This window comes from Pseudomonas sp. 21, from assembly GCF_000955805.1.
Lineage (GTDB): Bacteria > Pseudomonadota > Gammaproteobacteria > Pseudomonadales > Pseudomonadaceae > Pseudomonas.
The window spans coordinates 283,158-339,402 of record NZ_JYOA01000004.1 but is presented as its reverse complement, the minus strand read 5'-3'; the positions used below and the strand labels follow the sequence as shown (position 1 = coordinate 339,402).

The 56,245-nt window shown below is 65.2% G+C and carries 54 protein-coding genes and 1 tRNA gene (2 of these 55 only partly in view); 38 read left to right on the top strand and 17 right to left on the bottom strand.

The window, feature by feature from the left end; genetic code table 11:
* From UB43_RS11225 to UB43_RS11215, 3 genes are all read left to right on the top strand, one after another.
* Window positions 1-2,714 carry the 3' portion of an AAA family ATPase gene (locus UB43_RS11225; protein WP_045210619.1) on the top strand. The gene continues 736 nt to the left of window position 1, outside the view, so 2,714 of the gene's 3,450 nt are visible here — the last part of the coding sequence; the start codon falls outside the window, past its left edge; it ends in the stop codon at window positions 2,712-2,714.
* On the top strand, window positions 2,714-3,169 hold the full coding sequence (gene aac(6'), locus UB43_RS11220; protein WP_045210617.1) for an aminoglycoside 6'-N-acetyltransferase: 456 nt from the start codon (window positions 2,714-2,716) through the stop codon (window positions 3,167-3,169). The genes UB43_RS11225 and aac(6') overlap by 1 nt, the downstream gene beginning before the upstream one ends.
* Window positions 3,170-3,314: 145 nt before the next feature.
* Window positions 3,315-4,052: a DNA starvation/stationary phase protection protein gene (locus tag UB43_RS11215; protein WP_082085821.1), complete on the top strand. Its 738-nt coding sequence runs from the start codon at window positions 3,315-3,317 to the stop codon at window positions 4,050-4,052.
* Between the two features lie 129 nt (window positions 4,053-4,181).
* Here UB43_RS11215 and UB43_RS11210 read toward each other — a convergent pair whose 3' ends face one another.
* Both UB43_RS11210 and UB43_RS11205 read right to left on the bottom strand, forming a co-directional pair.
* Window positions 4,182-4,982 carry a hypothetical protein gene (locus tag UB43_RS11210; RefSeq protein ID WP_045210615.1) on the bottom strand — a complete coding sequence of 267 codons (801 nt, stop codon included), beginning with the start codon at window positions 4,980-4,982 and terminating at the stop codon, window positions 4,182-4,184.
* Window positions 4,983-5,008: 26 nt separating this feature from the next.
* Window positions 5,009-6,244 carry a dienelactone hydrolase family protein gene (locus UB43_RS11205; RefSeq protein WP_045210612.1) on the bottom strand — a complete coding sequence of 412 codons (1,236 nt, stop codon included), beginning with the start codon at window positions 6,242-6,244 and terminating at the stop codon, window positions 5,009-5,011.
* A gap of 169 nt (window positions 6,245-6,413) precedes the next feature.
* Here UB43_RS11205 and UB43_RS11200 point away from each other — a divergent pair, with 169 nt between their 5' ends.
* Window positions 6,414-6,956 (top strand): hydrolase, encoded by a 543-nt coding sequence (locus UB43_RS11200; RefSeq protein WP_045210609.1) that lies wholly within the window; start codon window positions 6,414-6,416, stop codon window positions 6,954-6,956.
* 6 nt (window positions 6,957-6,962) lie between these two features.
* Here UB43_RS11200 and UB43_RS11195 read toward each other — a convergent pair whose 3' ends face one another.
* Window positions 6,963-7,853, bottom strand: coding sequence for a LysR family transcriptional regulator (locus UB43_RS11195; RefSeq protein WP_045210606.1), 891 nt, complete (start codon window positions 7,851-7,853; stop codon window positions 6,963-6,965).
* 158 nt (window positions 7,854-8,011) lie between these two features.
* On the opposite strand from UB43_RS11195, the gene UB43_RS11190 reads away from it, so the two are divergent.
* Complete coding sequence (locus UB43_RS11190) at window positions 8,012-9,535, top strand: MFS transporter (RefSeq protein ID WP_045210603.1); 1,524 nt, start codon at window positions 8,012-8,014, stop codon at window positions 9,533-9,535.
* Between the two features lies 1 nt (window position 9,536).
* Here the strand turns inward: UB43_RS11190 and rlmF are convergent, their stop codons facing one another.
* The 5 genes from rlmF to UB43_RS11165 form a co-directional block, all read right to left on the bottom strand.
* The gene (gene rlmF, locus UB43_RS11185) at window positions 9,537-10,520 is read right to left on the bottom strand and encodes a 23S rRNA (adenine(1618)-N(6))-methyltransferase RlmF (protein ID WP_082085820.1); all 984 of its coding nucleotides are present in this window, start codon (window positions 10,518-10,520) and stop codon (window positions 9,537-9,539) included.
* 57 nt (window positions 10,521-10,577) lie between these two features.
* On the bottom strand, window positions 10,578-11,156 hold the full coding sequence (locus tag UB43_RS11180; protein WP_045210601.1) for a VTT domain-containing protein: 579 nt from the start codon (window positions 11,154-11,156) through the stop codon (window positions 10,578-10,580).
* A gap of 9 nt (window positions 11,157-11,165) precedes the next feature.
* Window positions 11,166-11,462: a helix-turn-helix domain-containing protein gene (locus UB43_RS11175; protein WP_024762881.1), complete on the bottom strand. Its 297-nt coding sequence runs from the start codon at window positions 11,460-11,462 to the stop codon at window positions 11,166-11,168.
* A gap of 34 nt (window positions 11,463-11,496) precedes the next feature.
* Window positions 11,497-13,326 carry an SLC13 family permease gene (locus tag UB43_RS11170; protein WP_045210598.1) on the bottom strand — a complete coding sequence of 610 codons (1,830 nt, stop codon included), beginning with the start codon at window positions 13,324-13,326 and terminating at the stop codon, window positions 11,497-11,499.
* Window positions 13,327-13,421: 95 nt separating this feature from the next.
* On the bottom strand, window positions 13,422-15,077 hold the full coding sequence (locus UB43_RS11165; protein WP_045210596.1) for a thiamine pyrophosphate-binding protein: 1,656 nt from the start codon (window positions 15,075-15,077) through the stop codon (window positions 13,422-13,424).
* Between the two features lie 224 nt (window positions 15,078-15,301).
* Between UB43_RS11165 and UB43_RS11160 the strand changes: the two genes are divergently transcribed.
* A complete protein-coding gene (locus UB43_RS11160; RefSeq protein WP_045210594.1) occupies window positions 15,302-17,206 on the top strand; it encodes a M14 family metallopeptidase in 1,905 nt (634 codons plus the stop codon).
* An 89-nt stretch (window positions 17,207-17,295) separates the two neighbouring features.
* On the opposite strand, the gene UB43_RS11155 is transcribed toward UB43_RS11160, so the two are convergent.
* The 6 genes from UB43_RS11155 to UB43_RS11130 form a co-directional block, all read right to left on the bottom strand.
* Window positions 17,296-17,649: a DUF86 domain-containing protein gene (locus UB43_RS11155; RefSeq protein WP_045210592.1), complete on the bottom strand. Its 354-nt coding sequence runs from the start codon at window positions 17,647-17,649 to the stop codon at window positions 17,296-17,298.
* Window positions 17,642-17,932, bottom strand: a complete 291-nt coding sequence (locus tag UB43_RS11150; RefSeq protein ID WP_045210590.1) for a nucleotidyltransferase family protein — start codon at window positions 17,930-17,932, stop codon at window positions 17,642-17,644. The genes UB43_RS11155 and UB43_RS11150 overlap by 8 nt, the downstream gene beginning before the upstream one ends.
* 87 nt (window positions 17,933-18,019) lie before the next feature.
* The gene (locus UB43_RS11145; protein ID WP_045210587.1) at window positions 18,020-20,869 is read right to left on the bottom strand and encodes a valine--tRNA ligase; all 2,850 of its coding nucleotides are present in this window, start codon (window positions 20,867-20,869) and stop codon (window positions 18,020-18,022) included.
* Window positions 20,870-21,141: 272 nt separating this feature from the next.
* Window positions 21,142-21,513: a hypothetical protein gene (locus tag UB43_RS11140; protein WP_045210585.1), complete on the bottom strand. Its 372-nt coding sequence runs from the start codon at window positions 21,511-21,513 to the stop codon at window positions 21,142-21,144.
* 21 nt (window positions 21,514-21,534) lie between these two features.
* Window positions 21,535-21,963 carry a DNA polymerase III subunit chi gene (locus tag UB43_RS11135; protein ID WP_045210583.1) on the bottom strand — a complete coding sequence of 143 codons (429 nt, stop codon included), beginning with the start codon at window positions 21,961-21,963 and terminating at the stop codon, window positions 21,535-21,537.
* A gap of 34 nt (window positions 21,964-21,997) precedes the next feature.
* Complete coding sequence (locus tag UB43_RS11130) at window positions 21,998-23,488, bottom strand: leucyl aminopeptidase (RefSeq protein ID WP_045210580.1); 1,491 nt, start codon at window positions 23,486-23,488, stop codon at window positions 21,998-22,000.
* A 190-nt stretch (window positions 23,489-23,678) separates the two neighbouring features.
* Here UB43_RS11130 and lptF point away from each other — a divergent pair, with 190 nt between their 5' ends.
* Together lptF and lptG are read left to right on the top strand one after the other, a co-directional pair.
* Window positions 23,679-24,803, top strand: coding sequence for an LPS export ABC transporter permease LptF (gene lptF / locus UB43_RS11125; protein WP_045210578.1), 1,125 nt, complete (start codon window positions 23,679-23,681; stop codon window positions 24,801-24,803).
* On the top strand, window positions 24,796-25,863 hold the full coding sequence (gene lptG / locus UB43_RS11120) for an LPS export ABC transporter permease LptG (protein ID WP_045210576.1): 1,068 nt from the start codon (window positions 24,796-24,798) through the stop codon (window positions 25,861-25,863). The genes lptF and lptG overlap by 8 nt, the downstream gene beginning before the upstream one ends.
* Window positions 25,864-25,983: 120 nt before the next feature.
* On the opposite strand, the gene UB43_RS11115 is transcribed toward lptG, so the two are convergent.
* Entirely contained in the window at window positions 25,984-26,499 is a 516-nt protein-coding gene (locus tag UB43_RS11115) for an RDD family protein (RefSeq protein ID WP_045210574.1), read from the bottom strand.
* Between the two features lie 161 nt (window positions 26,500-26,660).
* Here UB43_RS11115 and UB43_RS11110 point away from each other — a divergent pair, with 161 nt between their 5' ends.
* From UB43_RS11110 to UB43_RS11080, 7 genes are all read left to right on the top strand, one after another.
* Window positions 26,661-28,208 carry a cyclic diguanylate phosphodiesterase gene (locus UB43_RS11110; protein WP_045210571.1) on the top strand — a complete coding sequence of 516 codons (1,548 nt, stop codon included), beginning with the start codon at window positions 26,661-26,663 and terminating at the stop codon, window positions 28,206-28,208.
* Window positions 28,209-28,795: 587 nt separating this feature from the next.
* Complete coding sequence (locus UB43_RS11105) at window positions 28,796-29,185, top strand: type IV pilin protein (protein ID WP_045210568.1); 390 nt, start codon at window positions 28,796-28,798, stop codon at window positions 29,183-29,185.
* A gap of 5 nt (window positions 29,186-29,190) precedes the next feature.
* Complete coding sequence (gene pilV, locus UB43_RS11100; protein ID WP_045211305.1) at window positions 29,191-29,742, top strand: type IV pilus modification protein PilV; 552 nt, start codon at window positions 29,191-29,193, stop codon at window positions 29,740-29,742.
* On the top strand, window positions 29,739-30,857 hold the full coding sequence (locus tag UB43_RS11095; RefSeq protein ID WP_045210566.1) for a PilW family protein: 1,119 nt from the start codon (window positions 29,739-29,741) through the stop codon (window positions 30,855-30,857). The genes pilV and UB43_RS11095 overlap by 4 nt, the downstream gene beginning before the upstream one ends.
* Entirely contained in the window at window positions 30,854-31,342 is a 489-nt protein-coding gene (locus tag UB43_RS11090; RefSeq protein ID WP_045210564.1) for a PilX N-terminal domain-containing pilus assembly protein, read from the top strand. Before UB43_RS11095 ends, UB43_RS11090 begins: the two co-directional genes overlap by 4 nt.
* Window positions 31,343-31,344: 2 nt before the next feature.
* The gene (locus UB43_RS11085) at window positions 31,345-34,395 is read left to right on the top strand and encodes a pilus assembly protein (protein WP_256205148.1); all 3,051 of its coding nucleotides are present in this window, start codon (window positions 31,345-31,347) and stop codon (window positions 34,393-34,395) included.
* Window positions 34,396-34,406: 11 nt separating this feature from the next.
* Complete coding sequence (locus tag UB43_RS11080; protein ID WP_045210561.1) at window positions 34,407-34,907, top strand: GspH/FimT family pseudopilin; 501 nt, start codon at window positions 34,407-34,409, stop codon at window positions 34,905-34,907.
* 120 nt (window positions 34,908-35,027) lie between these two features.
* Here the strand turns inward: UB43_RS11080 and UB43_RS11075 are convergent.
* Window positions 35,028-35,113 (bottom strand) — tRNA-Leu (locus UB43_RS11075).
* A gap of 105 nt (window positions 35,114-35,218) precedes the next feature.
* Here UB43_RS11075 and queA point away from each other — a divergent pair.
* The 6 genes from queA to UB43_RS11045 all read left to right on the top strand — a co-directional run bounded on the left by queA (window position 35,219) and on the right by UB43_RS11045 (window position 41,324).
* Window positions 35,219-36,262 carry a tRNA preQ1(34) S-adenosylmethionine ribosyltransferase-isomerase QueA gene (gene queA / locus UB43_RS11070; RefSeq protein WP_045210558.1) on the top strand — a complete coding sequence of 348 codons (1,044 nt, stop codon included), beginning with the start codon at window positions 35,219-35,221 and terminating at the stop codon, window positions 36,260-36,262.
* Between the two features lie 12 nt (window positions 36,263-36,274).
* Complete coding sequence (gene tgt / locus UB43_RS11065) at window positions 36,275-37,393, top strand: tRNA guanosine(34) transglycosylase Tgt (RefSeq protein WP_138525109.1); 1,119 nt, start codon at window positions 36,275-36,277, stop codon at window positions 37,391-37,393.
* 38 nt (window positions 37,394-37,431) lie between these two features.
* On the top strand, window positions 37,432-37,773 hold the full coding sequence (gene yajC / locus UB43_RS11060; RefSeq protein WP_017522301.1) for a preprotein translocase subunit YajC: 342 nt from the start codon (window positions 37,432-37,434) through the stop codon (window positions 37,771-37,773).
* A gap of 64 nt (window positions 37,774-37,837) precedes the next feature.
* Window positions 37,838-39,700, top strand: a complete 1,863-nt coding sequence (gene secD / locus UB43_RS11055; RefSeq protein WP_045210553.1) for a protein translocase subunit SecD — start codon at window positions 37,838-37,840, stop codon at window positions 39,698-39,700.
* Window positions 39,701-39,710: 10 nt separating this feature from the next.
* The gene (gene secF / locus UB43_RS11050; protein WP_045210550.1) at window positions 39,711-40,628 is read left to right on the top strand and encodes a protein translocase subunit SecF; all 918 of its coding nucleotides are present in this window, start codon (window positions 39,711-39,713) and stop codon (window positions 40,626-40,628) included.
* A 159-nt stretch (window positions 40,629-40,787) separates the two neighbouring features.
* Complete coding sequence (locus UB43_RS11045) at window positions 40,788-41,324, top strand: glycine zipper 2TM domain-containing protein (RefSeq protein WP_037010115.1); 537 nt, start codon at window positions 40,788-40,790, stop codon at window positions 41,322-41,324.
* Window positions 41,325-41,536: 212 nt separating this feature from the next.
* Here the strand turns inward: UB43_RS11045 and suhB are convergent, their stop codons facing one another.
* A complete protein-coding gene (gene suhB, locus UB43_RS11040; RefSeq protein WP_045210547.1) occupies window positions 41,537-42,352 on the bottom strand; it encodes an inositol-phosphate phosphatase in 816 nt (271 codons plus the stop codon).
* 146 nt (window positions 42,353-42,498) lie between these two features.
* Between suhB and trmJ the strand changes: the two genes are divergently transcribed.
* The 17 genes from trmJ to UB43_RS10955 all read left to right on the top strand — a co-directional run.
* Window positions 42,499-43,278, top strand: coding sequence for a tRNA (cytosine(32)/uridine(32)-2'-O)-methyltransferase TrmJ (trmJ, locus tag UB43_RS11035; RefSeq protein WP_045210545.1), 780 nt, complete (start codon window positions 42,499-42,501; stop codon window positions 43,276-43,278).
* Window positions 43,271-44,050: a serine O-acetyltransferase gene (cysE, locus tag UB43_RS11030; RefSeq protein WP_045210543.1), complete on the top strand. Its 780-nt coding sequence runs from the start codon at window positions 43,271-43,273 to the stop codon at window positions 44,048-44,050. The genes trmJ and cysE overlap by 8 nt, the downstream gene beginning before the upstream one ends.
* A gap of 140 nt (window positions 44,051-44,190) precedes the next feature.
* Complete coding sequence (iscR, locus tag UB43_RS11025; RefSeq protein ID WP_017522294.1) at window positions 44,191-44,685, top strand: Fe-S cluster assembly transcriptional regulator IscR; 495 nt, start codon at window positions 44,191-44,193, stop codon at window positions 44,683-44,685.
* A gap of 28 nt (window positions 44,686-44,713) precedes the next feature.
* On the top strand, window positions 44,714-45,928 hold the full coding sequence (locus UB43_RS11020; protein ID WP_045210541.1) for an IscS subfamily cysteine desulfurase: 1,215 nt from the start codon (window positions 44,714-44,716) through the stop codon (window positions 45,926-45,928).
* Window positions 45,929-45,955: 27 nt separating this feature from the next.
* Complete coding sequence (gene iscU, locus UB43_RS11015; protein ID WP_015478505.1) at window positions 45,956-46,342, top strand: Fe-S cluster assembly scaffold IscU; 387 nt, start codon at window positions 45,956-45,958, stop codon at window positions 46,340-46,342.
* A gap of 26 nt (window positions 46,343-46,368) precedes the next feature.
* Entirely contained in the window at window positions 46,369-46,692 is a 324-nt protein-coding gene (gene iscA, locus UB43_RS11010; RefSeq protein WP_024762955.1) for an iron-sulfur cluster assembly protein IscA, read from the top strand.
* An 8-nt stretch (window positions 46,693-46,700) separates the two neighbouring features.
* A complete protein-coding gene (gene hscB, locus UB43_RS11005; protein ID WP_045210538.1) occupies window positions 46,701-47,222 on the top strand; it encodes a co-chaperone HscB in 522 nt (173 codons plus the stop codon).
* Between the two features lie 44 nt (window positions 47,223-47,266).
* Window positions 47,267-49,126: a Fe-S protein assembly chaperone HscA gene (gene hscA / locus UB43_RS11000; RefSeq protein WP_045210536.1), complete on the top strand. Its 1,860-nt coding sequence runs from the start codon at window positions 47,267-47,269 to the stop codon at window positions 49,124-49,126.
* Between the two features lie 6 nt (window positions 49,127-49,132).
* A complete protein-coding gene (gene fdx / locus UB43_RS10995) occupies window positions 49,133-49,471 on the top strand; it encodes an ISC system 2Fe-2S type ferredoxin (protein WP_045210533.1) in 339 nt (112 codons plus the stop codon).
* Between the two features lie 14 nt (window positions 49,472-49,485).
* A complete protein-coding gene (gene iscX / locus UB43_RS10990; protein WP_017522288.1) occupies window positions 49,486-49,686 on the top strand; it encodes a Fe-S cluster assembly protein IscX in 201 nt (66 codons plus the stop codon).
* Between the two features lie 250 nt (window positions 49,687-49,936).
* Window positions 49,937-50,368: a nucleoside-diphosphate kinase gene (gene ndk, locus UB43_RS10985; RefSeq protein ID WP_024762960.1), complete on the top strand. Its 432-nt coding sequence runs from the start codon at window positions 49,937-49,939 to the stop codon at window positions 50,366-50,368.
* Between the two features lie 27 nt (window positions 50,369-50,395).
* The gene (gene rlmN, locus UB43_RS10980; protein WP_045211299.1) at window positions 50,396-51,544 is read left to right on the top strand and encodes a 23S rRNA (adenine(2503)-C(2))-methyltransferase RlmN; all 1,149 of its coding nucleotides are present in this window, start codon (window positions 50,396-50,398) and stop codon (window positions 51,542-51,544) included.
* A 16-nt stretch (window positions 51,545-51,560) separates the two neighbouring features.
* Window positions 51,561-52,319 carry a type IV pilus biogenesis/stability protein PilW gene (gene pilW / locus UB43_RS10975; protein ID WP_045210529.1) on the top strand — a complete coding sequence of 253 codons (759 nt, stop codon included), beginning with the start codon at window positions 51,561-51,563 and terminating at the stop codon, window positions 52,317-52,319.
* On the top strand, window positions 52,316-53,359 hold the full coding sequence (locus UB43_RS10970) for a RodZ family helix-turn-helix domain-containing protein (protein WP_045210527.1): 1,044 nt from the start codon (window positions 52,316-52,318) through the stop codon (window positions 53,357-53,359). Before pilW ends, UB43_RS10970 begins: the two co-directional genes overlap by 4 nt.
* Before the next feature lies 1 nt (window position 53,360).
* Window positions 53,361-54,473, top strand: a complete 1,113-nt coding sequence (ispG, locus tag UB43_RS10965; RefSeq protein ID WP_045210525.1) for a flavodoxin-dependent (E)-4-hydroxy-3-methylbut-2-enyl-diphosphate synthase — start codon at window positions 53,361-53,363, stop codon at window positions 54,471-54,473.
* An 18-nt stretch (window positions 54,474-54,491) separates the two neighbouring features.
* Window positions 54,492-55,781 carry a histidine--tRNA ligase gene (hisS, locus tag UB43_RS10960; RefSeq protein ID WP_045210523.1) on the top strand — a complete coding sequence of 430 codons (1,290 nt, stop codon included), beginning with the start codon at window positions 54,492-54,494 and terminating at the stop codon, window positions 55,779-55,781.
* Between the two features lie 23 nt (window positions 55,782-55,804).
* On the top strand, window positions 55,805-56,245 hold the 5' portion of the coding sequence (locus UB43_RS10955; RefSeq protein ID WP_082085819.1) for a tetratricopeptide repeat protein. It continues 204 nt past the right edge of the window; the window shows 441 of its 645 coding nt (coding positions 1-441); it begins with the start codon at window positions 55,805-55,807; its stop codon lies off the right edge, out of view.

Below are 56,245 nucleotides of genomic sequence, written 5' to 3'. Positions count from 1 at the left end.
TCCAGGCGCAGCGTCGCTGGCGCGAAGACCTCAGCCGTGCGCAGCAGCAGGTCGAGCAGGCCGGTACGAAGGAATCCGCTGCCCGCGAGGCACTGGAGCAAGCACGACCCGATCTGCAACGCCTGGCGGACAGCGAGCCCGCGGCTCGTCTGCAGCCATTGCACCAGGCCTGGCGAAGCACCCGGGAGAGCGTCGAACAGGGTCGCCTGGCGCTGGAGGACAACCGTACCCAGCAGGCGCTCCGGCGGGAAGAGATTGCCCAGGCGCTGTGGGCGGCGAACCACTATGCCCAACAAGCGCAGGAGGCATGCGAGGGCGAGCGCAAGGCCGTCAGCGAGCAGCGGCAGGCGCTGCAGGCGCGCCTGGCGCAGCACCCGCAGCGAGCGAAACTGGGTGAGCTGCTCGGCAGCTGGCGCGCACAGTTCGCCCAGCGTTCGCGCCTGGCCCAGGCCATCGCCGACTTGCAGCGGCAGGCGCAGGCGGCCGACCAGGCATTGCAGGCCGCGACGACACAGCGGCAGACCCTGCAAGGCAACGTCACCTTCATGCAGCAGCAGGTCGAATCGGCGGGCGCGCAGGAGGGCCAGCATCAGCAGCAGCTCTCGGCATTGCTGGGTGGAGCTACCGAAGGTGAGCTGCGTGAGCGGCTGCAGCAGGGGCAATTGCACAGCCGTGGGCTGGACCGTCTGGAGCAACTGGCCCGGGCCCGTGCCGAGGCCGCCGCGCAACTGGCGCGCTGCCAGCCGGAGCTGGAGGCGCTGCACCAGCGCAAGGCCGAGCGCGACACCGTTATCGTCGCGTTGCGTGAGCGTTATCAGACGACCAAGCAGCAGGTTGCCGACAAGGAAAAGCTCCTGCAGCAGGAGCAGCGCATTCACCAGCTGGAGCACTGGCGTGCGCAGTTGCAGCCCGGCGAGGCGTGCCCCTTGTGCGGCTCACAGGAGCACCCGGCGGTGGCGGCCTACCAGGCGCTGGATGTGTCCTCCACGCAGGCAGCGCTGGAGCAGGCGCGCCAGCAATTGGCCGAGCTGGAAAGCGAGGGCATTGCCCTGCGCGGCGAGTTGGCCGGGCTGGATGCGCAGCTGCAGCAGGGGCAGCGTCAGCTGGATGAAGCGCGGGCCGCGCTGGCACAGCATCAGCAGGCTTGGCAGCAACAGTGTGAAGCGCAGGGCATTGCGCTGAAGGACGATCAGCAGCTCAGCGCCGAGCGCGAGCGCCATGAGACTTCGCTGGCCGCCTTGCAGCAACAGCTGAAGGCGCTGGAAGCCCTTCGGGTCGAGCTCCAGCAGGCGCAGCAGCAACGCCAGCGCGCCGAGCGCGATCACGCCGAGGCCGCGCAGCAACTGGCACTGTTCGACCAGCAACAAACCCACGAACGGCAGCGCCAGGAAGAACGTGCACAGCAACTCGGGGTTCAGCGCACGGAGCTGCAACAGCAGGGCCAGGCACTGGCCGCCGCGCTGGCTGAGCTGGGCTACGACGTGCCGGAAGACGGCGAGCAATGGCTGGCCGAGCGCACGGCGCAATGGCAGCAATGGCAGCAGGACCAGCAGCGCAGCCAGGAGCTGGCCACGGCCGAACGTGATGCCGAGCAGGCTGCCCGTGCGGCGCAACAGATCGCAGCGCAATGGCAGCAGCGTTGGCAGGCGGCTGGCTTCGATGCGCGCCAGCCGCTGGTGATACAGGCGGCGCCGCAACAAGCACTGGCGCAGGCGGAGGAGCAACTGGCAACCGCACAGCGCCAGGCTGACGCCTTGCAGGGCCGTGAGCAGTCGCTGAGCGAGCGGCAGGAGCAGGAGCAGGCGCGCCTCGCCGAGCACCTGGCAAGCTGGCAGCAGGCGCTGGCGGCAAGTCCCTTCGCCGACGAGGCGACCTACCTCGCCGCGCTGCTGGACGATGCCCGGCGCAGCGAACTCAGCCAACTGCGCCAGCGCCTGGAAACGGCAATTACCGAAGCCGCCACCCTGCGTGTCGCTGCTGCGCAGGATGTCGAGCGCCTGCAGGCAGAACCCCACGGCGAACTGCCGCTGGAGGAACTCGACCTGCAGTTGCAGGCACTTGCCACTCAGCTGCGCGAACTCGGCCAGCGTCAGGGCGAGATTCGTGCCCAGCTGCAGGGCGACGACACCCGTCGCGCCAGCCAGCAGAGCCTGTTCGCGGACATCGCCCGGCAGGAGGAGGAGCACGACCTCTGGCAGCGCCTCAACAGCCTGATCGGCGCCTCCGACGGTGCGCGCTACCGGCGCTTCGCCCAGGGCCTGACCCTCGATCACCTGGTGCACCTCGCCAACCGCCAGCTGCAGCGCCTGCATGGACGCTACCAGCTGGCGCGGCGCAGCGACGGCGAGCTGGAACTGGAGGTGGTGGATACCTGGCAGGGCGACACGGCGCGCGACTGCAAGACGCTGTCGGGCGGCGAGAGCTTCCTGGTCAGCCTCGCGCTGGCGCTGGCGCTGTCCGACCTGGTCAGCCACAAGACCAGCATCGATTCGCTGTTCCTCGACGAAGGCTTCGGCACCCTCGATGGCGAGACCCTGGAGGTCGCGCTGGATGCCCTCGACAGCCTCAACGCCACGGGCAAGACCATTGGCGTGATCAGCCACGTCGAGGCACTGAAGGAACGCATTCCGGTACAGCTCAAGGTGCACAAGGGCGTTGGCATGGGCTACAGCCAGCTCGACCAGCAGTTCCGATTCGACCCGGAGAAAGCCTGATGGGCCTCTCCGTGCGCCACTGCGAAGAACCGGATCTGCCTGACTGGATCGAGCTGCGCCTGCAACTCTGGCCGGGCGATCATGCGGACGCGTTCGTCGCGGAGGCGCGGGACATCCTCGCGCAGCCGCAACGCTACGGCGCCTGGCTGGCCCGCGACGAAAAGGGCAGGGCGCTGGGGCTGGCGGAAGCCTCGGTGCGCAGCGATTACGTGAACGGCACGGACGGCTCGCCGGTGCTGTTTCTCGAGGGCATCTACGTCCGTGAAGACGCCCGCCGGCAAGGTGTGGCGCGGGCTCTGGTGGGGGCGGTGCAGGTTTGGGGCTGTGCCCGCGGCTGTGTCGATTTCGCTTCCGATGCGGCGCTCGACAATACCGACAGCCATGCCCTTCATCTCGCCCTGGGCTTCGTCGAAACCGAGCGTGTCGTGTACTTCCGCAAACCCCTCGACGATTGATCCACCTCAGTCGGAACGCGAGCGCGGCACTGCGGTCAACTTGCAATCGACGTCAGGCGAGATAGGCTCAAGACCGCGTAAGTCAGCCGCTCCCGCCTGGGTCGGCATCCACAGGTATCGTGATCTTTCGTAGAGGTGATTTGTGATGAAGCAATCCGCATCGGCTCCGAAGAAACCCGCAGCGGCCAAGCCCGCCGCGAAGCCGGCTGCGAAAGCGGCCAGCAAACCTGCCGCAAAACCTGCCGCTGCCAAGCCGGCCGCCAAGCCTGCTGCCAGCAAGCCCGCAGCCGCCAAGACCGCAGCGGCCAAGCCCGTCGCCAAGGCTTCCGCCGCCAAACCCGCCGCCGCAAAACCGCCTGCCACCAAGTCCGTCCCGCGTCGTGCACCCGCGCTGGCCACGCCGTCTGACCTGAGCAAGAACGCCACCCGCGATCTGTCGGCGGCGCTCAATCGCCTGCTGGCGGATGTGTTCGCGCTGTACCTGAAGACCAAGAACTTCCACTGGCACGTGAGCGGCCCGCACTTCCGCGACTACCACCTGCTGCTGGACGACCACGCCACCGAAATCTTCGCGATGACCGACGCCATTGCCGAGCGCAACCGCAAGATCGGCGGCAACACCATCCGCTCCATCGGCCATATCTCGCGTCTGAAGCGCATCCTCGACAACGATGCCGAGTTCGTCCAGCCGCTGGACATGCTGGCCGAGCTGCAGGAGGACAACAAATCGCTGACCTCCTACATGCGCGAGGTCCATGGCCTGTGCGACGAGTACCACGACATCGCCACCGCCAGCCTGATCGAGAACTGGATCGACGAGACCGAGCAGCGCACCTGGTTCCTCTTCGAGACCAGCCGCCGCGGTGATAACACCGGGCACTGATCGGTACGGCAAGCAATACCAAGGCCGCCTTCGGGCGGCCTCGTTCTTTGTAGGAGCGAGCTTGCTCGCGAACCGAGTCACATCGGGCTCACCGGCAGGATTGTTCGCGAGCAAGCTCGCTCCTGCAGGTCAGGGCTGGCTCTGCCAGAAGGTCGAGAATTCCTCGAAGGGGTAACGCGTGCCGTCGTAGCTGACGGTTTTTCGCACGGTCTTCGGCGCGCCGACATCGTCGCCTTCCTGTTCGCGCTGCACCTTCGCACTGACGATCAGGTCGGCATAGCCGTGATGGGCTTCCTGGCCCATCGACAGGGTGAGTTGCGAGCGCTCGATCACCGTGCGCCCATCACTGCAAGTCTGGCCTTCCAAGGTCGTCCACTGCCGCAGGTAGGTGCGGAATACTTCCCTGAGCTTGTCGCCCTGTGGCGCGTAGAGGCTGAAGTCGTCATAGGACCAGGCGTCCGGGCAGCTCGCGCCGCGGGCTACGCTGCCGATGATCAGGCCGAAAGCGCGCACATCGGGCGCCAGGCGATAGCGCGCGGTGTCGAGCCACAGGCTGGTGCTGTCGATCTCCACCATGGCGTCCTCGCCGATGCTGTCGTCGACGCGCGTCACCAGCTTGCCGCTGGCCGTGTCGAACTGCCCGACCAGCAGGTTCAGATTGCGCTCGCCGGGCTCGGTCTTGTCGTCCGCCGCGCTGTAGGCGACAGCAACGACCTGCAACTGCGGATCATCCGGCCAGGCCTTGCAGGCAGCAGCGACCACCGGCGTGGCCGCAGCGGACTCCGGCGCCTGCCAGCCCTGCTGGCCGAGCAGCCCGGCGAGGGTCTGCAGGGTGGCGTCGTCGCACGGCTGTGCGCTGCGCTCCGCCGCGCCGGCACTGCCGGCGAAGGCCAGCAACGCGGCGCAGGTCCATTTCCCTATGGGGTACATCAGTGGCTCCTTGTGCGGGCGGAGGATCAGCGACCTTCGCTGTCCTTCCACTTGTTCATCAGGGTGTTGGAAACCAGGCTCTCGTCGAGCAACTTCTTCGCCGTCTCCACGCCGGCCACCGGCAGGCCGGCAGGGTCGAGCAGGCCGATCTGCACCAGCACGCTGGCCTGGTCCCAGTAGATGTGTTCGTGGCACAGCTTGTCGCCACGGAAGCGGATCACGCCGAGCATGGGGATTTCCACGTACTTGCCGGTGGGCGGTACGCCGGGGAGCATCCAGTCGATCTCGGTGGAGTGGGTGAAGCACATGACGAATTCGTCCACCACCTGCAGCGCGCCGACGGTGCGGGAGATCGGCACCAGCTTCATGTCCGGCGGATTGCCGTGGACGAAGTGGTTGCGGTAGAAGCGCGCCAGTTCGTCCTGGCCGACGCCGCCGGTCATGGTCGGGATGTGGTTGACGTAGGGCTGGGCGACCATGGTTGCCATGGTGGCGGGCACGTCGCGAGCGGCGAATTCGTGGTGGATGTGGTCTTCCCACAGCTGCGACAGGTCGAAGTCCGGGCCGATCTCGCGCTTGAGCGCGCCGATGCTGCGCTCGTGGGCCATCAGCGCGGCGGGCTTGTCGAAGTGCATGCCGTTGGGGCGGGCAAAGGCGTGGTCGACGCCGGGGTAGCTGTAGATTTCCGCCTTCGGCAGTTGGCCGAGGACTTCGCCGATGGCGGCGCGGGCGTTGGCATCGCAGTACACGTCCTGCTCGGCGAAGTGCAGCACCAGGCGGCCCCTGATGTTCTTCGCCTCGTCGAGCATCTGCTCGATGCCCATGCCGTAGTAGCCCACCGAGCAGGCGGCGTCGGTGCGCGTGGCGGTGAGGTAGGCGAGCTTGCCGCCCAGGCAGAAGCCGACGTAGCCGATGCCGCGATCCTCGACTTGCGGCAGGGCACGCAGGGCGTCCATGGCGGCGGCGATGTCGTCCACGCCCTTGTCCACGTCGAAGCGCTGGAACAGGCCGATGGCCTGGCCGAACTCGGCCTCGCTGTAGCCCAGTTCCAGGTTCGGCTGCAGGCGCCAGAACAGGTCGGGCACCAGGGCGACGTAGCCTTCCTCGGCGTAGCTGTCGGCGATGCTGCGCATGTTGGCGTTGACGCCGAAGATCTCCTGGCCGATCACCACGCCGGGGCCGTGCCCGCTGGCCGGTACCGCGAGATAACCGCTGAAGCTGCCACTGCCGTCACGCGCGGCGATGCTGATGCTGTTGCCCATGTTCCCTGTCTCCCAGGCTCGTTGTTGTGGTGTTCTGGCGACGCATAGGGTGCGGGCTGGCGCGCCGCCTGCCAAGTGGCCAATGGTGCGATGGCGGTTGACAGTGCGCTGCCAGGGGACCACAACTCGGGTTCGCTTTCCCGCTTTCGAACGCAAGGAGGACACCCCGATGCTGCTGCGCGCCCAGGCCTCGACCCTGCTGATCATCGACATCCAGGAACGCTTGTTCCCAGCCATCCACGACAACGAGGCAGTGCTGGAGCACAGCGCCTGGCTGCTGGCCATCGCGCGCCGGTTGGGCGTGCCGGTGCTGGCGACCGAGCAGTACCCGAAGGGGCTCGGCGCCACACTGCCGGCGCTGCGCGGCGAGCTGGCCGAAGGCGAGGTGCTGGAGAAGATCGCCTTCTCCGCCGTCACCGATCCCGGCCTGTTGCAGATGCCCGGCGGCGATCGCCGGCAGTTCGTGGTGTGCGGCACCGAGGCACACGTCTGTGTGTTGCAGACGGTGCTCGGGCTGCTCGCCGAAGATCGCCAGGTCTACGTGGTGGACGAGGCTGTCGGCTCGCGCCGCCCACAGGACAAGGCATTGGCGCTGGAGCGGATGCGTCAGGCCGGCGCGGTGATCGTCTCGCGGGAGATGGTCGCCTTCGAGTGGCTGGAACGCGCGGGAACGGAAGTCTTCCGCGAGATCAGCAAGCAGTTCATCCGCTGAGCCGCCTTAACGAGTGACGAACAGGCGGTCGCCGAGGAAGTCGAGGAACACCCGCAGCTTCAGCGACATGCGCCGCCCCGCTGGCCAGAGTGCGTGGAAGCTGCCCTGGTGCGTGGTGTGTTCGCTCAGCACCTGTACCAGCCGGCCGTCGTTCAGCGCGCTGCGCACCGCGAAGTCGGGCAGGCAGGCGATGCCCATGCCCTGGCTGGCGACGTTGATCAGCATGTCGGCGGTGTTGCAGACCAGCCCGCCGTCCAGGCGTGGTTCCGCTTCGCCGGGGGCGAGCTTGAGCGGCCAGCGCTGCACCAGCCCGCTGCTCGGATAGCGGTAGTGCAGGCACAGGTGCTCGTTGAGGTCCGCCGGCCGCCGGGGCGTGCCGTACTGGCGCAGATAGCCGGGCGAGGCCACCAGCAGCAGGCTGAAGTCGCCCAGCTTACGAGCCTTGAGGCGCGAGTCACGCAGCTCGCCACCGCGCACCACGAGGTCGAAACCCTCTTCGATGACGTCCACCAGTCGGTCGGTGAAGTCGATATCCAGCTGGATGCGGGGATAGCAGCGGAGGAATTCCGGCAGCACCTGCGGCAGCAGGCCGGCCACCAGCGGCATGCTGATCTTCAGTCGGCCGCGAGCCTGCTGGGTGGACAGCGCCAGTTCCTGCTCCGCCGCTTCGAGTTCGTCGAGGATGCGCCGGCAACGTTCGAGGAACAGCTGGCCTTCGTTGGAGAGGCTCAAGCTGCGGGTGCTGCGATGGAACAGGCGCACGCCCAGGCGCTCCTCCAGGCGCGCAATGCTCTTGCCCACCGCCGAAGCGGAGAGACCGAGCAGGCGCGCGGCCTGGGCGAAGCTCAGGGAGTCGGCGACCTGGAGAAAGACGCGCAGGCCGTTGAGGCTGTCCATGGACATGTATCCGTGCGGGCGGGCGGCCATTGTGCCGCGTGATGAAAGATCGATTGCGGACAATGTTGTCCGTTTAATTCGGAATCCTAGCCTGTTTTTCCGCAATGCCGGGTTGATTAGCTTTCGGCGGGTCTTCCTCGATTCCTTGCGGACCCACCATGAACCCTTCCCATGACACCCCTGAACACCGATCCGAGGCTTCGCGCTGGTTGCTGTTGCTCGCCGCCAGCCTGACGGCGGTGCTGATTCCCCTGTGCTTCACCGGCCCGGCCGTGGTGCTGCCGGCCATTGCCCATGAGCTGGGCGGCTCGGCGGTGGCGCTGAACTGGATCGTCAACGGCTACGTGCTGGCCTATGGCGCGGCAATGATGGCGGCCGGCAGCCTGGCGGACGTCTACGGGCGCAAGCGTGTCTGGCTGGTCGGCCTGGCGCTGTTCTGCGTGACCACCCTGGCGATTCCGCTGGCCGGTTCGGTGGCGGCTATCGACCTGCTGCGGGTATTGCAGGGCGCCGGAGGGTCGGCAGCCTTCGCCGCCGCCATGGCGGCGCTGGCGCAGGAGTTCGACGGACCCATTCGCACGCGGGTATTCAGCCTCTTGGGTACGACCTTCGGTGTTGGCCTGGCCTTCGGCCCGCTGCTCGCCGGCTGGCTCACCGACGGGCCGGGCTGGCGCTGGGTATTCCTGGTGCCGGCGGTGTGTGCACTGGCCTCGGTGCCGGTGGTCGTGCGCTTCTGCCGCGAGACCCGCGACCCACAGGCGCGCGGGCTGGACTGGCCCGGCGCGCTGAGCTTCACCGCCGCGCTCGGCCTGTTCACCTACGGCCTGCTGCTGGCGCCGGAACAGGGCTGGAGCAGCGTTGCAGTCATCCTCACGCTGGCGGCGAGTGCTGTGCTCCTGGCGGCGTTCATCGCCATCGAGCGTCGCGTCGAACGGCCGCTGCTGGACCTCTCGCTGTTCAATCACTGGCGTTTCGTCGGCGTGCAGCTGTTGGGTGCGTCGCCGGCTTTCGCCTACGTGGTGCTGATCGTGCTGTTGCCGGGACGCTTCATCGGAGTCGAAGGGCAGGGCGCGCTGCAAGCCGGCTGGACCATGCTGGCGCTGTCGGCGCCGCTGCTGATAGTGCCCTTCCTGGCGGCGTTGCTGGCGAAGCATTTCAGCGCCGGCAGCCTGTCGGCGATCGGCCTGTTGATCGTGGCGGGCGGGTTGCTGTGGCTGGCGCGCAACCTGGCGGGAGGCGTCGCGCCGGATGCGCCGCTGCTGGTGATCGGCATCGGTATCGGCCTGCCCTGGGGGCTGATGGATGGGCTGGCGGTGAGTGTCGTGGAGCGCGAGCGTGCTGGCATGGCGACCGGCATCTTCAACACGGTGCGGGTGTCCGCCGATGCGGTGGCCATCGCGGTGGTCGGTGCCTTGCTGGCAACCCTGATTGCCGCGCAGCTGGAGCCGCTGGGACTGGCCCCGGCGGAGCGCCTGATGAGTGCCAACCAGCTGGCCATCGGCAACCTGGCGGCGGTCGTCGAGCAACTGCCGCAGTTGCCACCGGAGCAACTGCGCAGCGATTACGTCGCGGTGTTCAGCCGGGTGCTGGAGCTGCTGGCGGGTGTGACCTTCATGGTCGCCGGGCTGGTGTTCCTGCTGCTGGGCCGGGAGCGGGCGCCGGTACTGGCCGCCGAGGCGTGAGTCAGCGGTGGCGATGCTCCGGCTCGAGGAAGGTCCAGGCGACGAAGCGGCTCTGCTTCTGGCCCTGGGCCATGTCCACGGTGCGAATGGAGATGGCGCCGGCCTTCTTCAGGGCGCGGCGGAAGTCGTCGAGGTTGCCGGCCTTGGACACCAGCGAGCTGAACCAGCGTACCTGCTGGCCGACCTCCGCGCTTTCCGCCGCCAGCTTGCGCAGGAAGGCGATCTCGCCGCCTTCGCACCAGAGCTCGTTGCTCTGCCCGCCAAAGTTCAGCTTGGGCAACTGGCGCGACGGGTCGAGCTTGCCGAGGTTCTTCCATTTGCGCCGGCTGCCGCTGCTGGCTTCCTCGGGCGAGGCATGGAAAGGCGGGTTGCACAGGGTCGCGTCGAAGCGCTCATCGGCATCGAGCAGGCCGCGGAAGATGTGCTTGGGATTGTGCTGCTGGCGCAGTTCGATGGCCTCGGAAAGGCCCGGATTGCCGTTGACGATGGCGTGGGCGGAAGCGAGGGCGGCCGGTTCGATGTCCGAGCCGAGGAAGCGCCAGCCGTAGTCGCGGTGGCCGATCAGCGGGTAGATGCAGTTGGCGCCGACGCCGATGTCCAGCACGCGCACGTCAGGCCCGCGCGGCACGCTGCCGCCGTTTTCCCCGGCAAGCAGGTCGGCGAGGTAGTGCACGTAGTCCGCCCGGCCGGGAATCGGCGGGCAGAGGAAGCCGGCGGGGATGTCCCACTGGCCGATGCCGTATTGCGCTTTCAGCAACGCGCGGTTGAACACGCGCACTGCCTCGGGGCTGGCGAAATCGATGCTCGGCTTGCCGTAGGGGTTGGTGATGACGAAGCGGCCCAGCTCCGGACAACCTTCGATCAGCGCCGGGAAATCGTAGTGTCCCTGGTGGCGGTTGCGCGGGTGCAGCAGGTTCGGCCGCTTGGCGGCGGGGTCGCGCAGGGGCTCGGGTTGGGCGGCGGGGCGTTTCGGCGGTTTCGGCATGGCGGGCGCGGGCAGGGAAGCGGAGGGCGATTTTCCCACAGATGCGCTTGCCGCGCCTCAGCCGATCAGCAGGCTGCCCAGGCGGTCGAACAGCAGGCAACACAGCAGCAGCGGGATCGGCAGGCCGAGCGCCGTACCGAGCATGTACGGCCCGAAGCCGATGCCGGAGAGGGCCAGGCTGTAGTTCAGCGTCGGCGAGGTGATGAAGGCGTGGCGCAGGAGGAACACGCCGGTCGCCGGGCGCTGGTCGAGGTGGCTGAAGATGGCGCGGGTCAGCTTGTTGTTCAGCAGCCGCAGGCCATTGCCGCCCACGGCGCGCACGACGAGGAAGGTGAATCCGCAGGAAAACAGGGCGGCGGCGTAGGTAATCAACCCGCCCCAGAGCTTGCCCATCGCAAGTACGGCGGCAGCGAGGAACAGCAGGCCGGGGATGTGCAGCAGGTTGCCCAGGGCGAACAGGCCGACGAACAGCAGCAGGCCGCGCAGGCGGTTGTCGGCCAGCTCGTCGCGCAGGTAGTCGAGGCTGAATTCCTCGTGCAGGCCGCTGGCGCGATAGAGCAGGGCCAGCACCCCGGCGAAGGCGAGCAGCAGGATCAGTCGGCGCAAGCGCCAGAGGGCGGGTGGGACGGCAAGCATGATGGCGGCTCAGGGGTACTGCAGGATGTCCTTGATCTTCGGCAGGTGCGCGGCAATCCAGCGCGGATCGATGGCCCCCCAGTCGCGGATGCGGTAGTGGCCGGCGTTGTTGCGTTCGCCGTCGTGCTGCTCGAAGGCGCAGTCGATGTCCAGGTCGGCCAGCGCGGCCAGGGTGTCCTGGGCGGTGCGCCGGGGCATGCCGGTGGCTTCCATCAGCGCCGGGACGCTGGTGGCGGTGCCGCTGTCGATCAGCCAGGCGACGTACAGGCGGCGGTAGAAACTGCTTTTGGTCTTGCTCACTTCCATCGTGACGTTTCCTTGGTGATCTTGTAGTCGGCGGCTACAGCGGCAGCAGCCAGGGTACCAGCACAACGCTGACGATCATCACCAGAATGGTGAAGGGTACGCCAACCTTGACGAAATCTCCGAAGCGATAGCGGCCGGGGCCGAGCACCAGAGTATTGACCGGCGAAGAAATCGGCGTCATGAAGGCGGCCGACGCGGCCAGCGCGACGATCATCGCGAAGGCTTCGGGGGAGGCGCCCAGCGCCTTGGCCGTGGCGATGGCGACCGGTGCCATGAGCACGGCGGTGGCGGTGTTGGAGATGAACAGGCCGATCACCGCCGTGAGCGCGAACAGGCTGGCGAGGATGGCATAGGTGCCGGCCCCGCCGAGTGCGCCGACCAGGCCGTTGACTGCCAGGGTGATGCCGCCGGTCTTCTGCAGCGCCAGGGCGAAGGGCAGCATGCCGACGATCAGCAGCAGGCTCTGCCAGTGGATGGCGCGGTAGGCGCTGTCCATGTCGATGCAGCGAAACGCGCCCATCAGCAGGCAGGCGATCAGCGCGGCCATGACGTTGGGCACCAGACCGCTGACCATCAGGATCACCATCACCGCCAGGCTGAACAGTGCGTGGGGCGCCTGGCTGGCGGCGGGCGCCGCTTCGTCGACTTCGGCGGGCAGGCTGAGCACCAGGAAGTCGCGGCTGCGCGCCTGCAGCTGGCGGATTTCCTTCCAGTCGCCGATCACCAGCAGGGTGTCGCCGACCTTCAGCTTGGCCTCCAGCAGCCCCTCCACCAGTGCTTCACGGTTACGCCGCAGGCCCACTACGTTGAGGCCGTACTGGCTGCGGAACTCCAGGTCGCGCACGCTCCTGCCCAGCAACCCGGACTCCGGCGGCAGGGTGACCTCGGCCATGCCGACTTCGTGGGCGCGCTCGGTGAAGTAGTCGCCCTGCAGGCTCAGCGGTTCCAGGCCGAACTCGTGGTACATGCCCAGCAGGTCGTTGCGCTCGCCGGAGATATCCACCAGCAACACGTCACCGGCGTGCAGCACGATGTTGGCGCTGGGCGTCAGGATCTTCAGGCGGAAGTGCACCATGCGCTCGATGGCCACCACGTTGGTCCCGGCGCGGGCGCGCAGCTCCACGTCGGCCAGGCTCATGCCCACCAGTTGCGAGTCGGCGCGGATGCGCAGGCGGCGTTCGCGGCCGGCCAGCTGGTAGTCGCGGATCAGGTCGCTGAGGGTGCGGCGCTTGACGCTCTGCTTGTCGTCGCCGGCGTCATCGCCCAGCCAGCGCCGCGCCACCAGCATGTAGCCGACGCCGAGCACCAGCACGACCAGGCCGAACGGCGTGAAGCTGAAGAAGCCGAAGCCTTTCGAACCCTCGCGCACCAGCTCGCTGTGCACCACCACGTTGGGCGCGGTGGCGACCAGGGTGAGCATGCCGCTGATCAGCCCGGCGAAGCTCAGCGGCATCATCAGCCGGCGTGGCGAGACGTGCAGGCGCGCGGCGATGCTCAGCACCACGGGGATGAAGATGGCGACCACGCCGGTGGAGCTCATCACCGAGCCGAGACCGGCCACGGCCAGCATCAGCAGCACCAGCAGGCGCGTCTCGCTGGAGCCGGCGCGGCGGGTCAGCCATTCGCCGATGCGGTAGGCGACGCCGGTGCGCACCAGGCCTTCGCCGATGACGAACAGCGCGGCGATCAGGATGACGTTGGGATCGGCGAAGCCGGCCAGCGACTCCTGCACGCTGAGCACGCCGGACAACGGCAGGGCGACCATGACCAGCAGGGCGACCACGTCCATCCGCGGGCGGTTGGTGACGAACAGCCCGATCGCGGTGGCGAGCAGGGCGAGGACCCAGATCAGTGGCAGACTCATGCGCTTCCCTAGCTTTTTTCGGCGCGCCATTGTGCCCGTTGTGGCGGGCACCTGGCGTTGATCCGATGCAGCTTAGCGAAGCCTCGCCCCCCTGGTCACGGCAGTCGGGCGATCGGCGTGATCTGCTTCGGGTCGGTGCGCAGCTCGATCAGGGAGGGTTTGCCGCTGGCCTGGGCGCGCTCGAAGGCGCCGGCGAAGTCCTCGGTACGTTCGACCAGCTCGCCGTGGGCGCCGAAGGCGCGGGCGAGGGCGACGAAGTCCGGGTTGCGCAGCTGCGTGGCACTGATGCGGCCGGGGTATTCGCGTTCCTGGTGCATGCGGATGGTGCCGAGCATGCCGTTGTTGACCACGATGACGGTCAGCGCCGCGCCGTACTGAGCGGCGGTGGCCAGCTCCTGCGGGTACATCATGAAGCAGCCGTCGCCGGCGAAGCACACCACGCTGCGCTGCGGATCGCGCAGCTTGGCGGCGATGGCGGCGGGGAAGCCGTAGCCCATGGCGCCGTTGGTGGGGGCGAGCTGGCTGCGCGGCGAGCGATAGCGGTAGAAACGGTGCACCCAGACGGCATAGTTGCCGGCGCCATTGCTGATCACCGCGTCGTCCGGCAGCGTTTCGTTGAGGTACTGGACCACCTGCGTGAGGTCCACGCCCTGCGGCGGTGCTGCGTCCTGCGGCGGGGTGATGTAGCTGAGGTAATCGGCGCGGGCTGAAGCGGTCCATTCGGCCCAGGGCGTTTCGGTCAGGGGCGCGAGGCCAGCGAGGGCGGCGGCGATCTCCGGCATGCCGGCCTGGATGCCCTGGTCCGCCTGGTAGACACGGCCCAGCTCGCTGGCGTCGGGGTACACGTGGATCATGCCCTGCAGCGGCCGCGGGCTCTGGATCAGGCTGTAGCCGGCAGTGGGCGTTTCGCTCAGGCGCGAGCCGAGCACCAGCAGCAGGTCGGCTTCCTGAACGCGCGCGGTGAGCTTGGGCGAGGCGCCGAAGCCGAGCTGGCCGGCGTACTGCTCGTCGCGGTTGTCGATCAGGTCCTGGCGGCGGAACGAGGCCACCAGCGGCAGGCGGTTGGCGTGGGCGAAGGCGCGTACCTGGGCGCAGGCTTCCGGTGTCCAGCCGGTGCCGCCGACGATCAGCAGCGGGCGCCGGGCCTGGCCCAGGCGCTCGCGCAGTTCGGCCATCGCGCTGGCGCTGGGAGCGGCGTGGGTGATGGGTGTCGGCGCTACATCGGCTACCTGCGCGGAGCCGAACAGCACTTCCTCCGGCAGCCCGATCACCACCGGGCCGGGCCGCCCGGACTGGGAGACGCGGAAGGCGCGGGCGACGATCTCGGGGAGGCGGCGGATGTCGTCGACCTCGGTGGCCCACTTGGCCAGGCCACCGAACATCTGCCGGTAGTCCACTTCCTGGAAGGCTTCGCGCCCCTTGAACGCGCTTTCCACCTGGCCGATGAACAGGATCATCGGCGTCGAGTCCTGCATCGCCGTGTGCACGCCGTTGGCCGCATGGGTCGCGCCCGGCCCGCGGGTGACGAAGCAGATGCCGGGGCGGCCGGTGAGCTTGCCGTAGGCATCGGCCATGTTCGAGGCGGCGCCTTCGTGGCGGGTGACGATGGTCTGGATGCCGGCTGCATCGTGCAGGGCATCGAGCACCGGCAGGTAGCTTTCGCCGGGGATGCAGTAGACGGTATCCACCGCGTGGCGCAGCAGGGCATCGACGAGGATCTGGCCGCCGTTGCGGGCCGAAGTATCGGACATGGGCTTGGAGTTCCTGGAAGGGGCAGGGTGCGCTGATCTTCGGGCAACTGCCTCGGCGATCCAAGCGAGCATTCTTCGCAAGGTCATTCCTTCGAGGAATGCATGGGCCGTCGTAGAGCGGGCGCGACGACGAACCGCGCTGGCATTTCACCAGGTTTGACTATGGTTGATGCACGGACGCACCTGCGTCCGCAGGACGTTTTGCTGCAGAAGGAGAGCCTCCCATGTACCACCTCTCGTCCCGAGCGCTGCTCGCCGGCCTGTTCGCCACCTCCAGCCTGCCCCTGTACGCCGCCCTGCCTTCGGCGCCGGGGTATGTCGATGACAGCGGCTACGGCGCCGCGGCCAAGACCCGCATCCTCCCGGCGATGTTCGAGCAGAAGCTCACCAGCACGAAGTACATCGCCAAGGCCGACAACCCGCTGATCACACTGGCCGAATCCACTGGCTTCAAGCAGACCTCCGATTACCACCAGACCCGCGCCTGGCTGCAGAAGCTGGCGGATGCTTCCGGCGGCGCCATCAGCCTGAGCGACCTGCCGGAGAACAGCGCCACCGGCGAGCCGATGCTGCTGGTGACCGCCAGCCGCGAGGCGGACAAGTCGGCAGCGGGGCTGAACAAGTCCGGCAGGCCGACCCTCTTCGTCGAGGCCGAAATCCACCCCGGCGAGGCCAACGGCAAGGACGCCATGTTCATGCTGCTGCGCGACATGACCACCGGCGACAAGCCGCTGGCCGGGCTGCTGGACAAGGTCAACATCCTCTTCATCCCCACCGTGAACATCGACGGCGACCTGCGCCGCAGCCCGTACGGGCGGATCAACCAGAACGGCCCGGAAGTCACCGGCTGGCGGGTCAACGGCCTGAACTACAACCTCAACCGCGACTTCACCAAGCTCGACAGCGCGGAAATCCGCAACGTCGCCTCGGTGTTCAACCAGTACGACCTGAGCTTCTTCGCCGATACCCATTCCACCGACGGCGCCATGTACCCCTACGACAGCTCCTATTGCCACAACGGCAACGGCTGGTCGCCGGCCTCCAGCGAGTGGATGGACAAGGTCATGCGGCCGCCGGTGTACAAGGAGCTGGAAGGCGATGGGCATGTGGTCCACGAGTGCATCAGCTTCAACGACAACCAGGACCCGACCAAGGGCTATTACCCCTATCGCACGGACCTGGCGCGCTTCTCCAACCAGTACGGTGACATCCGCAACGTGCCCTCGATCCTCATCGAGCAGCACGCGCTGCATCCCTACGAAACCCAGGTGCTGGGCAACTACGTGATGCTCAAGGCGATGTTCCAGGTGATCGGCGACAACGCCGAGTCGCTCAAGCAGGCGATTGCCAAGGACCGCGAGCGCCTGGCCGCGCAGAAGGACGTGATCCTCACCTGGAAGCCCGGCAAGGAGCAGCAGACGCCCTTCACCGTCGGCGACTACCGCTACGAGGAGTCGCCGATCACCGGGAAGAAGACCATCGTCTGGAGCAACAAGCCCAAGCAGCTGAACGTGCCGATCAGCGACAACTCGGTGCCGGACCTGGTGGTGAAGCGGCCGAAGCAGTTCGTGGTGCCGGTGCAGTGGAGCGAGGTGATCGCCCGGCTGAAGTCCCACGGCATCCAGATGAAGACCCTGGACAAGGCCACGCCCATCGAGGTGACCCTGCAGCGCATGGACAACATCAAGCTGGCCGGCGGCTTCGAGCCTGACCGCGCCGCCACCAACGAGATTCCCGGCTACGAGGGGCACCTGCTGGTCAGTGGCGTCGGCAAGCCGTTCCAGCGCCTGCAGACCTACCCGGCGGGCTCGGTGGTGATCGACACCGACCAGCCGCTGGGCGTGCTGGCGATCAACCTGCTGACGGCGGAGAGCCCGGACTCGTTCTGGTCCTGGGGCTTCTTCAACTCGACCCTGGTGGTGGCCGAGGAACCCGAGGAGTACGTGATGGAGCCAATGGCGCGCAAGATGCTTGCCGAAGACCCGAAGCTCAAGGCCGAGTTCGAGAAGAAGCTCAAGGACGACAAGGCCTTCGCCAAGGACGCCCAGGCGCGCCTGCAGTGGTTCTTCCAGCGCACGCCGTTCCATGACGCGAATGCCTACGTGTATCCAGTGGGGGCGGTGTACTGAAGAAATCTGTAGGAGCGAGCTTGCTCGCGAACGCTCTGGCTTGGGAGTTGGGGCGGTTCGCGAGCAAGCTCGCTCCTGCATGAGGCGGTTCAGGGATGTTGCTGGCGTAGCGCTCGTAGTTGCACGGGCAGCTTCGGAACTTCATCGCGGACAATGCTCCACAGGGTATCGTTGTCGATGCCCAGGTAGCCATGGATCAGGCGATTGCGAGTGGCGACAAGCATGCGCCATGGAACTTGCGGATGCGTTTGGCGCGTTTCTTCGGGGATGCGCGTTGCCGCTTCGCCAATGATTTCCAGATTGCGTACTGTTGCGTCGTAGACCAGCGGGGTGTCGATGAACGCCTGTTGGTCCAGCCCTGCGCAGTACGTGAGCACTTTTTCTGCGCAGCTGATCATGTCGTCGATGTAGAAATGCCAGACCCGCTCCGGTCGTTCAGACATTCACCGCCTCCGCTTCGATGAACGGGCGCAACTCGGGCCGCAGAGCCTTCTCGGTGACAAGGTCGACTGAGCTCCCCAGCAAATCCTCCAGATAGAATTGCACGCCAAAATAGCGCTCGGAGGTGGCAGGTCCGTCGAAGGCAATCAGGATGTCGATATCGCTGTCCGGCCGAGCATTATCGCGGACGGTGGAGCCGAACAACGCGAGGCGAACGACGCCGAAGCGGTGCGCCAGTTCCGCCTTGCTGTTCTCCAGCAATCTGAGGGTCATTTCGCGACTCATCGTAACCTCCACCAATGTCTTGCCATTGGCTGAAGTTAGCACAGCTGAAAAGCACAAGGCCCGCTTTCGCGGGCCTTGTGCTGGCACTTACAGGCTGGCGATCTTCTCGCGCTGCTGGATCAGGTTGGTCACCGCCTGCTCGGCTTCGGCCAGCTTGGCGCGTTCCTTCTCGATCACTTCCGGCGGGGCCTTGGCGACGAAGCCTTCGTTGGACAGCTTGCCGCCCACGCGTTTGACTTCGCCTTCCAGGCGCTGGATTTCCTTGTCCAGGCGCGCCATCTCGGCAGCCTTGTCGATCAGCCCGGCCATCGGCACCAGCACCTGCAGGTCGCCGACCAGCGCGGTGGCGGACATCGGCGGCTCTTCGCCTTCGTCCAGCACGCGGATGGTCTCGAGCTTGGCCAGCTTCATCAGCAGCGGCTCGTTGTCGGCCAGGCGGCGGTGGTCTTCGGGGGATGCGTTGTTCAGCACCAGGTCGATGCGCTTGGCCATGGAGATATTCATCTCGCCACGGATCTGGCGGATGCCCAGCATCAGCGCCTTGACCCACTCGATGTCGCCTTCGGCGGCGGCGTCGATCTTCGCCTCGTCGGCAATCGGCCAGGGTTGCAGCATCAGCGTGTCACCGGACTTCGCGGCGGCGCCCTTGATGCGCTGCCAGATTTCCTCGGTGATGAACGGCATGAACGGGTGCGCCAGGCGCAGGGCGGTTTCCAGCACGCGTGCCAGGGTGCGACGGGTGCCGCGCTGACGCTCGATCGGCGCGTTCTCGTCCCACAGCACCGGCTTGACCAGTTCGAGGTACCAGGCGCAGTACTCGTCCCAGATGAACTCGTAGAGGGCCTGGGTGGCCAGGTCGAAGCGGAAGGCGTCGAGCTGGCGCGCCACTTCGATCTCGGTGCGCTGCAGGGCGGAGATGATCCAGCGGTCCACCGAGGACAGCTCGACCGGCTCGCCATTCACGCCGGTGTCCTTGCCGTCGGTGTTCTCGATGACGAAGTTGGCGGCGTTCCACAGCTTGTTGCAGAAGTTGCGGTAGCCCTCGACGCGGCCCATGTCGAACTTGATGTCGCGACCGGTGGACGCCAGCGAGCAGAAGGTGAAGCGCAGGGCGTCGGTGCCGTAGCTGGCGATGCCCTCGGGGAACTCGGCCTTGGTCTGCTTGGCGATCTTTTCGGCGAGCTTGGGCTGCATCATGCCGCTGGTGCGTTTTTCCAGCAGCTCGTCGAGGGTAATGCCATCGACGATGTCCAGCGGGTCGAGCACGTTGCCCTTGGACTTGGACATCTTCTGGCCCTGGCCGTCGCGCACCAGACCGTGGACGTAGACGGTCTTGAACGGGATCTGCGCGGTGCCATCGCCATTCTTGATGAGGTGCATGGTCAGCATGATCATGCGCGCCACCCAGAAGAAGATGATGTCGAAGCCGGTCACCAGCACGTCGGTGGGGTGGAAGGTCTTCAGGTAATCGGTCTGCTCCGGCCAGCCGAGGGTGGAGAAGGTCCACAGGCCCGAGCTGAACCAGGTGTCGAGGACGTCTTCGTCCTGGCGCAGGTTGGCGTCGCCCAGGTTGTGCTTGGCGCGCACTTCGGCCTCGTTGCGGCCGACGTAGACGTTGCCGGCGTCGTCGTACCAGGCCGGGATGCGGTGGCCCCACCACAGCTGGCGGCTGATGCACCAATCCTGGATGTCGCGCATCCAGCTGAAGTACATGTTTTCGTACTGCTTGGGCACGAACTGGATACGGCCGTCTTCCACGGCGGCGATGGCGGGTTCGGCCAGCGGCTTGGTGGAGACGTACCACTGGTCGGTCAGCCACGGCTCGATGACGGTGCCGGAGCGATCGCCCTTGGGCACTTTCAGCGCGTGGTCGTCGACCTTGTCGAGCAGGCCGGCGGCTTCGAAGTCGGCGACGATCTGCTTGCGTGCGACGAAGCGGTCGAGGCCGGCATAGGCGGCGGGCAGGCTGGCGTCGAACTCGGCGTTGACGCTGCCGTCGAGCTGGAACACCTGGGCGGTGCCGAGCACGGCGGCGTTCTTGTCGAAGATGTTGATCAGCGGCAGGTTGTGGCGCTTGCCGACTTCATAGTCGTTGAAGTCGTGGGCCGGGGTGATCTTCACGCAGCCGGTGCCGAACTCGCGGTCGACGTAGTCGTCGGCGATGATCGGGATGCGGCGGCCCACCAGCGGCAGGTCGATGAAGGTGCCGATCAGGGCGGCGTAACGCTCGTCTTCCGGGTGCACGGCGACCGCGCTGTCACCCAGCATGGTTTCCGGACGGGTGGTGGCGACGATCAGGTGGTCCTTGCCGTCGGCGGTCTGGTTGCCGTCGGCCAGCGGGTAGCGCAGGTGCCAGAGGTGGCCCTTCTCGTCGTGGTTCTCCACTTCGAGGTCGGAAATGGCGGTGTGGAACTTGGTGTCCCAGTTGACCAGGCGCTTGCCGCGGTAGATCAGGCCGTCCTCGTGCAGGCGCACGAAGGCTTCCTTGACCGCTTCGGAGAGGCCGTCGTCCATGGTGAAGCGCTCGCGCGACCAGTCCACGGAGGAGCCCAGGCGACGAATCTGGCGGGTGATGGTGCCGCCGGACTGGTCCTTCCATTCCCAGACCTTCTCCAGGAACTTCTCGCGGCCCAGGTCATGACGGGCGATGCCCTGCGCGGCCAGCTGGCGCTCCACCACCATCTGGGTGGCGATGCCGGCGTGGTCGGTGCCCGGCTGCCACAGGGTGTTGCGGCCCTGCATGCGGCGGTAGCGGATCAGCGCGTCCATGATGGCGTTGTTGAAGCCGTGACCCATGTGCAGGCTGCCGGTGACGTTCGGCGGCGGGATCATGATGGTGTACGGCTCGCCGGAACCTTGCGGGGCGAAGTAGTTCTCTTTCTCCCACAGGGGATACCAGTGGGATTCGATGGCGTGGGGCTGGTAGGTCTTGTCCATGAGCGCGGCGGGACCCTGATAAGGCTAGACGGAAAACCGCTGAGTATAACGGGAGGCGGGGCGCTCAGGCCACCGGCGCGGATGGATGCCTGCCCGGCTTGGGCACAGGCTCCATCGCTTGCGCCTGCGTGGGAGCGGACTTCGTCCGCGATTGGGCCCCGACCGCTCGGAAATCGGGACGTACCGGTAGGAGCGGGCCATGCCCGCGATCGCGCGCGTGGCGCGCTCCTGCAGGTTGGCTCCGTCGTTTCCGTTTACACAGGAGCGGGGAGTCAGGGTTTGCGCTGGGCCAGCAGGCGCTGCATCCGCGCTTCCAGGCGGCGCTGCAGCTCGGCTTCGATCTGCGGGGCGAAGTCGTCGATCACATCCTGCAGGATCAGTTGAGCGGCAGCGCGCAGCTCCAGGTCCAGGCGGTTCAGCTCGCCGGCGGCAGGCGAGGTCTGCGGCGCGGCAGGCTGGGCGGACGCAGCCTCCGGCGCCTGGGGCGCGGGCGTGACGACGTCGGAGAGCAACGGAATGTTGTCCGGCTCGAAGGATTCGGTGAGCAGGGGCGGCTCGGCGCCCGACTCGTCCAGCAGGTCCTGGATCTTCTTCAGGTCTTCCAGCAGGTGGTCGGGGTCGTGCGGAGGCTTGTGGTTGTCCATGGTGTCTTGGCTGAAACGCTCTCAAGGACGCGGCAGGCGGTGGTCCTGCAAAGGATAGCCCTGCTCGCGGTAGCGACGGAAATTCTCCCGCGCGGCCTGACGAATCGCCGGTTCCTCAATCACCAGCTCGGCAACCCGGTTGAAGCGGTCGACGAAGGCGGGAATGGCCAGGGTGAGGTTGATCAGCAGGTCCCGGTGGCTTTCCGGCGGCTCGCCGAGGGCGAGTACGATCGGCGAGTCGGCATCTTCTTCCACCGCGTTGTGTGGGATGAAGGTTTCCCCCCGGAAGTTCCATAGCCGGGCGTCCAGCGCCTCGCGCTGGGCCTCGTCGCTGCACAGCACGAAGATGCGCATGCCTTGCCGCCAGGCCTTTTCGGCCAGGCGGCAGGCGATGGTCAGGCGTGCGTCGGGATCGGCGCTGGGAATGACGTAGAAATCCACACGCGTCATGCGTTCGATCCCATCGGCAGGTTGCACTGTGCCATTACTTGGCGCGGTCCAGCAGGTACTGGGTCAGCAGCGGGACCGGGCGGCCCGTGGCGCCCTTGTCCTTGCCGCCGCTGATCCAGGCGGTGCCGGCGATGTCCAGGTGCGCCCAGTGGAACTTCTTGGCGAAGCGCGACAGGAAGCAGCCGGCGGTGATGGTGCCGGCCTTCGGCCCGCCGATGTTGGCGATGTCGGCGAAGGGGCTGTCGAGCTGTTCCTGGTATTCGTCGAACAACGGCAGTTGCCAGGCACGGTCGTCGGCGACTTCACCGGCCTTGAGCAGTTGCTTGACCAGCGCGTCGTTGTTGCCCATCAGGCCCGAGGTGTTGGAGCCCAGGGCGACGATGCAGGCGCCGGTCAGGGTGGCGATGTCCACCACGGATTGCGGCTTGAAGCGCTCGACGTAGGTCAGCGCATCGCAAAGTACCAGGCGGCCTTCGGCGTCGGTGTTGAGGATCTCGACGGTCTGGCCGCTCATGGTGGTGACGATGTCGCCCGGACGGGTGGCGCCGCCGCTGGGCATGTTCTCGGCGCAGGCCATGACGCCCACCAGGTTGATCGGCAGTTGCAGTTCCAGCACGGCGCGGAAGGTGCCGAACACGGAGGCGGCGCCGCACATGTCGAACTTCATCTCGTCCATGCCCAGGCCGGGCTTCAGGCTGATGCCGCCGGTGTCGAAGGTGATGCCCTTGCCGACCAGCACGTGCGGGGCCTCATCCTTCTTCTTCGCGCCGTTGTATTGCAGCACGATCAGGCGCGGCGGCTGGTCGCTGCCCTGGGCGACGGCGAGGAAGGAACCCATGCCCAGCTCGCGGAGTTTTTTCTCGTCGAGGACTTCGACCTTCAGGCCTTTGTATTCCTTGCCCAGCGCCTTGGCCTGCTCGCCGAGGAAGGTCGGGTGGCAGAGGTTTGGCGGCAGGTTGCCCAGGTCGCGGGTCAGGGCCATGCCGTTGGCGATGGCCTGGGCTTCTTTGGCGCCCTGTTCGACAGCGGCGGCGTCGGCCTTGTCGGCGAGCAGGGTGATTTTCTTCAGCTTCGGCGCTTCGGCCTTCTGGCTCTTGAAACGGTCGAAGACGTAAGTGCCGTCGGCCAGGGTTTCCACCTGCAGGCGGGCCTTGCCATGGGCATTGCGGCCTTTCACGGCCAGGTCGCCCAGGGCCAGGACGGCGTCGGCGCCGCCCAGGTTCTTCAGATTGCCGAGGACGGCGGAAACCAGTTTGCGGTAGGCGCGGTCGGAGAGTTCGCGCTCTTTGCCGGCACCGACCAGCAGGACGCGCTCGGCCTTAAGGTTGGGCAAATCTTGCAGCAGTAGAGTCTGGCCCACCTTGCCTGCCAGATCGCCACGCTTGAGCAGGTTGGCGATGGCACCGCCGGTGGCTTCGTCGACGGCCTTGGCGCTGGCGCCAAGCTTGCGGCCTTCGCCCACGGCGATAACCAGGGTGGCGGTCTTGAGAGTTTCCGGACGTACGCTTTTTACAAGGAATTCCATGGCTGAGTGTCCCCGGGACAAAGAGCAGAATGGTCTGCGAATGAAGATGGACTGCGCAGTGACAGGCCTGGCGAATCGCAGGATAATGCCGGCTATTTGCGCTGGGTCGCGTCCGCGCGCACCCGGCAATGCTTCACGGCGGCTAGTTTGAGCGTAGCCGCCTGAGCGTGACAACCCTGGAGTGTCCGGTTTGATTGTCTTCCGTTACCTGTCCCGTGAAGTGCTGATCACCATGAGCGCGGTGAGCGCCGTGCTGCTGGTCATCATCATGAGCGGCCGTTTCATCAAGTACCTGGCGCAGGCGGCCCAAGGCCTGCTCGATCCGGGTTCGCTGTTCATGATCATGGGCGTGCGCCTGCCGGGCTTCCTGCAGCTGATCCTGCCGCTGGGCCTGTTCCTCGGCATTCTGCTGGCCTATGGCCGCCTGTACCTGGACAGCGAGATGACCGTGCTCACCGCCACCGGCATGAGCCAGCAGCGCCTGCTGGCCATCACCCTGGCGCCGGCGCTGTTCATCGCCCTGCTGGTGGCCTGGCTGAGCCTGTGGCTGGCGCCCCAGGGCATCACCCAGATGCAGCTGCTGCTGAACAAGCAGGACGCGATGACCGAGTTCGACACCTTGGCGCCGGGGCGCTTCCAGTCGATGCGCGATGGCACGCGGGTGACCTATACCGAGACCCTGGCCAACGAGCGGACCGAGCTGGGCGGGGTGTTCATCTCCGACAAGAACCGCCCGCGCAACGGCAAGGACGGCGGCACTTCGGTGCTGGTCGGCACCACCGGCGTGCAGGAAATCCATGCCGATGGCAGTCGCTACCTGATCCTCAAGGACGGCTATCGCTACGACGGTACGCCGGGCCAGGCCGATTACCGCGAGATCAAGTACGACACCTACGCCGCCTTGCTGCCCAAGCCGGAAGTGAGCAGCGAGATCGACGACCGCGACGCCATCCCCACCTCCGACCTGCTGGGCAGCGATGATCCGCGCATGAAGTCCGAGCTGCAGTGGCGCCTGTCCATCCCACTGCTGGTCTTCGTGGTGACCGTACTGGCCGTGCCGCTGTCGCGCGTCAACCCGCGCCAGGGCCGCTTCCTCAAGCTGCTGCCGGCCGTGCTGCTGTACATGGCCTACCTGGCGCTGCTGATCGCCGGGCGTGGCATGCTCGACAAGGGCAAGATCCCCATGGGCCTGGGCCTGTGGTGGATCCACGGGATATTCCTGGCCATTGGCCTGTTGTTGCTGTACTGGGAGCCGCTGCGTCTGAAGCTGGCCGCCAAGCGAGCGAAGTCGGGCGGAGTGCTGAAGCATGCGTAAGCTGGATCGTTACATCGGCACCACCGTCTTCGTTTCCATTCTCGCGGTACTCGGGGTGATCCTCGGGCTGGCCGAGCTGTTCGCTTTCGTCGACCAGTTGGGGCAGATCGACGAAAGCTACACCCTGACCGAGGCTCTCAAGTTCGTCCTGCTGACCGCGCCGAGTCGTGGCTACGACATGCTCCCGATGGCGGCGCTGATCGGCTGCCTGGTGGGCCTGGGCACCCTGGCCAGCAACAGCGAGCTGACCATCATGCGCGCCGCGGGCGTGTCGCTGCAGCGCATCGTCTGGGCGGTGATGAAGCCGATGCTGGTGCTGATGTTCGCCGGCATCCTGGTGGGCGAATACGTGATTCCCTACACCGAAACCGCTGCCCAGAGCGGTCGCGCCCTGGCCCAGAGCGGCAACGGCTCGCAAAGCTCGAAGTCGGGCCTGTGGCACCGCCAGGGGCATGAGTTCATCCATATCAACGTGGTGCGCCCGGATGGCGTGCTGCTGGGCGTGACCCGCTACAACTTCGACGACAATCGTCGCCTGCAGACCGCCAGCTTTGCCCGTCAGGCGGTGTTCGAGAACAACCAGTGGCAGTTGCAGGACGTGACCACCTCGGTGCTGCACGCTGCGGAAAAGCGCAGTGAGGTCGTGAGCAAGCCCAGCGAGACCTGGAACATCCAGCTCAGCCCGCAGCTGCTCAACACGGTGGTGATGGAGCCGGAGGCGCTGTCGATCACCGGCCTGTGGAGCTACATCCATTATCTGCAGGACCAGGGCCTGAGCTCCAACCGCTACTGGCTGGCGTTCTGGACCAAGATCCTGCAGCCGCTGGTGACTGCCGCACTGGTGCTGATGGCGATCTCGTTCATCTTCGGCCCGCTGCGCAGCGTGACCCTCGGCCAGCGCGTGTTCACCGGCGTGCTGGTGGGCTTCACCTTCCGCATCGCCCAGGACCTGCTCGGTCCGTCCAGCCAGGTGTTCAACTTCCCGCCGCTGCTGGCGGTACTGGTGCCGGCGGCGATCTGCGCCTTCCTCGGCACCTTGCTGTTGAAGCGGGCCGGATAAGCCTTGTAGGAGCGAGCTTGCTCGCGAACCTCTCGGCTCCGAGTGGATTTTGTTCGCGAGCAAGCTCGCTCCTACACAAAGCAAAAAGCCGGCAATCGCCGGCTTTTTTGTGGGCCGGGGTCAGCCCCGGCCTTGCGTTGCCTTGCGCACCGCCTTGGGGATCTGGATCACCACGCTTTCCGAGTAGCGGTCCTGCCAGGTGCGCTTGTCCTTGTCCCAGAGCATCCAGAGGAAGCCCAGGCCGGCGCAGCCCCAGGAGGCAATGGCGATGACGAAACGCAGCAGCGCCTGCATCAGGGTGATGCGCGTGCCGTTGGCGTTCTGCACGCGAACGCCCCAGACCTGCATGCCCAGGGTCTGGCCGCTGTGGGTCCAGAACTTCGCGAAGAAGGCGAACACGCTGATGAACAGCAGGCTGGACAGCAGCGGGTCGCCGGTCAGCGCGCCCTGGTCGGCCAGCATCCGCAGCTTCTCGCTGCCATAGATCAGGCGCAGGAAGCCTTGCTGGTAGACCAGCGTCACCACCATCAGCAGGGCCACGCAGAGCAGGAAGTCGTAGAACATCGCGGCAAAGCGACGGAGGAGCGTGGCGGGCGGGAAGTCTCCCACGGGCTGGAGCTGCTGCGGCTTGGACATGAGCGTCTTCTGTGGCGATCAGGATGGATGGGGCGGGGATTATACGGATTCCTCCGCGCGGCGCCCGACGGCGGAGGCTGTTCTAAGCTCTATCCACGCCACTGCCGGTGAGGGAGTGGCAATGCGTCGCAGGTCGCGGCGCCGTCGAGCAAGGAACAAGGATGCCGCTTCGCAGCTACACCCGGCGCCGGCTGCTGCCCCGCCTGGTCTTCTCCCTCTCCATGGCGCTGCTGCCGCTGCTGCTGGGCAGCGCCATCATCTATTGGCAGGCCTTGCGCTCCCTGAGCGTCGAGGCGCGTACTGCTTCGAACGAGGCCGTGCGGCTGTTCGACGTGATGCTGGGTAATGCGGCAGGGGCCGCCCAGGTGGCTTTGCTGCATGTGGATGAGGGCTGCGACGATGCGACGCTCGTCCTGCGCGAACAGGTGGCGGTGGTGCCGTTCGTCCGGTCGGTCAATCTGACCCGCGACGACCACATCTATTGCACCTCGCTGTTCGGCGACTTCGAGGCGCCGCTGGATTCGAGCCTGTATGTCGCCGGGCGGCTACGGATGATGGCCGGTAACGAAATCACGCCGAACTACGCGCTGTTGATCCTGCGTCGGGTCGAGGGGCGCTACGGCGCACTGGCGACGGTGGACGGCCGGTACCTGAGCAACACGCTGCAACTGGTCGATCAGCGCAGCGACCTGCAGTTGCAGGTCGGCCGGCAGTGGATGGACGAGGAGGGCCGGGTGTTCGACGGCCAGCCCGCCCGGCTGCCGCTGGGGCACGTCGAGCTGACCTCCGAGCGATTCCCCTACAAGGTCATCGGCGGCTTCCCCGAAGGCGCGCAATGGCGGCATATCCACGAGGATGCGTTGCCCTTGGTGGCGCTGATGCTGATGTTGGGCGGAGCGTCGGGCTTGGCCTGTTACTGGCTCTGGGGGCGTTCGGCGACGCCAAGCCTGGAGCTGGAACGCGCCTTGCTCGCCGGGGAGTTCGTGCCGTACCTGCAACCGCTGGTCGATGCCCGGGATGGCCGCTGGGTGGGCGCGGAGGTGCTGATGCGCTGGGTTCATCCGCGCGAAGGCATGGTCGGCCCCGACCTGTTCATCCCCATGGCCGAGCGCTCCGGGCTGATCGTGGCGATGACCCGCGACCTGTTCCGCCAGGTCGCCGACGGGCTGGCTCCGCACGGGCATCTGCTGGGCGAGGGCTTCCACCTGAGCTTCAACATCAGTGCCCGGCATTGCACGGAGCCGGGGTTGTTCGGTGATTGCCGCGACTTCCAGGCGCGCTTCCTGCCCCATCGACCGGAGCTGACCCTGGAGCTGACCGAGCGCGAGCTGATCGTTTCCAGCGAGGTGACTGATGAGCTCTTCGACAACCTGCATGGCCTGGGCGTCAAGCTGGCCATCGACGACTTCGGCACCGGCAATTCCAGCCTCGCCTACCTGCATCGCTTCAAGGTGGATGCGCTGAAGATCGACAAGAGCTTCGTGGCGATGATCGGCGTGGATGCGCTGTCTTCGCACGTTCTGGACAGCATCGTCGAGCTGTGCGGCAAGCTGGACTTGATGATCATTGCCGAGGGCGTGGAAACCGAGGAGCAGCAGGATTACCTCGCCCTGCGTGGCGTGGAGGTGCTGCAAGGGTACCTCTTCGATCGACCGATGCCGCTGACGGCATTTGTCCAGGCTCTGCAGGGACGATCATTCGGGGGCTGATGCTTGCTTGCCGTGCCTGGTGCGGTGAGTGGTGCGGCGCGTCGGGAAATTTTCCGGCCTGTGGAGCGGTGGGTGAGCGCCGGCTGTTCCTGTCCGGGAATTAATTGACTCGATAGTTAGCTGATGAATAGCCGGATAAATATAGTCTTAAAGATGTAATAAGTTCTCGTTCGTTATTGCGAGGTGGCTGCTTTTTAATAGGTTATCAGTGCTGATGTTGTTAACTTGAAATGCACTATCGCGAGTTTGATTTTACTTTTTTTTCACAACTTCTTCATGTGTATTTTATAAATGGGACGGTTGTTCTTGAAGTTGCTGTTGGGCGGCCTTGAGTGTGTATCGTTTTGATGCGGAATCGCCTGATTCACGGGGCTTGCACGCCAGTACAGGGTTTCGTTAAGAGGCTCTGATCCAGAGCGCTGATGGTATTTTGGCGCCCTGGATATGGCTAAATTTTCGTTGGCTAGTTTTATATATGCCGATATGCCGGCGACGACTGGTATTGAATTATCTATTCGACGGGGTGGCGATTCGCCATTTAGCTAATAGAGTCTTTGAGAAAGGCCCTGGCAAAGAGAGTCTCGATAATGCCCGTTAGTTCCCGCGGTTTTACCCTGATCGAATTGATGGTGGTGGCGGCGATAGTGGCGATCCTGGCTGCAATTGCTTACCCCAGCTATCAGCAGTACATCATCCGGGGCAAGCGGTCCGCGGCCCAGGCGCAGATGATGGACATCGCCAATCGCCAGCAGCAGTACCTGCTGGCCAATCGTGCCTACGCCAGCAAGACGCAGCTGGAAGGCGGCGGCTATGCGCTGCCCAGTGAGGTGTCGGGCGACTACAGCTACGACATCACCGTGGGCAGCGGCACACCGCCGACTTTCACCATCACCTTCACGCCAGGCGGAGCACAGGCCAGCGACGGCAACCTGACCCTTGGCAGCGACGGCACTCGGACGCCATCGGCGAAGTGGTGATCGACATGATGACCTCCCGGCAACGCGGCTTCACCCTGATCGAATTGCTCGTCAGCATCCTCATCATCTCGCTGGGCCTGCTCGGTCTGGCCAAGCTGCAGATGCGCATGCAGCTGTCGGATATGGAGTCCTACCAGCGCGCCCAGGCGCTGCTGCTGCTCAATGACATTTCCAGCCGGATGAACGCCAACGCGAAGAACTCTTCCAGCTACGTCACCGGCAGCAGCTCGCCGGTGGGCGCGGGCATGACCTGTCCGACCAGCAGCGGAACCCGCCAGCAGGCGGACCTCGCCGACTGGTGCAACAGCCTGCAGGGCGCGGCGGAAGTGGGAGGCGGCAGCGTGAAGGCCGGCGCCATGCTTGGTGGGCGCGGCTGCATCGAGTCGCTGGGCAGCAATCAGTACCTGATCACCGTGGCCTGGCAGGGCATGTCGCCGATCTCGGCACCGCCTTCGAGTGTGGCTTGCGGCAGTGGCAGCTACAACGGCAGCTCCGGGTGCAGCAGCGATCTGTGCCGGCGCGTGGTCACCACGGTCGTGCGGGTGGCCTCGCTATGAGCGGCGTATCCCGCCACAGGGGCTTCACCCTGGTGGAAATGATGATCGCCGTGACCATCAGCCTGCTGATCATGGTCGCGGTGCTGACGCTCTACCTGAACCTGCGCCGGACCAGTGACGACATGGCCCAGACCAACTCGCTGATCGAGAACGGCCGCTTCGCCGTCGGCCTACTGCAGGAAGACCTGGCTCACGCCGGGTTCTGGAATGGCTATGTACCGCAGTTCGATGACCTGACCGCGACCGATCCGCCGGCCGATTACCCGACGGCTTTGCCGCCGGTGTGCTCGGCCTTCTCGACCTGGACGCAGCAGGACAGGATCAATTCCGTCGGCATCGTGGCACAGACCTTCTCCGCGGTGCCCCCAGGTTGTTCGGCCATCGTCACCAACCTGGCGAGCAATTCCGATGTGCTGGTGGTGCGGCATGTCGATACCTGTTCACCGGGCGTTGGCAATTGCGATGCACTGTCGGCCGGCAAGGTGTATTTCCAGTCGTCCTTCTGCAAGGACGAGACCTTGGGAGCCTTTGTGCTGGACACCACAGGCTTCACCTTGAAGAGCCTCAACTGCCTGTCCGTCGCCGAGCGTCGCAAGTTCGTCATCGATCTGTACTACGTGCGTGATTACGCGGTAAGCGCAGGCGACGGCATACCGACGCTGATGCGCTCAACCTTCGACCTTTCCGGTGGGGCCACGCCGGCCAACGCACTGCAGGCGGCGGTACCACTGATCGAGGGGGTACAGGCTTTCCGCGTCGAGCTGGGCCTCGACAGCCTCAGCAAGTCGAACAATCCGACCGACTACCTCGCGGCGCCGCATTGGGATGACCCCAACACCCGGGTCACCGTGACCAACCGTGGCGATGGCTCGCCTGATGGCAGCTTCGTCCACTGCGGGGCTGGCTCCTGCACGGTGGACCAGCTGGCAAACGTGGTGGAAGCCCGGCTCTACGTCCTGGCTCGCGCCCGTACCCAGACGGCGGGCTACACCTCGGACAAGACCTATGCCCTGGGGGGTTCCACCCTCGGCCCGTTCACCGATGGCTACAAACGGCATCTGTTCACCTCCAGCGCCACGCTGGTGAACGTATCCCGTCGGAGGCAGACGCCATGACGACGCAGCGCAATTCGAGAGCCCAGCAGGGCGCGACCCTGGTGGTCGCCCTGGTGATGTTGCTGATGCTGATGCTGATGGTCGGCAGCGCCTACACCCTCAGCGGCACCAATCTGAAGGCAGTGGGCAACATGCAGTTCCGCAATGAGGCCATTGCCGCGGCTGATGTCGGCATCCAGCGGGTCATCGGCTCGGCTTTCACCGCCGCGCCGACGGCCGAGCAGCTCAACGTCGACATCAATAACGACGGCACCACCGACTACCAGGTTTCCATGGCGTCGCCGGTGTGCATGAGCGCCAGGCCGAGTCCCTCGAATCTGGCTTGTGGTGGTGGCCAGGCAGCCATGTGTTCCACGGGGTGGGACACCGTCTGGGGCCTCAACGCCAACGTCACCGATGCCGTGACCGGCACCTCGGTAAGAGTGCGTTCCGGGGTGCGGGTGCACCTGACCGATTCGCAGAAGATCGCCGCGTGCGGAGCCTGAACATGAACAAGAGCTGCCAGGCCGGAATGCTCCGGCGGATACTCGCCCTCTGCCTCCTGTGTGTCGCCCAGTCGGCCGTCCGCGCCGAGGACATCGACCTGTTCGTCGGCACCCCCACGGGGGCCACGGACGCGCCCAACGTCCTGATCATCCTGGACAACACCGCCAACTGGACCACGCCGTTCAGCAACGAGATGACCGCGCTGGCGTCGGTGGTCAACGGGCTGCAGGTGAACAAGTTCCGTGTCGGCCTGATGCTGTTCACCGAGACCGGTGGCAGCGACAAGGGCAATGACGGCGCCTATGTGCGCGCCGCCATGCGCCTGCTCGACAGCTCGGTCAAGCCCAAGTACCAGACGCTGGTCAGCAGCCTGGACGTAAAGAACGACAAGTCCAACAACGGCAAGGTATCCAAGGCAATGGAGGAGGCCTGGCTGTACTACTCGGCGGGTACGCCCTACGCCGGCAACCAGAAGGCCAAGACCGATTTCACTGGCAACGTCGGCGGCACCACGGCATCCAACGCCATCTACGCGCTGAGCGGTAACGCGCTGTCGTCGAAGGTCGCTACCACCTACAACAACCCGATCGTGGCCGGCTGCGCGAAGAACTTCATCATCTACATCAGTAACGGTGCGGCCCAGGACAATACTGCCGACCTCACCCAGGCCTCCTCGGCCCTCGCCGCGGCGGGGGGCAACACCACCGCGATTCCCATTTCCCCCAGCGGCTCGCAGGACAACATGGCCGACGAGTGGGCGCGCTTCATGAAGAAGAGCACCCAGTCCATCACCACCTACACCGTGGACATCAACAAGGTCACCACAGGCCAGGGGCCCGGCTGGACTGCGCTGCTCAAGAGCATGGCCAACGTCAGCAGTGGCAAGTACTTTGACGTGAGCTCCAGCGGCACGCAGATTTCCGACGCGCTGAATGCCATCTTCTCCGAGATCCAGGCCACCAACAGCGTATTCGCCTCCGTCACCCTGCCGATCAGCGTGAGTTCCCAGAGTACCTACCTGAACCAGGTGTTCGTCGGCATGTTCCGTCCGGACTCCGACTCCTTCCCGCGCTGGCCCGGCAACCTCAAGCAATACAAGGTGGGCGTGGTCAGCAGCCAGCTCACCACGGTGGACGCCAACGGCAACAGTGCAATCAACAGCGGTACCGGTTTCATCACCGAATGCGCCCGCAGCTTCTGGACACCCACCTCGCTGGATAACTACTGGGCCTTCAAGCCCCAGGGCAACTGCCTGACCGTGACCGGGTCCGACGTCTCCAACTATCCCGACGGCAACATCGTCGAGAAAGGCGCGCAGGCCTATGTGCTGCGCCAGGCCAGCTCGCGGACCATGAAGACTTGCGACCCCACCACCTGCACGGCGCTCACCAACTTCAACACCGCCAACACCGCCGTGACCCAGGCGCTGCTGGGGGCGGCGGACGCCACCGAACGGACCAACCTGATCGGCTGGGCCGTCGGCGCCGACAATCAGGACGAGAATCTCAACGCCAACGTCACCGAAATGCGCCCGTCGGTACACGGCGACGTCGTGCACTCGCGTCCTGCGGCGGTCAACTATGGCACCACCTCTTCCCCCCTGGTGGTGGTCTACTACGGTGCCAACGACGGGCTGTTGCACGCCATCAACGGCAATCGCAGCGGCACCGTCGCCGGTGTCTCGGCCGGCAGTGAAATCTGGTCGTTCATGCCGCCGGAGTTCTACCCGCGGATCAAGCGCCTGCGCGACAACACCACCACCATCAGCTTCCCCGGCCATACCACCGGCACGCCGACGCCGCAGCCCAAGGACTACGGCATGGACGGCTCGGTTTCCGTGGTGCAGCAGGGCACCAGCACCTGGATCTACTCGGCCATGCGCCGCGGCGGCCGCTCGCTCTATGCCTTTGACGTGACCACCCCGGCCAGCCCGACCCTGAAGTGGAAGGTCGGTTGCCCCAACATGGCCAATGACACCGGCTGCAGCACCGGCCTGAGCGGCATGGGGCAGACCTGGGCCACGCCCGTTCCTGTCCTCGCGCAAGGCTACGGCAGCGGTGCGTCGACGATCCTGGCCATGGGCGGTGGCTATGACAAGTGCGAGGACGCCGACCCCAATACCTGCACGACGTCCTCCAAGGGCAATCACATCTATTTGATGGATGCCGACACTGGCGCCTTGCTGAAGACCTTCGACACCGATCGCGGGGTGGTCGGCAGCGTCGCGCTGGTCACCAACAGCAGCGGCATGATCGCTTACGGCTACGCCTCTGACCTGGGGGGCAACGTCTACCGGATTTCCGGCGTCGATGCCTTCAGTGCCATCGGCAGCACCGCACCGGCCAACTGGACCATTACCAAGATTGCTTCCCTGGGATGCGCGACGGCTACCTCCTGTACGGCCAACCGCAAGTTCCTCTATGGTCCGGAGGTGGCCTCCGTCAACGGCGAGTTCGTGATCCTGCTGGGCTCCGGCGACCGCGAGAAGCCGCTGCTCACCTACACCTCCGCCGCCAGCGTGGCGAACCGCTTCTATGCCCTGCGTGACAAGCCCAGCGACGTCAACTGGCTGACCCTGGAGAACGCCACCTGCGCCGCCAACCTGATCTGCAACAACTCGCTGCTGCCCATTACCTCCACAGCCACGCCTACCAATACGCAGGTCGCGGCCTACCCCAAAGGCTGGTACCTGGGCCTGCAATCGACCGAGCAGGTAGTGACCTCGGCGCTGCTGCTCTACAACAACATCACCTTCAGCACCCACCAGCCGGCCGTGGCCAGCTCCACCAGCTGCTCCAGCCTGGGCACCGCGCGCGTCTACAACATCAGTTACCTGAACGCCGCCGGCACGGGTGACCAGCGCTTCGGCGTCATCTCCGGCGGCGGCCTGCCTCCGTCACCCGTGGCGGGGCGCGTGCAACTCGACGACGGCAGCCTGAGGGACTTCATCATCGGCGGTTCTTCCGATTCGCCGCTGAAGGTCTCCGAGCCGACCGCGCCGGGCACCAGCCCGCAGCCCAAGTCCTGGGTGTTCTGGGATATCGAGCGATAGGAGGGTAAGCCATGCGTGCGATCAATAGACGCCCAGCCAAGGGTTTCACCCTGCTGGAACTGATGGTGACCCTCGCGGTGCTGGCAATCCTGGTCGGTATCGCCGTGCCTTCGCTGGGCGACGCGACCCTCGCCGGCAAGCTCGCCTCCAGTGCCAACGACCTGGTGGCGGGCGTCGCCATGGGGCGCAGCGAAGCGATCAAGCGCAACACGGTGACCAGCCTGTGCGTATCCAGCAACGGCACCAGTTGCGGCTCCGGCGGCTGGGAGCAGGGCTGGATCGTGATTTCCGGCTCTACCGTGATCCAGAAACATCCCGCCGCGCCGACGGGGTTCAAGGTCACTTCCAACGTCGCCAAGGTCGATTTCCAGCCGACCGGCGTGGGCAACACCCAGGCGAGTATCACCGTCTGCCGCTCCGCTCCCAGCGCGGGGGCGCAGGAGCGGGTGGTGAGCGTCAGTGCCACCGGGCGTGCCTATGTCAGCAAGACGACGACCGGGACCTGTTCCTGAGCGGGTGATCCCTGGCCTTCCCGGTACCTCGCAGGGCAAATCGCAGACAACAAAAAACCGGCCCGAGGGCCGGTTTTTCGTGGGTTTCGACACTTCATCGGAACTGTCGGAACGATGTGGTGGTGCCCCGGGAGAGACTCGAACTCTCACTCTGTCGCCAGAAACGGATTTTGAATCCGCCGCGTCTACCATTCCGCCACCGAGGCAATGGCGCGGCAGTATAGGGAGGCGCTCTGCGTCGGTCAATCGGCTCGCATGGTCAGAAATCGGCATTTCCAGTAAGATGTGCGCCCCTTCGAGAAAGCTCTCCCATGCGCGTCGCTGACTTTCATTTCGACCTGCCCGAGGCGCTGATCGCCCGCCATCCGCTTCCGGAACGCCGCTCCAGCCGACTGCTGGTGCTGGACGGTCCCAGCGGCGAGCTCAGCCACCGGCAATTTGCTGACATCCTCGGCTTCCTCAAGCCGGGTGACCTGATGGTGTTCAACAACACCCGGGTAATCCCTGCCCGCCTGTTTGGCCAGAAGGCTTCCGGTGGCAAGCTGGAAATCCTCGTGGAGCGCGTGCTGGACAGCCATCGCGTGCTGGCCCACGTGCGCTCCAGCAAGTCGCCCAAGCCGGGTTCGAAGATCCTCATCGACGGCGGTGGCGAAGCCGAGATGCTGCAGCGCCACGACGCGCTGTTCGAGCTGGGCTTCAGCGAGGACGTCCTGCCGCTGCTGGAACGCGTCGGGCACATGCCGCTGCCGCCTTATATAGACCGCCCGGATGAAGACGCGGACCGCGAGCGTTACCAGACTGTCTATGCCGAGCGCGCGGGCGCCGTGGCGGCGCCGACCGCCGGCCTGCACTTCGACGAGGCGCTGCTGGAGTCGATCCGCGCCAAGGGCGTGGACACCGCGTTCGTCACCCTGCACGTCGGTGCCGGCACCTTCCAGCCGGTACGCGTGGAGCGCATCGAAGACCACCACATGCACAACGAATGGCTGGAAGTCAGCCAGGACGTGGTTGACGCCGTGGCCGCCTGCAAGGCGCGCGGTGGTCGTGTGGTCGCCGTTGGCACCACCAGCGTGCGTTCGCTGGAAAGCGCGGCCCGTGATGGCGTACTCAAACCCTTCAGTGGCGACACCGATATCTTCATCTTCCCCGGGCGGCCGTTCCACGTGGTCGACGCCCTGGTCACCAACTTCCACCTGCCGGAATCCACCCTGCTGATGCTGGTCTCCGCCTTCGCCGGCTACCCCGAGACCATGGCCGCCTACGCGGCGGCAGTCGAGCAGGGCTATCGCTTCTTCAGCTACGGCGATGCCATGTTCATTACCCGCAACCCGGCACCGCGCGGCCCCGAGGACTGATCCATGAGCTTCATGAAATTCGAACTGCTGGCCACCGAGGGCAAGGCCCGTCGCGGCCGCCTGACTTTCCCCCGCGGCGTGGTGGAAACCCCGGCTTTCATGCCGGTGGGCACCTACGGCACCGTGAAGGGCATGCTCCCGCACGACATCGAGGGCATCGGCGCGCAGATCATCCTCGGCAATACCTTCCACCTGTGGCTGCGTCCGGGCACCGAGGTGATCCAGAAGCACGGCGACCTGCATGACTTCATGCAGTGGAAGGGGCCGATCCTCACCGACTCGGGCGGTTTCCAGGTGTTCAGCCTGGGCGCGCTGCGCAAGATCAAGGAGGAGGGCGTGTACTTCGCTTCGCCGGTGGATGGCGCCAAGGTCTTCATGGGCCCGGAAGAGTCCATGGCGGTGCAGCGCGCACTGGGTTCGGACATCGTGATGATCTTCGACGAGTGCACCCCGTACCCGGCCGAGTTCGACGTCGCCAAGCGCTCCATGGAACTGTCGCTGCGCTGGGCCAAACGCTCGAAAACCGCCCACGGCGACAGCCCTTCGGCGCTGTTCGGCATCGTCCAGGGCGGCATGCACGAAGAACTGCGCATGCGCTCGCTCGAAGGCCTGCAGGAAATCGGCTTCGACGGCCTGGCCATCGGCGGCCTGTCGGTGGGCGAGCCCAAGGAAGAGATGATCCGCGTGCTGGACTTCCTGCCCCAGCACATGCCGGCTGACAAACCTCGTTACCTGATGGGTGTGGGCAAACCCGAAGACCTCGTGGAAGGTGTGCGCCGGGGCGTCGACATGTTCGACTGCGTCATGCCCACCCGCAACGCGCGCAATGGCCACCTTTTCGTTGACACCGGGGTGATCAAGATCCGCAACGCGGTGCACAAGCACGATGAGTCTCCGCTGGACCCGACCTGCGATTGCTACACCTGCAAGCACTTCTCCCGCGCCTACCTCTACCACCTGGACAAGTGCGGCGAAATGCTCGGCAGCATGCTCAATACCATCCACAACTTGCGGCATTATCAGCGGCTTATGGCTGGTTTGCGCGAGGCAATCCAACAGGGTACATTGGCGAACTTTGTCGACGCCTTCTACGCCAAGCGCGGCCTTCCCGTGCCGCCGCTGGCGGACTGACCTTATTCATCGAAAAAGCTTTGAGACAGGAGTTTCCAATGAGTTTTCTGATTCCCGCTGCCTACGCTGACGCCGCCGCACCCGCCGCTGCTGCAGGCCCGGCCGGCACTGGCTTCGAGTGGATTTTCCTGGTCGGTTTCCTGGTCATCTTCTACCTGATGATCTGGCGTCCCCAGGCCAAGCGCTCGAAAGAGCACAAGAACCTGCTGTCCGGCCTGCAGAAGGGTGATGAAGTCGTCACTTCCGCCGGTATCGCCGGCAAGGTGACCAAGGTCGCCGAGGACTTCGTCGTCGTCGAGGTTTCCGACAACGTCGAGCTGAAGTTCCAGAAGGCCGCGATCGCCGCGACCCTGCCGAAAGGCACCCTGAAGGCGATCTGATCCACCTCTTAGAAACCCAACCGACGGGGCGCAAGATGCGCCCCGCGTCATAACGGGCGGTGTCATGCTCAACAAGTATCCCCTGTGGAAGTATCTGCTGATCCTGGCGGTCCTGGCCGTCGGTTTCATCTATTCCGCACCCAACCTCTATCCGGACGATCCGGCCGTCCAGATCAGTGGCGCGAGCACCGCGCTGCAGGTCACCCAGGCCGACGTGGACAAGGCCAGCAAGGCGCTCGCCGATGCCGGCATCGCCGTCAAGGCGGGCTCGCTGGGCAAGAACAGCGGCCTGATCCGCCTGGCCAAGCAGGAAGACCAGCTGCCGGCCAAGGACATCGTCCGCCGCGCGCTGGGGGACGACTACGTAGTCGCCCTGAACCTGGCCCAGACCACGCCGAACTGGCTGCGCAATATCGCCGCCCACCCGATGAAGCTGGGTCTGGACCTGTCCGGTGGTGTGCACTTCCTGCTGGAAGTGGACATGGAAAAAGCCGTCGACGCTCGTATGAAGGTGTACGAGAACGAGGTCAAGAGCGCCCTGCGTAAAGAGCGCGTGCGCTACCGCAGCCTGCCTGTGCAGGACGGCGGCATCCAGCTGGGCTTCACCGAGGAAGCCGACCTGGACAAGGCCAAGTCGATCATCGCCAAGGATTTCCGCGATTTCGAAACCGCCCAGAGCGAGCGTAATGGCATGCAGGTCCTGCGCCTGGCCATGACCGCCACCAAGCTGGCCGAAATCCGCGAATACTCGATCAAGCAGAACCTCACCACCGTCCGCAACCGCGTGAACGAGCTGGGCGTGTCCGAGCCGCTGGTGCAGCGTCAGGGCGCCAACCGCATCGTCGTCGAGTTGCCGGGCGTGCAGGATACCGCCGAAGCCAAGCGTATCCTCGGCAAGACCGCCAACCTGGAGTTCCGCCTGGCCGCCGAGCCGGATGCGATCAAGTCCTCCACCGAGACCTTCGATTTCCGCGAGCCGCGTCGTCCGCCGGCGAGCCTGGAACGTGGCGTGATCATCACCGGTGACCAGGTCACTGACGCCAGTGCCAGCTTCGACGAGAACGGCCGTCCGCAGGTGAACATCCGTCTGGATGGCCACGGCGGCGAGCTGATGAATCGTGCGACCCGCAACAACGTCGGCCGCAGCATGGCCGTGGTGTTCATCGAGCAGAAGCCGATCACCCGCTACACCAAGCAGGTCGTCGACGGCGTCGAGCAGGAAGTCGCCGTTCCGGCGTTCAAGGAAGAGAAGCAGATCATCAGCCTGGCGACCATCCAGTCGCCGCTGGGCAACCAGTTCCGCATCACCGGCCTGGACGCTCCGGGCGAGTCCTCGGAACTGGCCCTGCTGCTGCGCGCCGGTGGCCTGGCTGCGCCGATGTACTTCGCTGAAGAACGCACCATCGGCCCGAGCCTGGGTGCTGACAACATCGCCAAGGGCATCGACGCTTCCCTGTGGGGCATGGTCTTCGTTTCCCTGTTCATCATCGTCATTTACCGCTTCTTCGGCGTGATCGCCACCGTCGCCCTGGCCTTCAACATGGTCATGCTGGTGGCGCTGATGTCGATCCTCGGCGCGACCCTGACCCTGCCGGGTATCGCGGGTATCGTGTTGACCATGGGTATGGCGGTGGACGCCAACGTGCTGATCTTCTCGCGGATACGCGAGGAGCTGGCGGCGGGCATGTCGACGCAGCGGGCGATCCATGAAGGCTTCAACCGTGCCTTCACCGCGATCATCGACGCCAACCTGACCTCGCTGCTGGTCGGCGGCATCCTCTACGCCATGGGCACCGGCCCGGTGAAGGGCTTCGCCGTGACCATGTCCCTGGGTATTCTCACCTCGATGTTCACTGCCATCATGGTCACCCGCGCAATGGTGAACCTGATCTACGGCGGCCGCGACGTTAAGAAGCTGTGGATCTAAGGGGCCAGAGATGAATATCAAGATCGGTACTATCAACTTCATGGGCGTGCGCAACATTGCGTTCGCCGCGACCCTGATCCTGACCCTGATCGCCCTCGGCAGCTGGGTCTTCAAAGGCATCAACTTCGGCCTGGACTTCACCGGCGGTACGTCGATCAAGCTGACCTACGAGCAGCCGGCCGACCTCTCCAAGGTGCGTGAGCAACTGGTCGCCGCTGGTTACAGCGAGGCCGTGGTACAGAGCTTCGGCGACACCAAGGACGTGCTGGTGCGTATGCCCAGCGAAGACCCGGAGCTGGGCAAGAAGGTCGCCACTGCGCTGCAGAAGGCCGATGCTTCCAACCCGGCCAAGGTCAATGGCGTCGAGTACGTCGGTCCGCAGGTCGGTGAAGAGCTGCGCGACCAGGGCGGCCTCGGCATGCTCCTGGCGCTGGGCGGCATCCTCCTGTACGTGGGCTTCCGCTTCCAGTGGAAGTTCGCCCTGGGTGCGATCCTCTCGCTGATCCACGACGCCATCATCGTGATGGGCGTGCTGTCGTTCTTCCAGATCACCTTTGACCTGACGGTGCTCGCCGCGGTACTGGCGGTGGTGGGCTACTCGCTGAACGACACCATCGTGATCTTCGACCGGGTGCGCGAGAACTTCCGCGTACTGCGCAAGGCCAGTCTGATCGAGAACATCAACATCTCGACCAGCCAGACCCTGCTGCGGACCATTGCCACCTCGGTGTCGACCCTGCTGGCGATCGCCGCTCTGCTGTTCTTCGGCGGCGACAACCTGTTCGGCTTCTCCATCGCCCTGTTCGTCGGTGTCATGGCGGGTACCTACTCGTCGATCTACATCGCCAACGTGGTGCTGATCTGGCTGAACCTGTCCAGCGAGGACCTGATTCCTCCGCCGAGCAAGGAAGCCGACGAACGCCCGTAATAGAGCGTTCCCAGCCTTCCAGAGAAAACTCCCGCTTCGGCGGGAGTTTTCATTTGTAGGCGCTGTGTCACGAAACGACCGGAACTTTCTTACAAATCGATTGCTCCAAGGCAGGGTAAAGGGCGAGGCCCGAATGAGAAGAAAGACCAGGAGAACCCTATGAACAAGTCGTTGCTAATCGGTACCGTGCTGGGCGCTGTAGGCGTGACTGCCGGTGGCGCCGTGGCTACCTACAGTCTGGTGGACCGTGCGCCGCAATACGCCGAGGTGCTCGCCGTTCAACCGGTCAAGGAAACCATCAAGAATCCGCGCCAGGTCTGCAAGGACGTGGCGGTGACCCACCAGCGTCCGGTCAAGGACCAGCATCAGATTGCCGGTACGGCGATTGGCGCGATCGCTGGCGGCCTGCTGGGTAACCAGATCGGCGGCGGCAATGGCAAGAAGATCGCCACCGTGGCAGGCGCCATCGGCGGCGGCTATGCCGGCAACAAGGTGCAGGAAGGCATGCAGGAGCGTGACACCTACACCACTACCGAAACCCGCTGCAGCACCGTCAATGACACCAGCGAGAAGGTCGTCGGCTACGACGTGAAGTACCTGCTCGATGGCAAGGCTGGTCAGGTCCGCATGGACCGCGATCCGGGCTCGCAGATTCCGGTCGACAAGAGCGGCCGACTGGTCCTGGGCCAGCAATAAGCTGTCGCCAGGAGTGAACGGAAAAAGGCGCCCACCGGGCGCCTTTTCTTTTGGGGCTTTTCGTAGGAGCGAGCTTGCTCGCGAACCGTCTCAACCCCCCCTCGTGCCAGGATGAAAAGCTTCGCGAGCAAGCTCGCTCCTACAGGGCTCGTTCTGTCTTGCAGGCACAAAAAAGCCCGGCGTCGCCGGGCTTTTTCTGGTGCCGCTCAGGCTCAGCGCTTGAGCGAGGCCGGCAGGTGCGGCTGGATGCTGGTCAGCAGCGCCTTGAAGCACTTGGTGTTGCCAGCAACGATCTGGCCTTTCTCGAGGAACTCGTGGCTGCCGGTGAAATCGCTCACCAGGCCGCCCGCTTCCTGGATCAGCAGGGCGCCGGCTGCCATGTCCCACTCGGACAGGCCGAACTCCCAGAAGGCGTCGTAGCGACCGGCGGCGACGTAGGCCAGGTCCAGGCTGGCGGCGCCGGCGCGGCGGATGCCGGCGGTCTGGCCGACCAGGCTGCGGAACATGCCCAGGTAGGCGTCCAGGTTGTCCATCTGGCTGTCACGGAACGGGAAACCGGTGCCGAGCAGGGCGCCTTCGAGGCTCTTGCGGTTGCTGACGCGCAGGCGACGACCGTTCAGTGCGGCGCCACGGCCACGGCTGGCGGTGAATTCTTCCTGGCGGACCGGGTCGAGGACCACGGCGTGCTCGAGGCGACCGCGGTATTTGCAGGCGATGCTGACGGCGTAGTGCGGAACGCCGTGGATGAAGTTGGTGGTGCCATCGAGAGGGTCGATGATCCACAGGTAGTCGGCGCCTTCGCCGCTGCCTTCGAGCATGCCGCCTTCTTCGCCCATGATCCCGTGGTTCGGGTAGGCCTTGCGCAGGGCGGTGACGATGGAGAGTTCGGCGGCGCGATCGACTTCGGTGACGTAGTCGTTGGCTTCTTTCTCGTTGACCGACAGGGTGTCCAGGCGTTCGATGGAGCGGAAGATCAGTTCACCGGCGCTGCGAGCGGCGCGCAGGGCGATATTCAGCATAGGCTGCATGGAGAGGTCACCTGGGTCGTTAAAGAAAGCCGGACATTCTAGCAGAAAGCCATGGAGTTCATAGAGCGACCTGTCGCCTGCGTGGCGCAAGCCCCACTGCTGCGGTAGGATTCCCTCCCTTTTTCGCTTTTGTGTGGAGTCGCGCGTTGCTCGACAAAATTCGCGTGGTGCTGGTCAACACCAGCCATCCCGGCAATATCGGCGGTACGGCCCGTGCGATGAAGAACATGGGCCTGTCGCGCCTGGTCCTGGTCGATCCGATGGATTTCCCCAGCGGCGAGGCCCGTGCCCGCGCTTCCGGCGCCGATGACATTCTCGATGCGGCCGTGGTCGTTCCCACCCTGGAGGATGCCCTGGCGGGCTGCAGCCTGGTGCTGGGCACCAGCGCGCGCGATCGCCGCATTCCCTGGCCGCTGCTCGATCCCCGCGAGTGCGCCACCACCAGCCTGGAGCACGTCCAGCAGGGGGGTGAGGTTGCGCTGGTGTTCGGTCGCGAATACGCCGGCCTGACCAACGAGGAGCTGCAGCGATGTCAGTTCCACGTGCACATCCCGGCCAATCCCGAGTTCAGCTCGCTGAACCTGGCGACGGCGGTGCAGGTGCTGGTCTACGAGGTGCGCATGGCCTGGCTGGCCGCTGAGGGGCAGCCGACCAAGCACGAGAAGGTCGAGTCCACGGCGATGCTCAACAGCGTCCCGGTGACGTCGGATGAACTGGAGCGCTTCTATGCGCACCTGGAATCGACCCTGGTGGATATCCAGTTCCTCGACCCGCAGAAGCCGCGCCACCTGATGTCGCGCCTGCGTCGCCTGTACGGCCGCAGCGGCGTCAGCAAGCTGGAGATGAATATCCTGCGGGGTATTCTCACCGAGACACAGAAAGCTGCCCGCGGGGAGCTTTCCAAGCGGAGTGATGAAGATGTTTGAGCGTGTACGCGAAGATATCCAGAGCGTATTCCATCGAGATCCTGCGGCGCGCAACGCCTTCGAGGTGCTCACCTGCTATCCGGGCCTGCATGCCGTGTGGCTGCATCGCCTGGCTCATGGCCTGTGGACGTCCGGCTGGAAGTGGCTGGCGCGCATGGTATCGAACTTCGGTCGCTGGATGACCGGCATCGAGATCCATCCGGGCGCGAAGATCGGTCGCCGCTTTTTCATCGACCATGGCCTGGGCATCGTCATCGGTGAAACTGCCGAGATCGGTGATGACGTGACCATCTATCAGGGTGTCACCCTGGGCGGCACCAGCTGGAACAAGGGCAAGCGTCACCCGACCCTGGCCGACGGCGTGGTGGTGGGGGCGGGCGCCAAGGTGCTTGGTCCGTTCACCGTCGGTGCCGGCGCCAAGGTCGGTTCCAATGCCGTGGTCACCAAGGAAGTACCGCCTGGCGCTACCGTTGTGGGTATTCCCGGCCGCATCATCGTCAAGGATGACTCGGATCAGGCTGCCAAGCGCCAGGCCATGGCAGAAAAGCTCGGGTTCGATGCCTATGGCGTCAGCCAGGACATGCCCGACCCGGTGGCCCGCGCCATCGGCCAGTTGCTCGACCACCTGCAGGCGGTCGATGGTCGTCTGGAAGGCATGTGCAAGGCTCTGACAGCTCTGGGTAGCGACTACTGTGCGAAAGATCTTCCGGTTCTGCGGGAAGAAGACTTCGCCGGAGTCAAGGACGAGGAGAGCAGCAAGTCGGCGCAGTGATGCGCCGGCCCTGGCATTGCTGCTACAATACGCCGCCGTTCGCTGGCTAATTCCGACTAAAGTAATAGGTCTTATAGTTGACTTAAATAGTCGGAAAAGAGCATACTCCCGCCATACCAGCGATTCTTCCGGATTTCCCCATGCGATTGACCACCAAAGGCCGCTATGCCGTCACCGCCATGCTCGATCTGGCGTTGCACGCCCAGCGTGGCCCGGTTTCTCTCGCCGATATCTCCGAGCGCCAGGGTATCTCCCTGTCCTACCTGGAACAGCTGTTCGCCAAGTTGCGCCGTGGCAACCTGGTGGTCAGCGTGCGTGGTCCGGGCGGCGGCTACCAGCTGTCCCGCGACATGACCGGCATCCACGTCGCCCAGGTGATCGATGCAGTCAACGAGTCGGTCGACGCCACCCGCTGTCAGGGGCAGGGCGACTGCCACTCCGGCGATACCTGCCTGACCCACCACCTGTGGTGCGACCTCAGCCAGCAGATTCACGAGTTCCTCAGCGGCATCAGCCTGGCCGACCTGGTCGAGCGCCGCGAAGTTCAAGAGGTCGCCCAGCGCCAGGACGAGCGTCGCTGCTCGGGTACCAAGCCGCTGCGCCTCGACAAGATTGAAGCGTCCGCCATCGATTGAGCGAACGCCCGCCTGTAGGAGTTACCTGATGAGATTGCCGATTTACCTCGACTACTCCGCCACCACCCCGGTGGATCCGCGTGTCGCTCAGAAAATGGCCGACTGCCTGCTGGTTGATGGCAATTTCGGCAACCCGGCCTCGCGTTCCCACCTCTTCGGCTGGAAAGCCGAGGAAGCGGCTGAGAACGCCCGTCGCCAGGTCGCCGAACTGGTCAATGCCGACCCCCGCGAGATCGTCTGGACTTCCGGTGCTACCGAGTCCGACAACCTTGCCGTCAAGGGTGTCGCGCACTTCTACGCGACCAAGGGCAAGCACATCATCACCTCGAAGATCGAGCACAAGGCGGTCCTGGATACCTGCCGCCAGCTGGAGCGCGAAGGCTTCGAAGTGACCTACCTGGAACCGACTCCCGAGGGCATCATCACCCCGGCGATGGTCGAGGCCGCCCTGCGTGACGACACCATCCTGGTTTCGGTCATGCATGTGAACAACGAAGTCGGCAGCATCAACGACATCGCCGCCATCGGCGAGCTGACCCGCGCCCGCGGCATCCTGCTGCACGTCGACGCCGCTCAGTCGGCCGGCAAGGTGGACATCGACCTGGAGAAACTCAAGGTCGACCTGATGTCCTTCTCTGCCCACAAGGTCTATGGCCCCAAAGGCATGGGTGCGCTTTACGTGCGCCGCAAGCCGCGCGTGCGCCTGGAAGCCCAGATGCACGGTGGCGGCCACGAGCGCGGCATGCGTTCGGGCACCCTGGCGACCCACCAGATCGTCGGCATGGGCGAAGCCTTCCGCATCGCCAAGGAAGAAATGCACCAGGAAATGGCCCGCATCGAAGGCCTGCGCAAGCGCTTCTTCGATCAGGTGCAGGACCTGGAAGAGCTGTACCTCAACGGCAGCCCGACTTCCTACGCGCCGAACATCCTCAACGTCAGCTTCAACTACGTCGAAGGCGAGTCGCTGATGATGTCGCTCAAGGACCTGGCCGTTTCGTCCGGTTCCGCCTGCACCTCGGCCTCGCTGGAGCCGTCCTACGTGCTCCGCGCCCTGGGTCGCAACGACGAGCTGGCGCACAGCTCCATCCGTTTCAGCTTCGGCCGCTTCACCACTGAAGAAGAGGTCGATTACGCCGCCAAGAAGGTGGTGGAAGCCGTTTCCAAGCTGCGTGAGCTCTCGCCGCTGTGGGATATGTTCAAAGAGGGTGTCGACCTGTCCAAGGTCGAATGGCAGGCCCACTGACCCGCCCCATAGAAGTGAGGATTAGCCATGGCTTACAGTGACAAGGTCATCGACCACTACGAAAACCCGCGCAACGTCGGCAAGCTCAACGCCGAAGATCCGGATGTCGGCACCGGCATGGTCGGTGCTCCCGCTTGCGGCGACGTGATGCGCCTGCAGATCAAGGTCAACGAGCAGGGCGTCATCGAAGACGCCAAGTTCAAGACCTACGGCTGCGGTTCGGCCATCGCCTCCAGCTCCCTCGCCACCGAGTGGATGAAGGGCAAGACCCTGGACGAAGCCGAATCGATCAAGAACACCACCATCGCCGAAGAACTGGCCCTGCCGCCGGTGAAGATCCACTGCTCGGTACTCGCCGAGGACGCCATCAAGGCGGCCGTGCGCGACTACAAGCAGAAGAAAGGTCTGCTCTGAAGCGATTCGTTGAGTAAGGAGTTCCCATGGCCATCAGCATGACCGAAGCCGCCGCCAACCACGTTCGCCGCTCCCTCGAAGGGCGCGGCAAGGGCGAGGGCATTCGTCTTGGCGTGCGTACCACCGGCTGTTCGGGCCTTGCCTACGTGCTGGAGTTCGTCGACGAACTGGCAGCCGAGGACGAGGTGTTCGAGAGCCACGGCGTGAAGGTCATCATCGACCCGAAAAGCCTGGTCTACCTCGACGGCACGGAGTTGGACTTCACCAAGGAAGGCCTCAACGAGGGCTTCAAGTTCAACAACCCGAACGTGCGCGGTGAGTGTGGCTGCGGCGAAAGCTTCAACGTCTGAGGCTGGGTGTGGGTAGTCCCTGTCACTTCGCGCTGTTCGACCTGCAGCCGGGCTTCCGGATCGATCTGGAAGCCCTCGGCAATCGCTACCGGGAGCTGGTGCGCACCGTCCATCCGGACCGCTTCGCCGATGCTTCCGAGCGCGAGCAGCGACTGGCGCAGGCCAAGGCCGCTGAACTCAACGATGCCTACCAGACGCTGAAGAGCGTTCCGCGTCGTGCCCTGTACCTGCTGGCCCTGCGCGGCGATTCGCTGCCGCTGGAAGCCACGGTGCAGGACTCGGAGTTCCTCCTGCAGCAGATGCAGTTGCGCGAGGACCTGGAAGACCTGCAGAACAGCGCCGATCTTGATGGCGTGGCGCAGTTCAAGCGTCAGCTGAAGTCCGCCCAGCAGCGTCTGGAAGAGGATTTCGCCGATTGCTGGGATGATGCCGGCCGTCGAGAACTGGCCGAGCGTCTGGTTCGCCGCATGCAGTTCCTCGACAAGCTGGCGCAGGAAGTGCGGCAGCTGGAAGAGCGACTCGACGATTAATCCGCGCGGCCCGCGCCGCGCCCGATAGCCTGATTAGAAACCGCATGGCCCTACTGCAGATCGCCGAGCCCGGACAAAGTCCCCAGCCACACCAGCGTCGCCTGGCGGTGGGGATCGACCTGGGCACCACGAATTCCCTGGTCGCTGCCGTGCGCAGCGGCGTCGCAGCACCCTTGCCCGATGATCGCGGCGAAGTGATCCTGCCGTCTGCGGTGCGCTATCTCGCCGATCGCATCGAGGTGGGCGAGAGCGTTCGCGCCAACGCCTCGCAGGATCCGCTGAACTCCATCATCTCGGTCAAGCGCTTCATGGGGCGCGGCCTGGAAGATGTGAAGCAACTGGGCGGCCAACTGCCGTACCGCTTCACCCAGGGCGAATCGCACATGCCCTTCATCGAGACTGTCCAGGGTGCCAAGAGCCCGGTGGAAGTCTCGGCTGAGATCCTCCGTGTCCTGCGTCAGCGCGCCGAGTCCACCCTGGGTGGCGAGCTGGTCGGCGCGGTGATCACCGTTCCCGCCTATTTCGACGACGCCCAGCGTCAGGCCACCAAGGACGCCGCGCGTCTGGCCGGCCTGCACGTGCTGCGCCTGCTCAACGAGCCGACCGCTGCCGCCGTCGCCTACGGCCTGGACAAGAATGCCGAAGGCCTGGTCGCCATCTACGACCTGGGCGGCGGCACTTTCGATATCTCCATCCTGCGCCTGACTCGGGGTGTCTTCGAGGTCCTGGCCACCGGCGGCGACACCGCCCTGGGCGGCGACGATTTCGACCATGCCATCGCCGGCTGGATCATCGAGCAGTCCGGTATCTCGGCTGACCTTGATCCGGGCGCCCAGCGCCTTCTGCTGCAGACTGCCTGTGCCGCCAAGGAAGCCCTGACCGATAGCGCCAGCGTTGCCGTCGCCTACGGCAGCTGGACCGGTGAGCTGACCCGCGCCCGGATGGACTCCCTGATCGACCCGATGATCCAGCGCAGCCTCAAGTCCTGCCGCCGTGCCGTGCGTGATTCGGGCATCGAGCTGGAAGAAGTCAGCGCCGTGGTCATGGTCGGTGGTTCCACCCGCGTGCCGCGCGTTCGCGAGCTGGTGGGCGAGCTGTTCGGTCGCGAGCCGCTGACCGATATCGACCCGGACCAGGTGGTCGCCATCGGTGCCGCCATCCAGGCTGATGCCCTGGCCGGCAACAAGCGTGGCGAAGAGCTGCTGCTGCTGGACGTGATTCCCCTGTCGCTCGGCCTGGAAACCATGGGCGGGCTGATGGAGAAGGTGATTCCGCGCAACACCACCATCCCGGTGGCGCGTGCCCAGGAGTTCACCACCTACAAGGATGGCCAGACGGCCATGATGATTCACGTGCTGCAAGGCGAGCGTGAGCTGGTCAAGGACTGCCGGTCCCTGGCGCGCTTCGAGCTGCGCGGCATTCCGCCGATGGTGGCGGGCGCGGCGAAGATCCGCGTCAGCTTCCAGGTCGACGCCGATGGGCTGTTGGGCGTTTCCGCCCGCGAGCTGTCCTCCGGCGTCGAGGCGAGCATCCAGGTCAAGCCGTCCTATGGCCTGACCGACGGCGAGATCGCCCGCATGCTGCAGGATTCCTTCCAGTACGCCGGCGACGACATGGCGGCCCGCGCGCTGCGCGAGCAGCAGGTCGAGGCCCAGCGCCTGCTGGAAGCCGTGCAGTCGGCGCTGGACGCCGATGGTGAGCGCCTGCTCGAGGCGGATGAGCGCCTGGTCATCGATGCCGGCATGGACTCGCTGCGCGAGCTGGCCACCGGCAGCGATGCCACTGCCATCGAACTACAGATCAAGCGTCTGTCCCAGCTGACCGACGCCTTTGCCGCGCGCCGTATGGACGCCACCGTCAAAGCCGCACTGGCCGGTCGCCGGCTCAATGAAATCGAGGAATAAGCGAAGATGCCGCAGATTGTCTTTCTGCCCCACGCCGAACACTGCCCCGAAGGCGCGGTGATCGAAGCCCAGCCGGGCGAAACCATCATGAAGGCGGCGCTGCGCAACGGCATCGAGATCGAGCACGCCTGCGAGATGTCCTGTGCCTGCACCACCTGCCACGTGGTCGTGCGCGAAGGCTTCAACTCCATGGAAGCCTCCGACGAGCTGGAAGACGACATGCTGGACAAGGCCTGGGGTCTGGAGCCGGATTCGCGCTTGTCCTGCCAGGCCGTGGTCGGCGAGAGCGATCTGGTGGTGGAAATCCCGAAATACACCATCAACCAGGTGTCCGAAGGTCACTGAGGCGGAGCGTTCACATGAGTCTGAAATGGGTTGATGTGCTCGAAATCGCCATCCAGCTGGCCGAGTCCAAGCCGGACGTCGATCCGCGCTATGTGAACTTCGTCGATCTGCACCGTTGGGTGCTGGCATTGCCGGAGTTCAGCGACGATCCTTCCCGCGGCGGGGAAAAGGTCCTGGAGGCCATCCAGGCCGCCTGGATCGAAGAAGCCGACTGAGGGCGCGGCTCACCAGAGCCGCGTACCCATTTGTCATGAACCCGCGTATAATTCGCGGGTTTTATCTTTAGGTGAGCTGTCGAAAATTTCCCCGAGGGAGTTTTCCAGTCGCCGGCCCTGTCGCAGTCGGGCCGGTTTCGCGGCTTCCGCCCCACGGGCGCAGCGCGCGGCAAACCCTAGAATCGCAGGAGCTCCTGGCCACGCCAGGGGCTTCTTGGCATTACCAACCTTGCTTTTCGGAGTTATTTCCATGGCCCTGCAACGTACCTTCTCCATCATCAAGCCTGACGCCGTTTCCAAGAACGTCATCGGCGAAATCCTGACCCGCTTCGAGAAAGCCGGCCTGCGCGTCGTCGCTTCCAAGATGGTTCAGCTGTCCGAGCGCGAAGCTGGCGGTTTCTACGCCGAGCACAAAGAGCGTCCCTTCTTCAAGGACCTGGTTTCCTTCATGACCTCCGGCCCGGTCGTTGTTCAGGTTCTGGAAGGCGAAGACGCCATCCTGCGCAACCGTGAGCTGATGGGCGCCACCGATCCGAAGAAAGCTGACGCCGGCACCATCCGCGCCGACTTCGCCGTTTCCATCGACGAGAACGCCGTACACGGTTCCGACTCGGAAGCTTCGGCTGCCCGCGAAATCGCTTACTTCTTCTCCAGCACCGAGGTGTGCGAGCGCATTCGCTGATAACGGCGAATGAGCGAGGGTGAATCCATGACTGATACCGCTGTAAAGGCCAACCTGCTGGGCATGACCAAGCCCCAGCTCGAGGAATTCTTCGAGTCCATCGGTGAAAAGCGCTTCCGCGCCGGCCAGGTGATGCAATGGATTCACCACTTTGGCGCTGTCGAATTCAGCGCCATGACGAACGTCGGCAAGGCCTTGCGCGAAAAGCTCGAGGCCGTTGCCGAAATTCGTCCTCCGGAGATCGTCAGCCAGGACATTTCCGCTGACGGTACCCGCAAGTGGGTGGTGCGCGTGGCCTCGGGCAGTTGCGTCGAGACCGTGTACATCCCGCAGGGCGGCCGCGGCACCCTGTGCGTGTCGTCGCAGGCCGGTTGCGCGCTGGACTGCAGCTTCTGCTCCACCGGCAAGCAAGGCTTCAACAGCGACCTGACCTCCGCCGAGATCATCGGCCAGGTGTGGATCGCCAACCAGTCGTTCGGGACCATCCCGGGCAAGATCGACCGTGCCATCACCAACGTGGTGATGATGGGCATGGGCGAGCCGCTGCTGAACTTCGACAACGTCGTGACCGCCATGAGCATCATGATGGAAGACCTCGGCTACGGCATTTCCAAGCGCAAGGTGACCCTGTCCACCTCTGGCGTGGTGCCGATGATCGACAAGCTCGCCGAAGTGACCGACGTGTCCCTGGCCCTGTCGTTGCACGCGCCGAACGACGAACTGCGCAACAAGCTGGTACCGATCAACAAGAAGTACCCGCTCGAGATGCTGCTCGACTCCTGCTACCGCTACATCACACGCCTGGGCAAGGAGCGCGTGCTGACGATCGAGTACACCCTGCTGGCCGGCGTCAACGACCAGCCCGAGCATGCTGAGCAACTGATCGCACTGCTCAAGGATTTCCCTTGCAAGATCAACCTGATTCCGTTTAATCCGTTCCCGCATTCCGGTTACGAGCGTCCGAGCAACAATGCCATTCGCCGTTTCCAGGACATGCTGCACAAGAGCGGCTTCAACGTGACCGTTCGTACCACTCGTGGCGACGATATCGATGCCGCCTGTGGTCAGCTGGTAGGCCAGGTGATGGACCGCACCCGCCGCAGCGAACGCTATATTGCCGTACGTCAGCTGGCGGCCGATGCCGACCAGACCACGCCAGCTACCAACCGAAACTGAACTAGGGAGGATTCCAATGACCCTGCGCGCCGCGCTGTGCTTACTGTTGGCAACCGTGCTGACGGGTTGCGTGACGACTGGTAAACAGGATCCTCTGAAAACCGAGAAGGGCCGGGACGAGGCGCGTGACGCCTATATCCAGCTCGGCATCGGTTACCTGCAGATGGGCAACACCGAGCAGGCCAAGGTGCCGCTGCGCCAGGCCCTGGAGCTCGACTCCTCCAGCGCCGATGCCCACGCTGCCCTGGCCGTGGTCTATCAGGTCGAGAAAGAGCCCAAGCTCGCCGAGAGCGAATTCCGCAAGGCGCTGTCCGCGCGCTCGGGCGACGCGCGCATCCTGAACAACTATGCGGGCTTCCTGTTCGAGCAGCAGCGTTACCAGGAAGCTTACGACACCTACATGAAGGCCACGGAAGACGGCCTCTATTCCGAACGTTCGCGCATCTTCGAGAACCTCGGTCTGGTGAGCATGAAGCTCAACAACCGCGCTCAGGCCAAGGAATACTTCGAGAAGGCCATTCGCCTGAACCGCAATTCGACGGGGGCGCTGCTCGAACTGGCTGACCTGACCTATCAGGACCGCGAGTACGTGCCGGCTCGGGCCTATTACGAGGAATACCTCAAGCGGGGCCCGCAGACCGCGCGCAGCCTGCTGCTGGGGATTCGACTGGCCAAGATCTACGACGACCGGGATACCGCTGCCAGCTACGGGCTGCAACTCAAGCGCCTGTATCCCGCTTCTCCTGAATACCAGGCATACCAGGCGGATAAATGATGAATACGTCGCAGTCCGATGTCATCGGCACGACCCGCGCCAACCCTGGCGAAACCCTGCGCCAGGCGCGCGAGAACAAGGGCTGGAGCACCGCTCAGGTCGCCGGCCAGCTGAACCTGACCGAGAACGCCCTGCGTTCGCTGGAGCAGGGCTCGTTCGAGCAGTTGCCGGGTCACACCTTCGCCCGTGGTTACATCCGCGCCTACGCCAAGCTGCTGGGCATGGACCAGGCCCAGATGGTCACCGCCTTCGATCAGTACACCGGCACCGACGCTACCGGCAGCAACGTCCAGGCCCTCGGTCGCGTGGTCGAGCCCGTACGCCTGTCGCGTAACCTGCTGCGCCTGTTCAGCCTGGCGCTGCTGGCCGTGCTCATCGGCTTCGGCTACTTCTGGTGGCAGGAGCGCTCTGCGCGCCCGGCCGAGACCGGTAGCCTGAACATGGAGCACGTCGAGGTCGAAAGCGCCGACGGCACCACCGAAATCCACACCCTCGACGAGCCGGAAGACCAGGCTGTCGCCGAGGACCAGGCCAATACTCCGGCTGTTCCGAGCGAGCCGGCCGGCGACAGCGGCGCCGCCGAGGCTCCGACCGAAGGCACTCCGCCGGTCGCTGCCAACCCGGCAGCGCCGGGCGCCCCGGCCGCTGCCGAAACCGCACCGGGCCCGGCCCCGGCGGTTCCCGCCCAGCAACCGACTGCCCAGCAGCCCGTCGCTCCGGCCAGCCCGGCCGCTCCGGCCGCTCCGGTCGCCCCTGTGGCTCCGGAGGCGCCTGCCGCTCCGGTGGTCGCTTCCGCCGGCCAGGGCGTGGTCAAGGTTCAATTCAGCGCCGATTGCTGGACCCAGGTGACCGATGCCGACGGCAAGGTCATCCTCGAGGGCCTCAAGCGCAAGGGTGATTCGCTGGAGGTCGCCGCCAAGGCGCCGGTCCAGCTGCGTCTTGGCTTCGCCCAGGGCGCTCAGGTCAGCTACAACGGCCAGCCGGTCGAAGTCACGCCGGCGCGCGGTGGCACCGCTCGCCTGAAGTTGGGTGGACAGTAAGATGCATTGCGAGTCTCCGATCAAACGTCGCCTGTCCCGCAAGATCTGGGTAGGTAACGTGCCGGTGGGTGGGGATGCCCCCATCGCCGTGCAGAGCATGACCAACACCGATACCCTCGATGTGGCCGCCACTGTGGCGCAGATCCGCCGTCTGGAAGACGCGGGCGCCGACATTGTCCGCGTCTCCGTGCCGGACATGGACGCCGCCGAGGCGTTCGGCAAGATCAAGCAGCAGGTCAGGGTGCCGCTGGTTGCCGACATCCACTTCGACTATAAGATCGCCCTGCGCGTGGCGGAACTGGGCGTTGACTGCCTGCGCATCAACCCGGGCAACATCGGTCGCGAAGACCGCGTGAAGGCCGTGGTCGATGCCGCTCGCGAGCGCAATATCCCGATCCGCATCGGCGTCAACGCCGGCTCCCTGGAGAAGGACCTGCAGAAGAAGTACGGCGAGCCGACCCCCGAGGCGCTGTTGGAATCGGCCATGCGCCACGTCGATCACCTCGACCGCCTGGACTTCCAGAACTTCAAGGTCAGCGTGAAGGCCTCCGATGTGTTCATGGCCGTCGCCGCCTACCGCCTGCTGGCCAAGCAGATCGAACAACCCCTGCACCTGGGCATCACCGAAGCCGGTGGCCTGCGTTCGGGCACCGTGAAGTCCGCCGTGGGCCTGGGCATGCTGCTCGCCGAAGGCATCGGCGACACCATCCGCATCTCGCTCGCCGCCGACCCGGTGGAAGAGATCAAGGTCGGCTTCGACATCCTCAAGTCGCTGCGTCTGCGCTCCCGTGGCATCAACTTCATCGCCTGCCCGAGCTGCTCGCGGCAGAACTTCGATGTGGTCAAGACCATGAACGAGCTGGAAGGCCGCCTGGAGGACCTGCTGGTCCCGCTGGACGTCGCCGTGATCGGCTGTGTGGTCAACGGCCCGGGCGAAGCCAAGGAGGCCCACATCGGCCTCACCGGCGGCACGCCGAGCAACCTGATCTACATCGACGGCAAGCCGGCGCAGAAGCTGCAGAACGATAACCTGGTGGATGAGCTGGAACGGCTGATCCGCGAAAAAGCGGCCGAGAAGGCCGAGGCCGACGCCGCACTCATCGTGCGCGGCTGACCGCAACAAGGATCCTAAGTGAGCAAGTCCCTGCAAGCCATCCGTGGCATGAACGACATCCTGCCGGACCAGACCCCGGCCTGGCGCTATCTGGAGCGCACCTTTGCCGATCTGCTGGACGCCTATGGCTACAGCGAGATCCGCATGCCGATCCTCGAGTTCACTGAACTCTTCGCCCGCGGCATCGGCGAAGGCACCGACGTGGTCGACAAGGAGATGTACACCTTCCTCGACCGCAACGGCGAATCCCTGACCATGCGCCCTGAAGGCACCGCGGGCTGCGTGCGCGCCGTGCTGGAGCACGGCCTGTCCGGTGGCGGCCAGGTACAGAAGCTCTGGTACACCGGCCCGATGTTCCGCTACGAGAAGCCGCAGAAGGGCCGCTACCGCCAGTTCCACCAGATTGGCGTGGAAGTCTTCAACCTGCCCGGCCCGGACATCGATGCCGAGCTGATCATCCTCACCTGGCGCCTGTGGCAGAAGCTGGGCATGGCCGACGCCGTGACCCTGCAGCTGAACACCCTGGGTTCCAGCGAAGCTCGGGCGCGTTTCCGCGAGGACCTGGTGGCCTACCTGCAGGAGCGCTTCGACCAGCTCGACGAAGACAGCCAGCGCCGCATGACCACCAACCCGCTGCGCATCCTCGACAGCAAGGTGGAAAGCACCCAGGCCCTGCTGGTTGGCGCGCCGAGCCTGCACGACTACCTGGATGAAGAGTCGATCGCCCACTTCGAGGGCCTGAAGGCCCGCCTGGATGCGGTCGGCCTGCGCTACGAGATCAACCAGAAGCTGGTGCGCGGCCTGGACTACTACTGCCGCACCGCTTTCGAATGGGTCACCGACAAGCTCGGCGCCCAGGGCACCGTCTGCGGCGGGGGCCGCTACGACGGCCTGGTCAGCCAGTTCGGTGGCAAGCCGACTCCGGGCGTGGGCTTCGCCATGGGCGTGGAGCGCCTGGTGCTGCTGCTGGAAACCCTGGGCGTGGTGCCCGGCGAGCTCAATCGCCCGGCCGACCTCTACGTCTGCGCCTTCGGCGAGCCGGCGGAACTGGCTGCGCTGACCCTGGCCGAAAAACTGCGTGAGGCCATTCCGGGCCTGCGCCTGCTGGTCAACGCCGGCGCCGGCAGCTTCAAGAGCCAGTTCAAGAAGGCCGACAAGAGCGGCGCACAGTTCGCAATGATTCTGGGTGACGACGAACTGGCCAACCGCGTGGTAGGTTTCAAGCCCCTGCGTGGCGAGGGCGAACAACAGAATATCGCCTGGGATGCTCTGCCCGAGCACCTGGCTGCCTGCCTCAAGCAGGCCTGAATCGAGCGGATAGGAGTATTGGGGTGAGTAACCGTACCGAAGAAGAACAGATCGCTGACATCAAGGACTGGTGGCAGCGTAACGGCATGCCCCTGCTGACCGGTGCCGCTCTGGCGCTGATCGTGGTGTTCGGCTGGCAGGCCTGGAAAAAGTACCAGAACAACCAGTCCCAGGGCGCCTCCATCATTTACCAGGCCCTGCTGGAAACCGCGCTGAACCCGGCCGGCAAGCCCGACACCGCCAAGGTCGCCGAGCTCGCTGGCAAGCTGAACACCGACTTCGCCGGCACGCCGTACGCCCAGTACGGCCGCCTGTTCGTCGCCAAGGTTGCAGTGGACAGTGGCAAGCTGGATGACGCCGTCCTCGAGCTCAAGGCCGTGGTCGACAAGCCGGTTGACGCCACCCTCGGCGAGCTGGCCCGCCAGCGCCTGGCCCGTGTCCTGGCTGCCCAGGGCAAGGCCGAA

Coding starts and splice junctions, on each gene's coding strand:
- iscU (WP_015478505.1), top strand. CDS start 45,956: ATGGCTTACAGTGACAAGGTCATCGACCACTACGAAAACCCGCGCAAC.
- UB43_RS11200 (WP_045210609.1), top strand. CDS start 6,414: ATGCTGCTGCGCGCCCAGGCCTCGACCCTGCTGATCATCGACATCCAG.
- UB43_RS11195 (WP_045210606.1), bottom strand. CDS start 7,853: ATGGACAGCCTCAACGGCCTGCGCGTCTTTCTCCAGGTCGCCGACTCC.
- lptG (WP_045210576.1), top strand. CDS start 24,796: ATGCGTAAGCTGGATCGTTACATCGGCACCACCGTCTTCGTTTCCATT.
- pilV (WP_045211305.1), top strand. CDS start 29,191: ATGATGACCTCCCGGCAACGCGGCTTCACCCTGATCGAATTGCTCGTC.
- UB43_RS11165 (WP_045210596.1), bottom strand. CDS start 15,077: ATGTCCGATACTTCGGCCCGCAACGGCGGCCAGATCCTCGTCGATGCC.
- UB43_RS11210 (WP_045210615.1), bottom strand. CDS start 4,982: ATGTACCCCATAGGGAAATGGACCTGCGCCGCGTTGCTGGCCTTCGCC.
- UB43_RS11205 (WP_045210612.1), bottom strand. CDS start 6,244: ATGGGCAACAGCATCAGCATCGCCGCGCGTGACGGCAGTGGCAGCTTC.
- UB43_RS11115 (WP_045210574.1), bottom strand. CDS start 26,499: ATGTCCAAGCCGCAGCAGCTCCAGCCCGTGGGAGACTTCCCGCCCGCC.
- tgt (WP_138525109.1), top strand. CDS start 36,275: ATGAAATTCGAACTGCTGGCCACCGAGGGCAAGGCCCGTCGCGGCCGC.
- pilW (WP_045210529.1), top strand. CDS start 51,561: ATGACCCTGCGCGCCGCGCTGTGCTTACTGTTGGCAACCGTGCTGACG.
- UB43_RS11180 (WP_045210601.1), bottom strand. CDS start 11,156: ATGCTTGCCGTCCCACCCGCCCTCTGGCGCTTGCGCCGACTGATCCTG.
- UB43_RS11155 (WP_045210592.1), bottom strand. CDS start 17,649: ATGTCTGAACGACCGGAGCGGGTCTGGCATTTCTACATCGACGACATG.
- UB43_RS11110 (WP_045210571.1), top strand. CDS start 26,661: ATGCCGCTTCGCAGCTACACCCGGCGCCGGCTGCTGCCCCGCCTGGTC.
- UB43_RS11145 (WP_045210587.1), bottom strand. CDS start 20,869: ATGGACAAGACCTACCAGCCCCACGCCATCGAATCCCACTGGTATCCC.
- UB43_RS11090 (WP_045210564.1), top strand. CDS start 30,854: ATGACGACGCAGCGCAATTCGAGAGCCCAGCAGGGCGCGACCCTGGTG.
- iscR (WP_017522294.1), top strand. CDS start 44,191: ATGCGATTGACCACCAAAGGCCGCTATGCCGTCACCGCCATGCTCGAT.
- UB43_RS11140 (WP_045210585.1), bottom strand. CDS start 21,513: ATGGACAACCACAAGCCTCCGCACGACCCCGACCACCTGCTGGAAGAC.
- hscA (WP_045210536.1), top strand. CDS start 47,267: ATGGCCCTACTGCAGATCGCCGAGCCCGGACAAAGTCCCCAGCCACAC.
- iscA (WP_024762955.1), top strand. CDS start 46,369: ATGGCCATCAGCATGACCGAAGCCGCCGCCAACCACGTTCGCCGCTCC.
- UB43_RS11215 (WP_082085821.1), top strand. CDS start 3,315: ATGAAGCAATCCGCATCGGCTCCGAAGAAACCCGCAGCGGCCAAGCCC.
- cysE (WP_045210543.1), top strand. CDS start 43,271: ATGTTTGAGCGTGTACGCGAAGATATCCAGAGCGTATTCCATCGAGAT.
- ispG (WP_045210525.1), top strand. CDS start 53,361: ATGCATTGCGAGTCTCCGATCAAACGTCGCCTGTCCCGCAAGATCTGG.
- UB43_RS11020 (WP_045210541.1), top strand. CDS start 44,714: ATGAGATTGCCGATTTACCTCGACTACTCCGCCACCACCCCGGTGGAT.
- UB43_RS11160 (WP_045210594.1), top strand. CDS start 15,302: ATGTACCACCTCTCGTCCCGAGCGCTGCTCGCCGGCCTGTTCGCCACC.
- UB43_RS11095 (WP_045210566.1), top strand. CDS start 29,739: ATGAGCGGCGTATCCCGCCACAGGGGCTTCACCCTGGTGGAAATGATG.
- ndk (WP_024762960.1), top strand. CDS start 49,937: ATGGCCCTGCAACGTACCTTCTCCATCATCAAGCCTGACGCCGTTTCC.
- UB43_RS11085 (WP_256205148.1), top strand. CDS start 31,345: ATGAACAAGAGCTGCCAGGCCGGAATGCTCCGGCGGATACTCGCCCTC.
- UB43_RS11150 (WP_045210590.1), bottom strand. CDS start 17,932: ATGAGTCGCGAAATGACCCTCAGATTGCTGGAGAACAGCAAGGCGGAA.
- rlmF (WP_082085820.1), bottom strand. CDS start 10,520: ATGCCGAAACCGCCGAAACGCCCCGCCGCCCAACCCGAGCCCCTGCGC.
- UB43_RS11080 (WP_045210561.1), top strand. CDS start 34,407: ATGCGTGCGATCAATAGACGCCCAGCCAAGGGTTTCACCCTGCTGGAA.
- secF (WP_045210550.1), top strand. CDS start 39,711: ATGAATATCAAGATCGGTACTATCAACTTCATGGGCGTGCGCAACATT.
- UB43_RS11170 (WP_045210598.1), bottom strand. CDS start 13,326: ATGAGTCTGCCACTGATCTGGGTCCTCGCCCTGCTCGCCACCGCGATC.
- UB43_RS11175 (WP_024762881.1), bottom strand. CDS start 11,462: ATGGAAGTGAGCAAGACCAAAAGCAGTTTCTACCGCCGCCTGTACGTC.
- UB43_RS11130 (WP_045210580.1), bottom strand. CDS start 23,488: ATGGAATTCCTTGTAAAAAGCGTACGTCCGGAAACTCTCAAGACCGCC.
- UB43_RS11045 (WP_037010115.1), top strand. CDS start 40,788: ATGAACAAGTCGTTGCTAATCGGTACCGTGCTGGGCGCTGTAGGCGTG.
- UB43_RS11190 (WP_045210603.1), top strand. CDS start 8,012: ATGAACCCTTCCCATGACACCCCTGAACACCGATCCGAGGCTTCGCGC.
- rlmN (WP_045211299.1), top strand. CDS start 50,396: ATGACTGATACCGCTGTAAAGGCCAACCTGCTGGGCATGACCAAGCCC.
- UB43_RS11135 (WP_045210583.1), bottom strand. CDS start 21,963: ATGACGCGTGTGGATTTCTACGTCATTCCCAGCGCCGATCCCGACGCA.
- suhB (WP_045210547.1), bottom strand. CDS start 42,352: ATGCAGCCTATGCTGAATATCGCCCTGCGCGCCGCTCGCAGCGCCGGT.
- iscX (WP_017522288.1), top strand. CDS start 49,486: ATGAGTCTGAAATGGGTTGATGTGCTCGAAATCGCCATCCAGCTGGCC.
- fdx (WP_045210533.1), top strand. CDS start 49,133: ATGCCGCAGATTGTCTTTCTGCCCCACGCCGAACACTGCCCCGAAGGC.
- secD (WP_045210553.1), top strand. CDS start 37,838: ATGCTCAACAAGTATCCCCTGTGGAAGTATCTGCTGATCCTGGCGGTC.
- UB43_RS10970 (WP_045210527.1), top strand. CDS start 52,316: ATGATGAATACGTCGCAGTCCGATGTCATCGGCACGACCCGCGCCAAC.
- UB43_RS11105 (WP_045210568.1), top strand. CDS start 28,796: ATGCCCGTTAGTTCCCGCGGTTTTACCCTGATCGAATTGATGGTGGTG.
- yajC (WP_017522301.1), top strand. CDS start 37,432: ATGAGTTTTCTGATTCCCGCTGCCTACGCTGACGCCGCCGCACCCGCC.
- queA (WP_045210558.1), top strand. CDS start 35,219: ATGCGCGTCGCTGACTTTCATTTCGACCTGCCCGAGGCGCTGATCGCC.